59 protein-coding genes and 1 tRNA gene are annotated in these 54,485 nt (G+C 66.1%); 14 read left to right on the top strand and 46 right to left on the bottom strand.

The window, feature by feature from the left end; all coding sequences use genetic code 11:
- Positions 1–19 precede the first annotated feature (19 nt).
- Positions 20–439, top strand: coding sequence for a hypothetical protein (locus tag QAR72_RS08755; RefSeq protein WP_304616989.1), 420 nt, complete (start codon positions 20–22; stop codon positions 437–439).
- An 83-nt stretch (positions 440–522) separates the two neighbouring features.
- On the top strand, positions 523–1,101 hold the full coding sequence (locus QAR72_RS08750; RefSeq protein ID WP_304616988.1) for a hypothetical protein: 579 nt from the start codon (positions 523–525) through the stop codon (positions 1,099–1,101).
- 31 nt (positions 1,102–1,132) lie between these two features.
- Here the strand turns inward: QAR72_RS08750 and QAR72_RS08745 are convergent, their stop codons facing one another.
- The 41 genes from QAR72_RS08745 to QAR72_RS08545 form a co-directional block, all read right to left on the bottom strand.
- Entirely contained in the window at positions 1,133–2,107 is a 975-nt protein-coding gene (locus QAR72_RS08745) for an Abi-alpha family protein (protein WP_304616987.1), read from the bottom strand.
- A gap of 114 nt (positions 2,108–2,221) precedes the next feature.
- Entirely contained in the window at positions 2,222–2,521 is a 300-nt protein-coding gene (locus tag QAR72_RS08740) for a hypothetical protein (protein ID WP_304616986.1), read from the bottom strand.
- Entirely contained in the window at positions 2,518–3,807 is a 1,290-nt protein-coding gene (locus QAR72_RS08735) for a hypothetical protein (RefSeq protein WP_304616985.1), read from the bottom strand. The genes QAR72_RS08740 and QAR72_RS08735 overlap by 4 nt, the downstream gene beginning before the upstream one ends.
- Before the next feature lie 200 nt (positions 3,808–4,007).
- Positions 4,008–6,806, bottom strand: coding sequence for a right-handed parallel beta-helix repeat-containing protein (locus QAR72_RS08730; protein ID WP_304616984.1), 2,799 nt, complete (start codon positions 6,804–6,806; stop codon positions 4,008–4,010).
- Positions 6,807–6,884: 78 nt separating this feature from the next.
- Positions 6,885–10,199: a TipJ family phage tail tip protein gene (gpJ, locus tag QAR72_RS08725; RefSeq protein ID WP_304616983.1), complete on the bottom strand. Its 3,315-nt coding sequence runs from the start codon at positions 10,197–10,199 to the stop codon at positions 6,885–6,887.
- Entirely contained in the window at positions 10,196–10,642 is a 447-nt protein-coding gene (locus tag QAR72_RS08720; RefSeq protein WP_304616982.1) for a C40 family peptidase, read from the bottom strand. The genes gpJ and QAR72_RS08720 overlap by 4 nt, the downstream gene beginning before the upstream one ends.
- Complete coding sequence (locus tag QAR72_RS08715) at positions 10,639–11,163, bottom strand: hypothetical protein (RefSeq protein ID WP_304616981.1); 525 nt, start codon at positions 11,161–11,163, stop codon at positions 10,639–10,641. The genes QAR72_RS08720 and QAR72_RS08715 overlap by 4 nt, the downstream gene beginning before the upstream one ends.
- Positions 11,160–11,579: a hypothetical protein gene (locus tag QAR72_RS08710; protein ID WP_304616980.1), complete on the bottom strand. Its 420-nt coding sequence runs from the start codon at positions 11,577–11,579 to the stop codon at positions 11,160–11,162. The genes QAR72_RS08715 and QAR72_RS08710 overlap by 4 nt, the downstream gene beginning before the upstream one ends.
- A complete protein-coding gene (locus tag QAR72_RS08705) occupies positions 11,576–14,986 on the bottom strand; it encodes a phage tail tape measure C-terminal domain-containing protein (protein ID WP_304616979.1) in 3,411 nt (1,136 codons plus the stop codon). The genes QAR72_RS08710 and QAR72_RS08705 overlap by 4 nt, the downstream gene beginning before the upstream one ends.
- On the bottom strand, positions 14,983–15,312 hold the full coding sequence (locus QAR72_RS08700) for a hypothetical protein (RefSeq protein WP_304616978.1): 330 nt from the start codon (positions 15,310–15,312) through the stop codon (positions 14,983–14,985). The genes QAR72_RS08705 and QAR72_RS08700 overlap by 4 nt, the downstream gene beginning before the upstream one ends.
- Before the next feature lie 35 nt (positions 15,313–15,347).
- A complete protein-coding gene (locus QAR72_RS08695; RefSeq protein WP_304616977.1) occupies positions 15,348–15,695 on the bottom strand; it encodes a hypothetical protein in 348 nt (115 codons plus the stop codon).
- A 20-nt stretch (positions 15,696–15,715) separates the two neighbouring features.
- Complete coding sequence (locus QAR72_RS08690; RefSeq protein WP_304616976.1) at positions 15,716–16,645, bottom strand: phage tail tube protein; 930 nt, start codon at positions 16,643–16,645, stop codon at positions 15,716–15,718.
- Between the two features lie 11 nt (positions 16,646–16,656).
- Positions 16,657–17,103 (bottom strand): phage tail terminator protein, encoded by a 447-nt coding sequence (locus QAR72_RS08685; protein ID WP_304616975.1) that lies wholly within the window; start codon positions 17,101–17,103, stop codon positions 16,657–16,659.
- Positions 17,103–17,612, bottom strand: coding sequence for a phage virion morphogenesis protein (locus tag QAR72_RS08680; protein WP_304616974.1), 510 nt, complete (start codon positions 17,610–17,612; stop codon positions 17,103–17,105). The genes QAR72_RS08685 and QAR72_RS08680 overlap by 1 nt, the downstream gene beginning before the upstream one ends.
- A 1-nt stretch (position 17,613) precedes the next feature.
- Positions 17,614–18,039 carry a gp436 family protein gene (locus QAR72_RS08675; RefSeq protein WP_304616973.1) on the bottom strand — a complete coding sequence of 142 codons (426 nt, stop codon included), beginning with the start codon at positions 18,037–18,039 and terminating at the stop codon, positions 17,614–17,616.
- A gap of 3 nt (positions 18,040–18,042) precedes the next feature.
- Entirely contained in the window at positions 18,043–18,495 is a 453-nt protein-coding gene (locus tag QAR72_RS08670) for a hypothetical protein (protein ID WP_304616972.1), read from the bottom strand.
- Between the two features lie 63 nt (positions 18,496–18,558).
- Complete coding sequence (locus tag QAR72_RS08665; RefSeq protein WP_304616971.1) at positions 18,559–19,458, bottom strand: Mu-like prophage major head subunit gpT family protein; 900 nt, start codon at positions 19,456–19,458, stop codon at positions 18,559–18,561.
- A gap of 14 nt (positions 19,459–19,472) precedes the next feature.
- On the bottom strand, positions 19,473–19,874 hold the full coding sequence (locus QAR72_RS08660; RefSeq protein ID WP_304616970.1) for a hypothetical protein: 402 nt from the start codon (positions 19,872–19,874) through the stop codon (positions 19,473–19,475).
- A gap of 3 nt (positions 19,875–19,877) precedes the next feature.
- Complete coding sequence (locus QAR72_RS08655; RefSeq protein WP_304616969.1) at positions 19,878–20,888, bottom strand: phage protease; 1,011 nt, start codon at positions 20,886–20,888, stop codon at positions 19,878–19,880.
- Positions 20,889–21,065: 177 nt separating this feature from the next.
- Positions 21,066–21,248, bottom strand: a complete 183-nt coding sequence (locus QAR72_RS08650) for a hypothetical protein (RefSeq protein ID WP_304616968.1) — start codon at positions 21,246–21,248, stop codon at positions 21,066–21,068.
- Positions 21,223–22,545, bottom strand: a complete 1,323-nt coding sequence (locus QAR72_RS08645; RefSeq protein WP_304616967.1) for a phage head morphogenesis protein — start codon at positions 22,543–22,545, stop codon at positions 21,223–21,225. Before QAR72_RS08645 ends, QAR72_RS08650 begins: the two co-directional genes overlap by 26 nt.
- 2 nt (positions 22,546–22,547) lie before the next feature.
- Positions 22,548–24,122, bottom strand: a complete 1,575-nt coding sequence (locus QAR72_RS08640) for a DUF935 domain-containing protein (RefSeq protein WP_304616966.1) — start codon at positions 24,120–24,122, stop codon at positions 22,548–22,550.
- Positions 24,122–25,537: a terminase large subunit domain-containing protein gene (locus QAR72_RS08635; RefSeq protein WP_304616965.1), complete on the bottom strand. Its 1,416-nt coding sequence runs from the start codon at positions 25,535–25,537 to the stop codon at positions 24,122–24,124. Before QAR72_RS08635 ends, QAR72_RS08640 begins: the two co-directional genes overlap by 1 nt.
- A complete protein-coding gene (locus tag QAR72_RS08630; RefSeq protein ID WP_304616964.1) occupies positions 25,534–25,731 on the bottom strand; it encodes a hypothetical protein in 198 nt (65 codons plus the stop codon). The genes QAR72_RS08635 and QAR72_RS08630 overlap by 4 nt, the downstream gene beginning before the upstream one ends.
- The gene (locus tag QAR72_RS08625) at positions 25,731–26,270 is read right to left on the bottom strand and encodes a phage protein Gp27 family protein (protein ID WP_304616963.1); all 540 of its coding nucleotides are present in this window, start codon (positions 26,268–26,270) and stop codon (positions 25,731–25,733) included. The genes QAR72_RS08630 and QAR72_RS08625 overlap by 1 nt, the downstream gene beginning before the upstream one ends.
- Position 26,271: 1 nt before the next feature.
- On the bottom strand, positions 26,272–26,568 hold the full coding sequence (locus tag QAR72_RS08620) for a VpaChn25_0724 family phage protein (protein WP_304616962.1): 297 nt from the start codon (positions 26,566–26,568) through the stop codon (positions 26,272–26,274).
- Positions 26,568–26,918, bottom strand: a complete 351-nt coding sequence (locus tag QAR72_RS08615) for a DUF2730 family protein (RefSeq protein ID WP_304616961.1) — start codon at positions 26,916–26,918, stop codon at positions 26,568–26,570. The genes QAR72_RS08620 and QAR72_RS08615 overlap by 1 nt, the downstream gene beginning before the upstream one ends.
- Before the next feature lie 11 nt (positions 26,919–26,929).
- Complete coding sequence (locus QAR72_RS08610; protein WP_304616960.1) at positions 26,930–27,241, bottom strand: hypothetical protein; 312 nt, start codon at positions 27,239–27,241, stop codon at positions 26,930–26,932.
- 9 nt (positions 27,242–27,250) lie between these two features.
- On the bottom strand, positions 27,251–28,114 hold the full coding sequence (locus QAR72_RS08605; protein ID WP_304616959.1) for an N-acetylmuramoyl-L-alanine amidase: 864 nt from the start codon (positions 28,112–28,114) through the stop codon (positions 27,251–27,253).
- Positions 28,115–28,208: 94 nt separating this feature from the next.
- A complete protein-coding gene (locus QAR72_RS08600) occupies positions 28,209–28,634 on the bottom strand; it encodes a hypothetical protein (protein ID WP_304616958.1) in 426 nt (141 codons plus the stop codon).
- Entirely contained in the window at positions 28,634–29,107 is a 474-nt protein-coding gene (locus QAR72_RS08595) for a regulatory protein GemA (protein WP_304616957.1), read from the bottom strand. Before QAR72_RS08595 ends, QAR72_RS08600 begins: the two co-directional genes overlap by 1 nt.
- A complete protein-coding gene (locus QAR72_RS08590; protein ID WP_304616956.1) occupies positions 29,104–29,325 on the bottom strand; it encodes a hypothetical protein in 222 nt (73 codons plus the stop codon). The genes QAR72_RS08595 and QAR72_RS08590 overlap by 4 nt, the downstream gene beginning before the upstream one ends.
- A gap of 1 nt (position 29,326) precedes the next feature.
- On the bottom strand, positions 29,327–29,977 hold the full coding sequence (locus tag QAR72_RS08585; RefSeq protein ID WP_304616955.1) for a DUF3164 family protein: 651 nt from the start codon (positions 29,975–29,977) through the stop codon (positions 29,327–29,329).
- Positions 29,974–30,441 (bottom strand): helix-turn-helix domain-containing protein, encoded by a 468-nt coding sequence (locus tag QAR72_RS08580; protein WP_304616954.1) that lies wholly within the window; start codon positions 30,439–30,441, stop codon positions 29,974–29,976. The genes QAR72_RS08585 and QAR72_RS08580 overlap by 4 nt, the downstream gene beginning before the upstream one ends.
- Positions 30,431–30,685, bottom strand: a complete 255-nt coding sequence (locus tag QAR72_RS08575) for a hypothetical protein (RefSeq protein ID WP_304616953.1) — start codon at positions 30,683–30,685, stop codon at positions 30,431–30,433. Before QAR72_RS08575 ends, QAR72_RS08580 begins: the two co-directional genes overlap by 11 nt.
- Positions 30,678–31,049 carry a hypothetical protein gene (locus QAR72_RS08570; RefSeq protein WP_304616952.1) on the bottom strand — a complete coding sequence of 124 codons (372 nt, stop codon included), beginning with the start codon at positions 31,047–31,049 and terminating at the stop codon, positions 30,678–30,680. The genes QAR72_RS08575 and QAR72_RS08570 overlap by 8 nt, the downstream gene beginning before the upstream one ends.
- Positions 31,046–31,630, bottom strand: a complete 585-nt coding sequence (locus QAR72_RS08565) for a hypothetical protein (protein ID WP_304616951.1) — start codon at positions 31,628–31,630, stop codon at positions 31,046–31,048. Before QAR72_RS08565 ends, QAR72_RS08570 begins: the two co-directional genes overlap by 4 nt.
- A complete protein-coding gene (locus tag QAR72_RS08560) occupies positions 31,627–32,370 on the bottom strand; it encodes an AAA family ATPase (RefSeq protein ID WP_304616950.1) in 744 nt (247 codons plus the stop codon). Before QAR72_RS08560 ends, QAR72_RS08565 begins: the two co-directional genes overlap by 4 nt.
- 56 nt (positions 32,371–32,426) lie before the next feature.
- Positions 32,427–34,493, bottom strand: coding sequence for a transposase domain-containing protein (locus QAR72_RS08555; protein ID WP_304616991.1), 2,067 nt, complete (start codon positions 34,491–34,493; stop codon positions 32,427–32,429).
- A gap of 56 nt (positions 34,494–34,549) precedes the next feature.
- Positions 34,550–35,455: a ParB/RepB/Spo0J family partition protein gene (locus QAR72_RS08550; RefSeq protein WP_304616949.1), complete on the bottom strand. Its 906-nt coding sequence runs from the start codon at positions 35,453–35,455 to the stop codon at positions 34,550–34,552.
- Between the two features lie 27 nt (positions 35,456–35,482).
- Complete coding sequence (locus QAR72_RS08545) at positions 35,483–35,767, bottom strand: hypothetical protein (RefSeq protein WP_304616948.1); 285 nt, start codon at positions 35,765–35,767, stop codon at positions 35,483–35,485.
- On the opposite strand from QAR72_RS08545, the gene QAR72_RS08540 reads away from it, so the two are divergent.
- Positions 35,766–36,035 (top strand): hypothetical protein, encoded by a 270-nt coding sequence (locus QAR72_RS08540; RefSeq protein WP_304616947.1) that lies wholly within the window; start codon positions 35,766–35,768, stop codon positions 36,033–36,035. The genes QAR72_RS08545 and QAR72_RS08540 overlap by 2 nt on opposite strands.
- Before the next feature lie 167 nt (positions 36,036–36,202).
- Complete coding sequence (locus QAR72_RS08535; RefSeq protein ID WP_304616946.1) at positions 36,203–36,574, top strand: hypothetical protein; 372 nt, start codon at positions 36,203–36,205, stop codon at positions 36,572–36,574.
- 312 nt (positions 36,575–36,886) lie between these two features.
- Here QAR72_RS08535 and QAR72_RS08530 read toward each other — a convergent pair whose 3' ends face one another.
- Entirely contained in the window at positions 36,887–37,138 is a 252-nt protein-coding gene (locus tag QAR72_RS08530) for a hypothetical protein (protein ID WP_304616945.1), read from the bottom strand.
- Between the two features lie 88 nt (positions 37,139–37,226).
- Here QAR72_RS08530 and QAR72_RS08525 point away from each other — a divergent pair, with 88 nt between their 5' ends.
- Positions 37,227–37,895, top strand: a complete 669-nt coding sequence (locus tag QAR72_RS08525; protein WP_304616944.1) for a S24 family peptidase — start codon at positions 37,227–37,229, stop codon at positions 37,893–37,895.
- A gap of 502 nt (positions 37,896–38,397) precedes the next feature.
- On the top strand, positions 38,398–39,204 hold the full coding sequence (locus QAR72_RS08520) for a DNA adenine methylase (RefSeq protein ID WP_304616943.1): 807 nt from the start codon (positions 38,398–38,400) through the stop codon (positions 39,202–39,204).
- A 625-nt stretch (positions 39,205–39,829) separates the two neighbouring features.
- Here QAR72_RS08520 and QAR72_RS08515 read toward each other — a convergent pair.
- The 3 genes from QAR72_RS08515 to acnA form a co-directional block, all read right to left on the bottom strand.
- Positions 39,830–39,919: transfer RNA gene (locus tag QAR72_RS08515), tRNA-Ser, on the bottom strand.
- Positions 39,920–39,963: 44 nt separating this feature from the next.
- A complete protein-coding gene (gene phaR, locus QAR72_RS08510; protein ID WP_304616942.1) occupies positions 39,964–40,524 on the bottom strand; it encodes a polyhydroxyalkanoate synthesis repressor PhaR in 561 nt (186 codons plus the stop codon).
- 153 nt (positions 40,525–40,677) lie between these two features.
- Positions 40,678–43,455, bottom strand: coding sequence for an aconitate hydratase AcnA (acnA, locus tag QAR72_RS08505; protein WP_304616941.1), 2,778 nt, complete (start codon positions 43,453–43,455; stop codon positions 40,678–40,680).
- Between the two features lie 213 nt (positions 43,456–43,668).
- On the opposite strand from acnA, the gene QAR72_RS08500 reads away from it, so the two are divergent.
- From QAR72_RS08500 to QAR72_RS08490, 3 genes are read left to right on the top strand one after another with little or no spacing between them, the layout of a single operon-like run.
- Complete coding sequence (locus QAR72_RS08500; RefSeq protein WP_304616940.1) at positions 43,669–44,694, top strand: DUF1223 domain-containing protein; 1,026 nt, start codon at positions 43,669–43,671, stop codon at positions 44,692–44,694.
- A 48-nt stretch (positions 44,695–44,742) separates the two neighbouring features.
- Entirely contained in the window at positions 44,743–45,645 is a 903-nt protein-coding gene (locus QAR72_RS08495) for a DMT family transporter (RefSeq protein ID WP_304616939.1), read from the top strand.
- A gap of 21 nt (positions 45,646–45,666) precedes the next feature.
- Positions 45,667–46,326 carry an inner membrane-spanning protein YciB gene (locus QAR72_RS08490; RefSeq protein WP_304616938.1) on the top strand — a complete coding sequence of 220 codons (660 nt, stop codon included), beginning with the start codon at positions 45,667–45,669 and terminating at the stop codon, positions 46,324–46,326.
- 4 nt (positions 46,327–46,330) lie between these two features.
- Here the strand turns inward: QAR72_RS08490 and QAR72_RS08485 are convergent, their stop codons facing one another.
- A complete protein-coding gene (locus QAR72_RS08485) occupies positions 46,331–47,254 on the bottom strand; it encodes a hypothetical protein (protein WP_304616937.1) in 924 nt (307 codons plus the stop codon).
- A 610-nt stretch (positions 47,255–47,864) separates the two neighbouring features.
- Here QAR72_RS08485 and QAR72_RS08480 point away from each other — a divergent pair.
- From QAR72_RS08480 to QAR72_RS08460, 5 genes are all read left to right on the top strand, one after another.
- A complete protein-coding gene (locus tag QAR72_RS08480; protein WP_304616936.1) occupies positions 47,865–50,348 on the top strand; it encodes an Rne/Rng family ribonuclease in 2,484 nt (827 codons plus the stop codon).
- Between the two features lie 133 nt (positions 50,349–50,481).
- Positions 50,482–51,225: a cytochrome c biogenesis CcdA family protein gene (locus QAR72_RS08475; RefSeq protein WP_304616935.1), complete on the top strand. Its 744-nt coding sequence runs from the start codon at positions 50,482–50,484 to the stop codon at positions 51,223–51,225.
- A 53-nt stretch (positions 51,226–51,278) separates the two neighbouring features.
- A complete protein-coding gene (locus QAR72_RS08470; RefSeq protein WP_304616934.1) occupies positions 51,279–52,145 on the top strand; it encodes an urea carboxylase-associated family protein in 867 nt (288 codons plus the stop codon).
- A gap of 111 nt (positions 52,146–52,256) precedes the next feature.
- A complete protein-coding gene (gene ftsW / locus QAR72_RS08465) occupies positions 52,257–53,420 on the top strand; it encodes a putative lipid II flippase FtsW (protein ID WP_304616933.1) in 1,164 nt (387 codons plus the stop codon).
- The coding region (locus QAR72_RS08460) for a UDP-N-acetylglucosamine--N-acetylmuramyl-(pentapeptide) pyrophosphoryl-undecaprenol N-acetylglucosamine transferase (protein WP_304616932.1) at positions 53,420–54,485 on the top strand (1,066 nt) is incomplete at its 3' end. The genes ftsW and QAR72_RS08460, both read left to right, overlap by 1 nt.

Raw genomic sequence — 54,485 nt, 5'->3', positions numbered from 1 at the left:
ATCTATGAAGGGATCAGGAATGACCGAAACCACCGAACCGCCGTCGCGGGTCGCGACGAGCCCCGAGATCATGCAGGCCCTGCGCCTGCTCGTGGACCGTCAGCAGGAGATCCGGCACCTCTCCGGCGAGACCTACGAGACGGTCCTGCCGCTGACCGCGCTTCTGGACCTGCTGCATCGGCCGCAGGACCAGGAGGAGCTGGGTCGGCAGCTGGCGGAAGCCCTGCGCCAGATCCTCGTGTCGGTCCAAGGGGCCGCGCGGGACACGGCAGCCCTGGTCTCGGCGCAGCGCGACCTGCGGCAGGAGGTGCGGACCCTCAGCTTGCGGCTTCAGACGATGGAGGAGGCGCAGCAGCGCCTGATCCGCGGCCAGAGCGCGCTGGACCAGGCGATCACCGCGCTCGGCGACAACCTGTTCGCAGACGAAGGCGCGCCCTAGACCTGCTCCTGCTTGCGCGGCGTATCTGTCGGGGGCTTGGTCTGGCAGCCTTCCCCGCCATCCGCCGCGGCGACCATTCCGTCATGATCGGCTTCGAGGACGACAGCGCGGTCCGCATCCACCCGGACATCGTTCTCCTGGCGCGGCCCGGCCCCTCCCGCGCGTCCATGGCGCGGAGCTTTGCGCGGGCATGGGCACAGGCGAAGCGCTGGATCAGCGGCCCCGAGGACATGGCATGGCCGAGGCCGCGCCCCGGCGGCCCCGCAACGCCGCTTGCCGGAACCGCGGAGGCGCTGCGTGCCCACATGGCCGCAAGGATGCGGGGATGCAGGCCGGTCTGCCTTGCCGAGGACCCCTCCCTGCGCCAGCGGGCAGCTGCGCTCTGGAAGGACTTTGCGGGGTCCAGTCCCGCTGTGGCCACGCAAACGGACGTGGTGCTCGTCCTGACACCACAATGCCTCGGCGCGCTGGCAACCCCGAGCGCCCGGACCCTGGAGCGGATCGAGGCGCTGTCGGCACGCCACCCCGGGATCACGGTAGCGGCCTTCCTGACACGGGACGGCGTGCCTCGCCTGCTGTCGATGGACCGGCTCAGAGAGTGTAGCGGGCCACGGAGTTTTGCAGGGCGTGACAAGAAAAACTGCAGCAAGCGGAGCTTCTGACGAGCGCCTTCAAAAGGGTTGTAATGATCCCCTAATGCTCATTCTCAGAGGTACTTTGATGCTTAATCGACTGGAGCCATTCTTCGTCTAGACCGATCTGACAGGCCGCAGCGAAGCGCTTGCCCCACGGGCTGACAGTTGCGGCGAGTCTAATGAAATTCCCCTGTGAGACGATCGCCGCTTTCCTTGCCGCATCCTCATAATGCTGCCTTTCCCGGCCGGTGTTTTCCAGAGCTCTCATGAGTTGCTCAGCACTGATGCTGCCGCGTCGTGTGTGGTTTGGCGGAAAGGACCCCGCTTTAAGTGGCTGAATAAGACCCAGCCGAAGTAGGTTCTCCGAACTCGCGGATAGTTGTTCCGGGCTCTCGATTCCTTCTAGGAGCGCCCTGATGATGGTGAGTTGTGGCCCAACCAGTGCTTCGTGCCGTCTTGCGTGTTCAGCAAAAATCTTGCTGCGCTCGACTTCTGATACATCCGGGTGGAGCGCCTCAGCACGAGTTGACAAACTTTGAGCAGAAAGAAGCCGCCGCTCGATGGCGCGAAGCTGCTCGACTAGACAGATGGCTTGAAAGAGTGCGGCGTCAGCCTCCGCAAGAAGGCCCATGGTGTTTTGGTAGGCCCGGTTCGATCCTTGTGGCAATTTAGGATCGCGGGCGCTTGCAATCAAACCGGCCCATAGCTCGGACAAGTTAGGCTCGTCGACGTCCGATATGCTTTGAATGACCGACACGGCTTCCCTCAGTGGCAAAGCTCGCGCGCTCTCCGATTTGATGCCTTTGGCTTCCATCCTCTGAACTGTGCGACCGAGGATCCGCCTTTGATTCGCCGCTCGGAACTCCTTGACTGGATCGCGCACCAGCCCCACCAGATCACCCGCCAATGCCCCAATTTCATGTAGTGCGGGTCCAATTGCTGACGAAAGCAAATCTGAAAGAGCTTCGTCTAATTTCTGACCAGGCACAGTGACTGAGAAAGAGACTGGTAAAGCCAAAGCGAATCCCCGCATGGAGTTGCAACCTGACAAAAAGTAGTCGAAACGCGGGCCGTATACGAGTCATCCGTCGTCAGCTGTCTAGGTCCCCCACCAAGGCTAAATCGGCATTGTTCGCGGGATGTGGCTTTAGCCCGCCTCCGGCAGCCGCTCAATTGCTTCGACCACAGGCAGTCCCGTGGCCTCTGCCTCGGCGTGATCCGCATAGGCCTGGCCACCCGCGATCCAGAATATCCTCGGCTCTCGATGCGGGGCAGCGACCCGGAATGCGACGACCGCCGACCAATCGGCCGCACCGGCCGCGGCGGGCGCAGCGGTCGTGATTGGATAGCCCTCGGCCAGGTGGCAGAGGATCACCCCGTCGCGGGGATCGACGGGACATTCAGCGGCGCCCGAATGACGGTGCCATTTGCCATTGCGCACGATCATAGCCAGGTCTCCATCATTTGCAGCAGCCGCGCCTGCGGGCGGCCATCGACCCAGAAAATGGCTTTCTCGAGCCATCCGACGAATTCGTGGGTGGTCGTATTGGCCGCGCCCCCGATCCGCAGGACACCGCCAAGGCTCAGACCCGCGATCTCGAACCCACGATCATTGATCGCCACCGCCACCCGGTCGCCCGTGCGCGAGATGCCGACCCGATACTGGGTCAGCGCGCGATAGGGCACGCCGCTGTCCCAAATACCTTGGTTGTTCGCGCTGTTGACGACGAACATGTTGCCATTCCCGCCCGCGCGGATGCTGATGCCGTTCGTTCCCAGCACTGCGAAGGAGGATCCTGCTGCGCCCGGAATGGCGCCGGTGCGCAGGCTGAATACGCAACTGAAATCGCCGTTCTGGGTCCAGCCGGTGTAGTTCGGCTGGAGACTTTCGGCGTTGTGGGTCGCCGTCGCCGTGTCGGGCCATGGATGCGCCCAGCCCCTGTTGGCTGCGCCCGCGCTGTATAGGCGCGGCGAGATGATCTCGGCCGGAATGCCCGACGCGCCCCGCTTGGGCGTGTCCATGGCCGCCACGCTAGCCGCATAGATCGCCACATCCTCGAGGCCGCCGACCGGCACCAGGCCGCGCACGAAAAGCGTCCAGATGCCACCGGGGCGCGGGATCATCTGCGCCGCAGCCCCGTCGAAAGCCTGAACCTGTCCCGTCCGCAAGTTGAAATTCGCATGGCCCGTGCCGGCCGATCCGACCTGTACGATGCCCGACCCGCGCGCATCTATGCTGGTGTAGAGGTTCGTCCCTGCCGTCGCGATGGCCGAGGTCGCGAATGTGACGCTGGCCTCGCCCGCGCCCGAGGGTGTGAGCGAATACCACTGCTGCCAAGGCTCGGCCGCGCTGCCCGAGGGCGCGATGACTGCACCGACTGCCGTGCCATTGGTCAGAACCTGCCGCTGCGAACTCACCACCCGCTGAGTATAGGCACCCTCGATCCGCAGCCCGAGAGGAAGCCCTGACCGCGCATCGAATTCCCGCCGGGTCCAGCGCGCGGCGGTCGTGCGCTGGATGACCCCGTCCTGGTCATAGTAAAAACCCGGCGTCAAACTGGCCGTTGTCAGAAAGACAGGGCTGGTATTGTCCACCGTCGCAAGACCCGCGGGGGTAAGGTGCAGACCGGTCATAAAATCGGCATAGGCCGCTGCGTCAGGCGGCAGCGGCGCCCGTGGAGGTATCGGATTGCGCCCGGGGAAAGAGACGTCGGAGACAAGTTGCAATGCCATAATCAGCCCTCCTGCGGCCCGCCAAGGCCGGCTGTCCACGTAGCGGATGCCCGTGATCCGGACATCCGGCTGTTCCTGAAAACCAGATCGTTTGCACTGGCTTGCTCTTTGCCGAGCGAGGCCTGCGCGGCGTTACCCTCGCACCGGGAGTGGTCGATAATGCGACGAGTGATTGCCGGTTCAGACTGCAGTGCCATGTGTCAGATCCCCGGGTTGCGGCCAAAGGTGACGCCGCTCTGGGCGCCGGTCAGGCTGATCGGCGAGACGCCGAAGCCGTGGTTTTCAGCGATATCCACGCCCGTCAGGGCGCCTGTCCCGGTGATCGACGCGGTCGGCGCACTCTCCGCGACCGTGTTGTAGATCTCGTTCCCGAAGATCCGGCCACCCCGCACTGCGCCGTTCACGCGGATCCCCGCGCCCTGGTTATCAACCAGGCTTGCCCCCTTGATCACGAGACCCGCATAGGACCCCGCGTTGACCCGGATGCCGTCGCCCGCGTTCTGGGCAATGTAATCGCCGTTGAACTGGGTGCCGATCAGATCGCTCGTGACATTGCGCGAGATCGAGATGCCGTGCCGACCGTTGCGGTGGATATTGTTCCCGCTGGTCTGGATGCCGCGACGCGGCGCAGGCCCCGGCGCGATCAGGTGGATGCCGTCAATCAGGTTTCCAAAAATCTGGTTTCCGATGATCCGAGTATACTCACCAGGATGCGGCACGTTCGAGGTGGGCGAACCGCCCAGGGTGCCACGATCCAGCGCGACCCCGTATTCCTTGTTGTTGTAGAGCTGACAGTTCGCGATGATCATGCCGCTGCCACCTGCATCGGTGACGCCGAAAGCGTTCTCGCGGCAGATCAGCTCCGAGAAAATCACGCCAATGGCCTCGTGGACCGACGACCCGCCCGCTTGGCGCTCGACGAAAGCGCCGTTGTTGCGGTTGTTCTCGCTGATGCAGCGCGAAACGATGACGCGCTCCTCCGGGAATCGCCCGGTGCCGAGGCCGATCCCGGACGACCCGCCCGCGACCACATCGTCGGGGGTGCCGCGCCCGTTGCCCTGCAGCAGGCAGTCGGTATACCAGACGTCCCTCGCCATGTCGTTGCCAAGGCCGGTGGCCCAAGCATCGTGGCACCAGACGCGCTCGAAGAAGCACTCCCGATAGTCGATGATGTAGGTGCCTTTGGTGCGCGCCGAAGGTCCGCCACCGCCCTGGTTGGCGCAGTCGATCTCGACGTCGAACATCGAGAAGCGGAAAAGCGTCTGCGGATTGAGGTCGCGCCGGAAAGCGGCGTGCTGGTTGAACGGCAGAAAGCGCGCGCGGCCCCAGCCCGCGCCCTGGATGATGACATTCGAACGCGGCTCGACCGACCCGCCCTCGATCCGATAAACCCCCGGCGGGAAATAGATCACACCCGGCCCGCTGGTCGCCGCCGAGGCGCTGACGAAATCCAGCGCCGCCTGGATCTGTGTGCGGGCATTCGTGATCCCGTCATTCGGAATGGCGAAGTCCAGCACCGCATCATAGACCCGGCGGCGCGCGAGGATCGCGTCCACGGCGCGCTGCGCCTTGCCGTCCGTCTCGCCGATCTGGCGATAGGCACGCCTGAAATGGTCTTGAACTGACACGCCGCCCAGGCTGGGCAGATGCAGGCCACCTCCGAAATCGACATGCTCATGCGCCACGAACTCTGCGCTCGTGCTGCGCCGGATCGCGGGCGCATCCACGATCTGGACATTGGGCGGGCGCTCGGTCGAGGTGATGCGCCAGAAACCCGTCGCGGGGTCCAGATCCAGCGTCAGGGGCGGCCCGGAGAACAGCCCACCAACCGGCACCACATCACCAGTGTAGGTGCGGACTGGCACGGACGTCAGCCCGTTGATCGACAGTCGGACATTGGTGTTGGCATTGACGGCTGGGGCCTGCAATTGCACCCGCGTCAGGCTGGCGGGCGTGACACCCAAAGCAGCAAGAGCTGCAGGGATTTCGCCGAAGATCGTATCTCCGACCTGCGTTACATTGACCAGCCGAACCCTCGCAGTCGCGTCCAGAACTGTGGAGATCGTTGCCGCCCGGGCACTGGCCTCGGCTGCCAGTTCGACATGGGTGACATCGCCGCGCACGACCAAGACCTGGCTACCCGATCGGCGCAGCACGTAGCCCCGGTTCGCGACGATCCAGCCGGTCGGCAGGGTGCTGCCATCCCCACGCCGCATGCCGCGGGAGACATTGAGGCCGATGGTCAACGAGGGGTTCGGCCCAGCATTCGTTGCCGGCGCGACCCACAAGAACTCAGCCCCGTCTCCGATGTCTGTCAGCCCGATGGCGGCAAAGCGGCTGTCGATGGCCGCGGAATACGTGTTTGAACCGCTGGCATAGCTGTTCGAAGACAGCCTGATGGGTCCGCCCGTGTTCACGGCCGATCGAAGTGGCCCGGTCTCGGATGTGAGCATCGCCTGGACCTCATCGATCGACGACAGGCGCCGCGCCACGCCCCACCGCGCCCCCGATGGGAAGAGAGGATCGACCGAGGATGCAGTGCGCCCGCGGACGGCCACGCCATAGCTTTCAACGGTCAGAATGTGGGTGATCCCGGAGGGCAACGCCTGAGCGTTCGCCTCTGCTTCAGCGCGCGTTCCGTAGGCACGGACGCCGAAGCTGTTCAGAGAGACGACGATGTCATCAAGCAGCGAAAGCTCAAGTGCGCCTGTGGGCAAGTCGCCGATGCGGCTCCAGCTGCCGCTGCCGCTGTTTCCAGACTTCTTGTAGACCCCGTTGAAGGCGGTGTTTCCGTCCGCTCGCACATATCCGATGGCTCCTGCAGGCCAGTTCAGATCGGCAAAAAGCTGCGAACGCTGCGCATAGGTCGGCCCCATCAGCGCCGCGATCAGGGCCACGAGCCTGTCAATCGGGATCCGCCGGGTGTTTCCCCCGGAATTTCCCAGGACGTCATCCACGGTCGTGGAGGTGGGGAGATTTGACGTCGCGACTCCGGTCATGTGCTCGATCCTCTATGCAGACGAGCAAACCGTTACGCGCGCGCGCGAGACAGGGGCCGGGGGATGCTGTTTCGAGGGTCAGGTCACGTCGATCACGAACGGCCCCGCGATCGGGCCAGGAACGCCGTCACGGTTCTGCGGCTCGACCCAGACATAGTGCAGGCCTGCCCCGAGTGTGGCGGCGGTTTCCAGATAAACCACGATGTCCGATACTGCGCCATCGAACAGGGAACCCGCCAGCAGCTCAAATCGCGTATTGCCCGACACCGCGTCCAGACGCCCGGTCGCCCGGCCATTCGCACTGACCACGCTGCCGGACACCGTGCTTCCACCTGCAAGACGCGGGGTCAGGTTGCCGTTAGTTCGTCCCGAGACCGTCAGACCATAGCGGTAGCTGCGCCCGGAGATCAGATCGATGTTCTGCCCGATAGCATCGACGCTGCCCGGTGCATGAGTGAGGGTGCTGCCCAAGGCCGACCAGCCGCTGTCGCCAGCCCAGGCCCCCGTCAGCAGGTTGCGCCGCGTGGTGTCCCCCAGACGCAAGGTGATCGTTTGCAGCGGCTCGACCGAGACCGGGTTTCGGATCTTGTGCTGGGCGCGATCCAGCACCGGGGTGCGCGCCCGGTAAAGCTGGATCCGCTCGGTCCCGACATCAGTGCCGGTCGTGATGTCGACGAATGCCCCGCCCAGGACGGTCGTGATCTGGATGGCCTGCGGGTCCAGAGCTGCCGGGATCGGTGATCCTGCCGCGCCGACGGTGATCGGCACGGTCGCACCGTAAGGCCCGCTGACATTGGCCGATGACACGGCCCGCGCGCGCAGCTGGATGGCGGTGCCGTTCTGATACGCGGTGATAAGCCCGCCGCCATTGGCAGCCGGGATTTCGATGGCCGTCCAGGTGCTGCCACCAGCAAGGCGATGCTCGACGACATAGGACGCCACGCTGATCGGGCCGGGGCCGGGTTCTATGAGATAGCTCACTGACCCTGGCGCGGCCGGATCGAATGAGATCGAGGTGAAGCGCGGCGCAGCCGGCGCCAGCAGGCTTTCATCGACCTCGGCCCCGACCCGCCCCGACCAGGCGGGGACGCTGTCCTGCGCCAGCAGCGTGTCGATCTGTGGCGCGGCAGGGACGAGATGCAGGATCGAGGCCATGTCCTGGGCCGCCTCGACGCCAGTGACGATGCAGGAAAACGTCTCGGTGCTGGCGCGTCCGAAATAGACCAGATCGCCCGGCATCGGCGTGCCGCCATTGCCCTGCAGCGTGATGACCGAGGTCTGGCCGGGCTCGGCCGCGACCGGCCGGACGACAGAGGTGCCGATACTGTCCGAGGCATTGGCGAAGACGCGGAAGCGGACGCCGTAGTTCTGACCGGCCTCGATCGTCACCTCATCCTCGAGATGCAGTTGCGCCCCGACGATGCTGCGGACCCGGCTCGCCATCTGGACGCGGTCGAGGATGTGATGGCTCAGCGCCACGGTATCGCCCCGGGTGGCGACACGGGCGGGACCGTCCTGGGTGACCTGCAAGCGATCCGGACGATGGATCACCTCGTACATGCGCCGCCGGGCCTCTCGCCAGATTTCGGCGGGGTCGGTTTTGCCAGGCATGTCCAGCGCTTCGGTCTCTGTAATCGGTCCCGAATAGCCGGGCCAGCGGATCAGGCGCTCGGCAGGCTTCCAGTCGTTGGTCTGGTCAAAGAACGTGCACCGGAAGGCATGAGGCGGGCGCAGATAGCTGCGCGAGGTTGAAAACGACCAGCTGTTGCGCGGCCCGATATGGTCCACGACCAGATCGGAGGGCCGGTCGATCACCACGCCCCATTTGAGGCCGTCATGACGCGGCGAGGCGCGGCCTGCGGCCGCAATCTCGGTCAGCACATCGCGCAGGACCGTGCCGCTCTGATCGAGGATGCGGTCATATTTGAGGCCCCGTATCCGGCAGAAATCGTGCCAGTCCTCAAGCAGGGGCAGATCAAGCTCGGCATTGGTAACCGGGCGGGGATTGGACGGATGCTGCAGAACGTGGCGGAACAAGGCGGCAGGGTTCGACGTCTGCCGCTCGACCCAAAGGCCCGTCGTATGTTCGTAATCAAGGCACAGGCCCGCGCCGATCGCGTTCAGGCTGTCGAGGTTGCCCGAAAGCTGATGTGTGGCCCGCGCGCGGACGGCGACCAGAGCCAGGGGCCTTGTATGGTTGAGCGGATATTCGGGACGCCGCGTCTGCAGCGCGGCCCAGGTAACGCGGCGCTGGACCTTCGTGTCGGTCGTCTCGTCCGTCAGCATGGTCAGCCGGATCTGCCAGCGCCCGCGGGTCGGGAAAGACCAGCTGTGCTGGCGATAGAACAACTCCAGCTTCTTGGCGCGGATCGCCAGCGTGGTGACGGTCTGCCAGGCCTCGGCGTCGATCCGGCGCTGTTCGATCCGGATGCTGACGCTTTCATGCCGCTGATCGCCATCATCGTTGAACCGGACGAGGCCAGCGGGGAAGGACAGGATCACCGATGCGCCACGCGCATCGACGCCTGTCGTCCGCACTACGGGCTTCTCGATTGCGGGTCCGCTGGCCACTTCTCCGGCGCTGTCGCGCGGCAGCGGCCTGACCAGTTCGACGCCAACGGCCTCTTCGAGGATCTGGCGGGTGATGATGGTCTGGGGCAGATCGCTGGCGCGGCCGTCGCGGATCTCGACCTGAACATCCTCGAACTCCTCGATCGAGGTCTCGCCGATCCGCAGGTCGCTGATCTGGACTGGCCCTTCACCCATGCAGAAGACCGCCCGGATATACTGCTCGTCACCCACGATCTCGGAATGGCTGAAACAGGCGAAGGGTGGCGCGCAACGATGACGGCCGAGAACCACGGGCACGGCGCCGTCCGGGTCCAGCCGGTTCTGCCAGCCCGCGATCGTGTAGCGCGCCTGTGCGTCCCGGCTTTCGGGCTTCACGGGCGGGATCAAGGCCGAAAGCAAAAGGTTTCCGACCAGGGTGACGCCGGTGGAAAGCAAGGCCGTTCCGATCGCCGCGCCGAACTTGCCGGACAGCCCCAGTGCGGCGGCGAAGGGAGCGCCGTAGATCGTGGCGACTGCCAGCGCAGCCACGGCAATAGCGATGGACAGGACCGCCTTGATGGCGCCCTTTCCGGCGATCACCCGGACGACGACGCGGATGCCGGGGCGCGGGCGGACGCGATGCCACAATTCCGGCGCGATCACCTCTGCCCCCCGCTCGCTGACCAGGCTGACGCGGCAGCGGCTGCGATCGGTCTCGCCTGCGGCGGGCAGCGCTGCATCGAGGATCTCGGCGATAGACATGCCGGCACTGCATTGCAGGGAAATGCGGCCCGCACCCGGGTCGAAATGCGGCGCGGCCAGGACGTCGATGCTGCCGGTCATCGCTTCGCCTCGGTGATGATCTGGACGGGCCTTTGATGGGGGCTTGAACGGTGGCGCCAATGGCCCTGCAAGCGATGCGACCATGGCCCGCTGCGGTAATCCGCCAGCTTCGCGCAATCCTCTTCCTGCATGTGGATCATCAGCCCGTGACGGATGACGATGCCGACATGGCTGGACAGCCGCCCGCGCCGGAACACGGCCAGGTCGAAAGCAAGGGCGGGGCCGTTGACAGGCACCCAAAGCGGCGAGGCCTCTTCTCCGGCGATCAAGGCAGCGATCTCGGCATGCTCGTCTGCGGAGGAATAGGCCCCCAGATAATCCGGCAGGCTGATCCCCAACTCCTCGCGGTAGATCACGCAGGCGAGGCCATAGCAGTCGCAACCCGCCGGGCTGCGGCCGAATTCCTCGAAGGGGATGCCGACAAAGCGATTGGACCAGCTCATAGGTGCAGCCCCGGGAAACGGTCGCGGCTCATGCGCCCGGCCGGGAAGAACTCGTTCTCGATCTCCTCGCGGCTGATGGTCAGGATGATCTCGCCTGCATCGGCATCGACGGTCGTGATCAGCAGGTTCGACCACTCGGCTTCGACCACATCGGGACTTGAGGCCAGCACCACGGCCATGCGGATCGTGGGCGGGGTCGTGATGCTGCGGACCGTTTGAACGATGTCGTGATCCAGCGCCTCGATGGCGATCTGCGCGGCGGCTGGTGCGTCTTCCAGATCGCTCGGCAGGATCGCATCGGCAATGGCCCAGAGATAGGGCTCAAGCAGCGGGTTCGCACCCGCCCAGCTGGACCGTGTCCCGTAGACGGTCGGGTCAGTCAACAGCCTTTCGGTGTTGTCGGTTGACAGCCGGATCGGCGTGGGCAGGCTGGGATGATCGATGCGGAACAGCGCGACATAGATCTCGTCGGTGTTCGCTTCCTCTTGCGCCAGCCGCGCGTTCATCGAGATCCGTCTCATGGCAGCACCCAGATGTTGAAGGTCTTGCGGAATTGCGTCTGGAACACGATCGTCTCACTGGGCGGCGGGTCGCCAAAGACACACAGCCAGCGCTCGGCCAGCAGCAACGGGGTCCCCCGACTGGTCAACGGCAGCCCCGCGCTCGACAGCAGCGGCCAGCCATGCGTCGTCGGGTCCGGCATGCGGAATTCGCGGCTGCCATGCGCGCAGGTGACCTCGTAGAAGCTGTCGAACAGCGCCTTTTCATTGCGCGTCACGACCAGCGACAGCGAGACGCCCCGCGCCACACTGGAGAACCGGCGGCGATAGCTGGGCGGTCCCGCCTCGTTCGGACGGCGGATGCGCGGATCCTGCGGCTGGATCTGCCAGCCTGGGCGCTCGAAGCGGTTCAGTGCGGCGGGCCATTCGGGGATCATCGCGGAATTCCCTGCTTGCGGACCCCGTAACGGGCCTCGATCGAACGCCCGAACGGATTGCCCGGCTGACCGGCGGCGGCGGCCATCTGGCGCCCGATCGTCATGGTCAGGGTCGGATTGCCGCGGCTGTCAGTGCCTTGCTCGGCTTGCACCCCCCCTGAGTAATCCTGGACGATCACTGTCATCGGACCTTGCTGGCCCTGACCGATGATCACGGGCTGCGAGGCCTGCGAGGCGATGGCGGAGAGGTTCGAGATCAACGCGCCCGCATTTTCCAGCGCGCGCGAGGTCATGATCTCCTCCCCGTCGCGGACCATGGTCAGCCGCTCATCGGTCCGCATCCGGTCACCGAACCCGCCCAGATTATAGCTGCGCATCACCCCGGGCGAGCCGGTATGGTTGGTGCTGACGGGCGCGGCGGCCCCGGGCACCCCAAGCGCGCTGCCGATGGCGCCGGTGATCCACGAGCTGAACCCGTTCATCAGCGGGGCGACGGTCTGCTGGTATTGCAGCCGCAGGAATTGCTCGAGCGTGAAATCGATCAGATCCTGAACGCTCAGCTTGCCAGAGCGGCCAAAGGCGACAAAGGCATCCTCGCCCTGCTTGGCCCATCCCGTCACCAGATCCTCGGCCACGTCTGCCCAGGTCTTCATGTCGTCCTCGACCTTGATCAGCGCGCGCTCGACACCCGCCGCCCAGTCCTCGCGGCGCGCCAGATCATCCTCATAGGCCTTGCGCAGGCGCTCCTGATAGATCGTCTCGACATCGGCCGCGAACTGCGCGTAGCCGTCACGGGTCGCGTTCAACTGCTCCAGCGCCTTTTCCCGCCACGCGGCAGCGGCCGCGATATCGGCCTCGTAGGATGGCTTCAGGCGCGCAAGCTCGGCAGTGATCGACGCCCCGGCAGACGCCGCCGACCGACCCGCGCCACCGCGATCCCCGCCGGTACCGCCACGACCAGGACGATTGGCCTCTTGCTCGCGCCGCCTCGCCTCCTCACGGGCAGCGGCCAGTTGTGCTTCTTGATCTACCCCGGCATTTTCCCACCAGTTCCGTGCCATCGCCGCGGCTCTTTCAAGCGGGTTACTTGCAGCCATGATCCGCGCGCCTTGCTCCGCCTCCCTGCGCAGTTGCTGACCCCTGGCGGCTGCATCCGCGATGGTCCCGCCTGCATTAAGAACCTGAAGCTCGGCCGCCCGCGCGGCGCGATCAACGACGCCACCGGCCAGAGCGTTAAGGCTTGCGAGGATACCGCCGATCTCACCCTTCACGTCGGCCATGCGTGCTGCCCAGGTTGCAGTCGCATCCGTGAGCTCCTGCTTGCGGTCGTAGGCGGCCATCAACTGATCCAGCGCTTCGCCGGCGATGCCGTTGCGCTCCAACTCCAGCGCGATGTTCTCGCGCGCGATGCGCTGCTCTTCCAGCGCGGCTTGCCGGCTATCGGCGCCGAACCGGGCGCGCGTCTCTGCCAGAGACAGTTCCTGTTCGGCCAGACGGGTCCGCTCTGCAATCTCAGCGCGGAGCGCTTCAGCACGGGCAGTACCATTGAAATCCGCCTCCATCTGGGAGGCGGCCTGCGCCAAGTCGCGCAGCGTCTTCAACATCGTTTCAAGCTCGGCCGACATCTGCTCGAACGGGGCATCGCTTGTGAAATCGTTGATCAGCGCCGTGATCTCTTCCTGCACCCGCTTGACATCGCCGTCCCCGAGCAATTGGTCGATGAGGCTCCGGCGGGCGGTGAAATCGTCGTAGGACGGCCCGCGGCCGCCCGTCATTCGCGAGAAATTCCGCGCGGTGAAACTATCCAGCGTTTCGTCCATGCTGGCGGAAGTTCCAGTGGTGCCAAGAAGCGTCGAGACCCTTTGCAGGATCGTGGGCTTGGTATCCTCGGTCAGCAGGCTGTCGAGACTTTCGCGCATCGATCGAAGCTGCGCTGCGCGATCGAGATCAAGCATGGCCTCGGTCATTTCCCGGACGGAGGACGTCATGTCACCGAAGGTAAAGCTGAGGTTTTCGTCCCGAAGGAGCTTGAGACTTTCACGCACAGCCGAACTTGCCTCGTCCAGCCGCCCCATGCGCTCATCCAGCGTCCCCGCCGCATCGCCACTTTTCAGCAGCATGGTCACCAGCGGCGCGCCGACTGCGACCACCGCGCCCATCACGGCGCCGAGAATGCCGAAGCCTCCCAGCAGCTGCGGCAATTGCTGCGCCAGTGCCAGCGAGGCCGATTGCCCGGCCTGAACCTGCACCGCGAAATCCGCGATCTGATAGCTGGCATTCTGGACGCCCATGCCCATGGACATGCCGCCGCGCTGCACCGCCTGCTGCTGAGCCTCATAGAGGGTCATCACCCGGGTCGCCTCTTCCTGGGTGATGATGTTCATGCGCACCGCGCGCTGCAGCTGCTGCTGGGTGCGTTCCAGATCGGCGGTGGCGCGGGCGGCCGGGTCCAGCGCCAGCGTTAGCTGACGGATGGCTGCAGCCTCTTCCTCGATCGCCCGCTCCATGGCGCGGGCGCTTTGCGCGGCCGGGGACTGGCTTTGGACGAATGACCGGTGGCCTGCCTCCAGACGCTGCAGCGTGGCCGAGGCCTCGGTATTGGTGATGACGCCTGCCGACAGGACGCGATCCACGATTGCCTGGCTCTGGGCCAGTTCGCGCTGTGCGCGGATGACGGGGTTGTGGCTTTCGGCCAGTGCCTGATAGGCGCGGGCGGCCTGCTCGGCCTGGGCGCGGGTGCGGGCGGCATAGACGTCGCCATCGGGCGACAGGCCCGCCACAGGCACCACGGGGGCCAGCGCCCGGGCTGCGCGCTCGCGGGCGGCGGCGGCCTCGTTGGCGGTGATGGCGCTGATACGCTCGGCACGGGCGATGGCATCAAGGGCCTCTTCATAACGCTTGGACTCGGCGTAAAGCGGGCTGAACACGCGCCGGACCTCGTCCAGAGCCTCGCCATAGACGCGCGCCTCGACGGTGGCCTGCATCATCTCGTCCACTGCCGCCGAGACCGTATCGCCAAGCCCTGACACGGTCTGGCGCAGGCCGTCTGCCGCAGTTTCGGCGATGCGGAACTCTCCGGCATCGAAGACGCCGGAGACAGCAGGGTTGATGGCGGGCGACGGGGTGGCGAAGCTGCCGCGCCCCTGTGCTGCCGCCTGGCGGCGAACCTCCAGGGCGCGCTTTTCGGCTGCTACCAGATCGTCCTGGTGCAGTGCGGCCTTCGCGGCAGCGGCAGCCATGCCCTCAAGGGCCTGCCGCTGCGCCCCGGCCGAGTTGTTGATCGCATTGGCGGTGGTTTCGCCCTCGCGCCGCAGGTCGCGCAAGCCATCCTTGCTGCGGCGCATCTCGGTCACGAGGCCGTTCGCATCGGCTGTGACCGTCAACCGGGCGCGCATGTCGGTGCTCATGGATCGGTCCTCATCAGCTTGAGGGCCTCGCGCTCGATGATCGCGAGGCCGTCGAAAAGGCGGGCATCAGGGGTGATGCCCAACCACCTCGCGGCAACATCGGCTGCGACCAGGTCGATGGCGATCGGGCGCATCCCGCCCAGACCGGCAGGCCCCATGCGCCATTGCCCGGCGCTGGCCAGCACAAGCCGGATCAGCGGACGTTCCGACATGGGCAGCACGATTGCGTCTTCCTCGACGCCCATCATCGCGCGTGCGGTCTTCACGGCATCCGGGCGGCTCAGCCCGCCCTCTGCCATCAGATCGCCGACCAGCGCTTCGTTCACGGCAGCGCCGCCCCAGATGGCCCGGGCGGCGCGGATCAGTTTTTTTCCCGGATCCCCAGAATGGCCTCGGTCAGGGCCTTGTCGACGGCCAGCCGGATAGGGCGCTGGCGCAGCAGCCGGTCGCGGTTCGCCTCGGTAAAGGGCAACTCGCCCCCGGCCTCGACCGCGATGCCCTTCCAGCCGACCCAGTAGCGCGCCAGCCGCTCGCGGGCGAAGGTCACGACGCCCGCCATGTCGTCAGCGGGCTGGTCGGCGAAGATCTCCAGTTCGTCCTCCGGCATCACGAAGATGCCGGTGAACTCCTGGATCAGATCCTCGCCGGCGGCGGGCAGCTTGACGCGCACGGGCCATTCGAAGGTGAAGCGGTCGGTGAAGGTGAACATGGCAGGCTCCGGCGGGCTGATTACGAGAAGCGGATTTCGATGTCGTCATTGCCCGCCGCAGTCGGCAGGAAGACCAGGTCCAGCGTGACGCCGAGATCGCCCTCGATGTCCTGCTCGCCCGCGAACTTGATCTGGACCTGCGGTGCGCTGATGGTCAGCACCGTCCCGGCATCGCGGCCGAGGGTCCAGACAAGCGGCTCGGTCACGCCCGAGCGGATGGCGGCCAGCAGATCCTTGGCGGCAAGGTCGGGCCACCGGACCGTCATTGACCCCGTGACGTTGCGCGGCCCGAGCGTGGTGCCTTCCAGGTTCATGTAGGTGTCGACGCGCGGCTGCCGCCCGTCATTCCAGCTGAAGCTGCGGACCGGCAGCGTCACGCCGCCAAGCGTGTGGGCGAACATGTTCTCGGGCGTGCAGGTCAGCGCGCGGGGCCAGCCGGAAAAGTCATGTGCCTCGGGCGTGAAAGCGACAGGGGCGGCGTAGCGGCCGCGCCGGTTGAAGCGAAAGAACGGCTTGCGGCCCGTCTCGGCGGTGAAGGCCACGCTGCCACGGCAGCCGGCCACGTTCTGCATCAGGGCGCCGTTGCGCAGCTGCAGCGTCGTCGTGGGAATGACCTGACCCTCGGGCAAGGGCGTAAAGACGATATCGCCGTCGTCGATCGCCTGGGCGAAGCCGCTGGAGCGCAGCAGATGCCCGTAGAGCGGCGGCTGCCCGGCGGTGGCCGGCGGCGCAGCCTCGATGTCGTACTCGGCGCCGGCATGGATATTGTAGACGTCCTCGCCCTGGGCGCCTTCGATGCCGACCGCGAAATCCCGGGCCTGGTATTCGGCCTCGAGGTTCCGGAGGGTCACGTTTCGAGCCATGATGGCATCCGTCGCAGCGGTGGCGACCGGCGTGCCCGGGGTGGTTTCGATCTTCTCGCGGATCAGGCGCTGCGCGTAGCGGGCCATGATGTCTCCTTTCAGGTGATCTGGATGCGCCGGTCAAAGCGCAGGGTGAATTCGTCCTGCCAGAACAGCCCGCCCCGGCTGTCCACGCCGCTCAGAAGCTGGCCTCGGCTGAAACGGAAGGCCTGGTCGGCGCCGGCCGGAACATGGCGCCCGAGCGCCAGAAGCACGGCCGAACGCATGGTCTTCAAGTCTTCGCCCGCCCGCGCGCCTGCCCGGTCCGCGATGTCGCGCACCGCCAGGATCACGGCCACGCGGCCCGTAACCTGCTGCTCGACCGCATCATCGGAGGCGTAGCGGATCTCCGAGGCATCCTCGGCCAGCAGCACGATCCAGGCGGACGGAAAGCGGATCGTCTCGCGGCTAGCACTTGCCAGATCGCGGGCGTGACCGACCGCGACCAGCTGAGGCACGGCCAAGGCCAGATGGGCGGCGAGGGCCGACACGTCGATCTGCTGCATCACTCGCCCCTCCCGCTCAGAAGGCCGTCGAAGAAGGCGGCTGTGATGTCGCCGATATCGGCGGCCTCGTCATCCGAGATCCCCAGATAGGGACGGGCGGGGATCGTGACTTCGCCGGCCGTGACGCTGTCGCCATTGGCCAGGGCGAAGGACAGCGCCTTGGCATTGACCGGACGGATCGTGGCGCCCACCTGGTGGACGCCGGCATAGATGAGGTTGCTGCCGACCGTGACCTGGCGCGCCTGCGGCGAGGCGGTGATCGAATTGAGCAGCAGGCCCGTCTCCCGCAGCGTCGGGCCTCCAGCGATCGTCGCGCGCAGGCTTTTCGGCCATGCCACCCCGGCGGGCGTGACATTGGTCTGGGCGATCCGCTCGCGGGCGCCATTGACCAGCACTCGCCCGATCGCGTCCATCAGACCAAACAGGTCGGCCCCGGCTGTTGCCACGCGGTCAAAGGCGTCGATGACGGCCACGTCTTCCAGAGCGATCATGTAGGAGACCCCGGCCATGTCAGTAACCCCGCAGCCGGTCGCGGGTGAATAGCCGCTCGGGACCGTCGGTCACGGCAGCGCCAGGCGAGGTGATGACCTCGCCCCCGCCAGGTTCGCCGCCGATGGCCAGATCTCCGCGCGCGATCGCGCGCAGCGTCTCGATGTGATCCCGGCGCATCCTGTCATGCGAGGCCATGTCATGGCCGAGGTTGCGGTATAGGCGATGCATCGCCAGATCACGGCAGATGACCGAGAGGTGCCGCGGGGGATCGATCAGGGGCAGTGTGGCCACCTTCGCGATATAGCCGTTGATCTCGGCCGTCGCGTCGGCCAGGGCGGAGATCAGGCGATCATCGGCGGGTTCGCCATCGCGCTCGAAATCCGTGAGGAGTTCGAGATCACGAAGCGGGATGACCGCCTTCAGCTCCGCCAGCGTGGCATACATGGCTCAGCCCTTTTCGAACGGAGCGATGGTGAATTGCGGGTCGCCCATGAGCTGCGCCAGCTCGTATTCGGTCAGCTCGCCCTCCCGTACCGACGTCTGGCCATGCGGCCAGCGGCGCCCGCCACGGCGGCGCCCCCCGTCACGATGGCAAATGACCAGATAGGCAGGCGCGTCCTCATCATCACCGCTGATCGAGTGGGCCGGGGCGACGATGCCATCATCGGCACCATCGCCCGCCCCGCCGGGCGCAACGGGCGGCCCGGCGGTGTCGGGGGCATCGGGGCTTGCGCCGGCCGTGCTGGTTCCCCTGTCATCCTGGTCGCCGGCCGCATCCGGCACGGGCTGGCCGATCGCGCTCACCCCGCCCTGATCGGGCGCGGGATTGGCGTTGGCGACGGGCGTGGCCTCATCGCCTTCGGGCGCGGCAGTGGTCGGTTTAGCGGGCTTACGTGCCATTTGGGCCTCCTGTCAGCTCATCAATGGGGGCGCGGGTCGCGCCCCCACGGGAAGATGACCGGCTCAGATCAGGGTCAGGCGGCTCTCGACATGCAGGTCAGCCGAGTTGCGCCAGACGTTGGTGGCACCGGCGGCGTTGCGCTCGGCCATCAGGATCTCGCGGCCGGCGCCCTCCAGGGTCGAGGGCACGACCAGCAGGCGGGGACGCAGGTTCAGCTTGCGGCCCTTGTGGCCGCGCATCGCGCCCATCGCGGCACGGGCCGCCTCGTAGTTGGCGGCAGTCAGCGGCTGGCGGCTGGCATAGATCAGCTGCCAAGCCCCGAAACCCGCAGCACAGCGGCGCTTGGCGCCCCAGATGAACTCGTCCTGATGGAAGACATTGTCGTCGTTCAGGTTGGTCTTCGAGGTGATCCGGGCCGCCTCGCGATCCTGGAAGATCATCGGCTTGATCGCGCGGCTGTCGTCGATCAGGTACCAGGCCGCGCCGGTTCCGCCCTGGAAGTTCGAGACCGAGACCTCGTTGCCGGTCTCACCCACGACAGGATGGTCGGTGTCGAAGAACATCTGGCCGTCGTAATGCTCGGTCGTGAAGCCCTGCTCCAGACGCTCCCAGACCAGATCGTCGGGCAGCTCGGCCGCGACCTGGGCCATGTCCTGGATGATCGGTGTGTAGAGGCCGATCTGATCATCGCTGATATCGTCGATCGAGACAGCCACGGCCTTCTCGAACTTGCGGTTCGCGATCGTGAAGCCGTCCTTTTCCAGACGCTCGATATAGCGCTCACCGATCCATTCGCGCATCGGACCCAGCTCGGACAGCTTGGGATAGGTCTGGTTGCGCGTGGTCGAATTGACCGTCATCGCGATCCGGCCATAGGTGGTTTCAACCCCGGTCAGACGGGTGTTGAAGGCGGTGGTGAAGGCCGTGTTCAGGGCCAGCAGGGAAGCGCGGTTGATGTCCATCTCGTGGCTCCGGATCAGAGGATTTCGACGACGACGCCGTGAGGCGTGACGTCCAGGCATTTGCCCGCGATCAGCGGGGTGCCGCTGCCGGGCGGCGGACCGACCGTGTTGTCATCGACCACGACGACGTTGCCGCCGATATGCGCGCGGGTGACGGTGCCGGAATTGGCGAAGAGGAAGGCGCCGCGCTCGATCTCGACCGAGACGTCGCCTGCCATGCCATCCGTATTGTCGGCCTCGTGCAGAGCGACGCCGCGGATACGGGCGGCATTCGGAGCGGCCGGCAGGGCCTGACCCTGCGCGTTCAGCGCGACCAGCGCGCCGGTGAAGATCCGGACATCGGCCGCCAGCGGATCGACGAAACGGCGACCGTCGCCAACGCGGGTGCGGCCGGAGTTCTTGGTCAGAGGTGCCATGGATCAGGCCTCCTGGTTGCGGGTGGCGAGGAAGGCTTCCTCGGAGACGCCGAGGGCCGAGGCCATCTGGCGCTCGATGGGCGTCAGCTTTTCGGGCTTCGCGACAGGCGGGGTCCGACCGGCCAGCTGGCGCTGACCGAGCGCGACCACGACAGGCGCGGCAGCTTCCCAGGCCTCGAACTGAGCCAGATCCTTGGAGGCGAGTTGCGTGGCCCATTCCTCCATGCCGGGCGTCAGCTTGCCCGCATCGCGGGCGCGCTCCAGCGCTGCCTCGGCCTTGCGGCTGGCCATGTCCGATTGCAGCGAGGCCAGCTGCGTCTGCACCTCGGTGAAGGCGGACAACGGCACGAACCGGGCCGGATCGGGCTGCGACGCGGTCAGCTTGCCGCAGATCTGGGTCGCGACGTCATCGCCGGTCACCCCGGCGGCCGCCACGATGGAGGCCAGCTGGGTCTCTGCCGTGGCGAGCGCGGTCACGCGCGCCACGATGTCTTCGGGCTTGTCGGCGGCGATGCCGAGCACGCCCGCGATCTGCTCGATCGGGTCCATGTCATGTTCCTTGGAGGCAAGTTGACGAAGTTGCGGAAGCGCCGGGGCGTTGACCAGCCCGGCGCCCTCGATCAGCACGACCCGACCATCGGGCGTGTTCTTGAAGACCGGGGACAGGAAGCGATAGCTGCGACCCTGGATCGCGGCGGCGCCTTCGGCGGTCCATTCGACCGATGCCATGATCCGGTCGCCTTCGACACGCAGGGCGGTGATCCAGCCGGCAGCGCGGCTGTCCTGCTCGCCCTGCTTGGCGAAGCTTCGATGATCGAAGTCGATGGGCAGGACGCCACCGGCAGCCGAGGCAAGGCTGCGCGCGATCAGTCCGGCAGCATCGTCCGTCACCAGTGACAGCCGCGACCGGCTGTCACCAAGCCGGAATGCTCCGACCGGCAGCAGTTCGATCTCGGCCGGGGGCTCGGCGGACAGCGCCGCGAGGGCGCACATATTGCGGATCAGGTTGGTCATGATCCGGCATTGCCATGACCAGGGCGAAAGAGGCCGGGGGATGCAGTTTTCAGGGGGGTGGCGCCCGGACCCGCCCCGGCGCTCGGACCTTCGCGCCGAGACCGCGTTCAAATCGCCCGGAGCGCGTTCAAAAAGGCCCTTCTCGGCCTTGGACGGGGGACGATAGCCCCCGAGGCTCTAGACCGCCTCTGAGGGCCGTTCTGCGGGGCGTCGATTTTCGAGCAGCGCGATCATCTGTTCAGCGCGCTCGATGGCATTGGCGCGGGCGACGATCGGCTCGGCTTCGGTGCGCAACCATTCGAGGTGGCGCTTCCAGCCATCCAGGTCGAACAGGTCAGGCGTCGGGTAGAAGGCGATCATCGCTCAGGCTCCTGATCAGGTCGGCATTCCGGTCGAAGATCTGCCGGTTCCGCTCTGATGCCTCATGAAGATAGGTGATGACGCCTTTTCGCTCAAGCCACAGCATCAGGGCGTGTTGGTAGACGGCCCGCCCCTCTTCCGGTTCGAGCGCCGCGAGCTGCTGGTGGTATTGCCCCATCGCACGGGCAATGAACTCGCCCGCGGCGCGGCGGGGCGTTTCGGTGCCGCGAAGCGCGCGCCAGATGGACCCGTCCGGAGAGATCGCCGTGATCGAGGCGCCGTCATGCAGAAAGAGGGTCTCGATATCCTGGACCGAAAGCGTGGTCGCGCTCAGGTGGGAATGCAGAAATGCCGCTTCGGCAGGGATCATCAGATCGTCAAGCGTGATGCGGTCGGGGCGATCCGGCGCGGCGGTCAGCATGCTGACGGGCCTGGACGCGCCATCCGCGACGATCAGCGTCTCGCGCTGCTCGGACAGTCGGCGCAGGCGCAGCCCCTCGATCAGACCATATTCGGCGGCGCGGCGTTCAGGCTCCAGGTCCGAAGCCACTCGCGCCCATGCCTCGCGGCCGTCCAGCCAGACCGCCCCGGGGTTCGTATCGAAGCCAGGCGTGACGCCCCTGGGGATCTGATAGACCTCGCCCGAGCGCGAGTTGGTCCAGGCGACCTCGTCCAGGTCGGGGGCAGGATCGACTGTCCGGCCCTGCCTCTCCATCCAGCCCGCTGTGCGCTGGATCACGGTGCAGCCGCAGAAATAGCCGTTGGGCGGATAGATGCGCTGCCAGATCGGATCCTCGACCGGCCAGATCTTGTCGTGGAACCGCTCGTGATCATGGCGCTTGGTCGGCCGGTCGATCTGGATGTAATGCAGGAAGGGGAAGGCGCGGCGCGTGCGCCAGATCGCCGCCCAGTGACCCGCCGCATGGGCGGTCCGCATATTCGTGTCGAAAATGGTGCGCAGCCGGTTCATGGAGCCGAGCTGCACCTCGACAGTCTCGCCGGTCACCGGATCTTCCATCAGATCCTTGCCCCACCAGCCCATGGCAATCAGGCGCGGCGCCAGATCCTCCTGGAACTGCTGAAGGGTGCGTCCCTCGGTCAAGGCGCGTTCGACCTCGGCGCGGATCGCGCGGGTGACGTCCTCGCGCATGGCCTTGGCGACCACCCAGTTCCGGGCGTGCTCTTCGCGGAAATGGTCGAGATGGTGGAACCGCTGCAGCTCATGGGCAAAGCCTTTCGAACGCAGGTATTCGATCGCCTCGCGATGGGGCAGCGGTTCCAGCGTGATCCGTGTCATGGTCAATCCCTGATCGCCGCGCCGACTTCCCCGGCCAGCCGTGAAGCCAAGGTGCTGCGCGACAGCAGATCCCGGAGCGGACCCGGCGCCGCCCCCACGAAGGCGCCCAGAATGTCCTGCACCTCCTCCATCGTCGTGGCCCGGCGCAGCGCCTCGATCAGCGCCCCGAATTCGCCATCGGCCGTCATCTGCATGTCCCCCTCGGCGATCAGCCGACCGACAAGATCGTCGATGCTGTCGACCGGAGCGCGCCCGGTCACTGCCGAGGCCGCGATCCGGGTTGCTTCACCGCCTGGCGAAACCTTGGCCGGAGGGGTCTCCGGCGCAGACGCCGCGGGTTCTGCCAGCACCTCTTCGTCCTCTTCCGGCTTGCGCAGGCTGAATGCCCGATAGACATCGGCCGTCGCGATGCGCAGTCCCGGTGGGCGGCGCTCGATCAGACGCAGAAGCAGATCGGGATCCAGCGCCTCGGGCAGAGCGAAGCGGATATTGGGCAGCGCGACATTGGCCCCCGAAGGGAAGGCGACCCTGCGGAGCGCTCCGGCAATATCCCGCTGGAGCGTTGCCGCCAGCTGCTCGGCATCGGCATCCCGGATGTCGTCGCGGACATTCTCATGGATCTTGCCGACCGCATGCCCCCCGGCAATGGCATCCGTGGTCGCAACCTGGCCGAGGACACCCTTCGAAAGCTGCTCATCCCACCAGCGGCCCTTGCCCTCATAAAGGGCCTCCGCACCCGTCGCCGAGCCATTGACGATCTCGACCTCCATGGATTTTGGCACGATCGCGGCCATGTCCACCCCGATCTGCCGGACCGCACGCAGGAGGGTCTGGCGGTCGGCGGGCGTGGCCGAGCTGTCGTATTTGCCAAGCCGCAGGGGATGCCCATAGGCCTCGCAGAAGATCGCCCAGTCCTTCACGGTGAAGTTCTTGAACATGAACGCCCATGCCGCCAGCCGCGCCAGACCGCCTCGGATGGGCAGGCCGGATTTGGCTTTCGCCATGTGGATGACATAGCTGTCCGTTCGCAGCGGCTGCGGCCCGGCATTGTCGCGCAGATAGAGGTGACGGCCATTGTCCCGGTCGAACTCGAACCAGCGCGGATCGACCCAGTCGATATCGGCGATTGTCAGCTCGCGGCCATTGCGCTCCCAGACGATCTCGCAGACCGAATAGCCCTTGCCGATCGCGTCCATCATGTCGATCAGCGACGTCCGGACGCCGCTGGAATGCAGGACGTTGCGCGTCATCTCCGCCAACTCGCCCGCAGCGGCGCTGTCATCCCCCGGTTCGACATGCAGATCCAGCGCCCGGATCGCGCGCTTGCGAACGCCCAGCACCGCCGAGTAATGCAGATCCTTCTCCTCCATCTGCTCGGCCAGTTCGAGATAGGCCGTCGCATCGCCTGTCTCGGCCTCGCGCAGGATCGCGGCGAGACGAAGCGGTGTCAGGCCATCGGCGGGGTGGCCGGACTGGATCTGGCGCACCGAGCCAAGCGCAGGGACCGCCTGGCGTTCCAGAAGGGTATTGTCTGGGACGCGCTGCACCGGGCGTCCGAATTGATCCAGAACGGGCATCACCATGTTCCTCTGCCACTGCCCGAGCGGCCGCCATCGACCGTCTCGTCGTCGTCATCCGCAGGCGCCCAACGCGATCGCGCGCCCGGCACCCCCTCATACTCATAGACCGCCTCGCCCAGCTCGGCTGCGCTGATGGCAAGCGCGCCGGCCCAGAAGCGGTCGGCATGCCCGTCGCTGTCGCCATCCGCCACCAGACGCCGGATGCCCGTGACGCCCACCTGGCTCTTGATCGAATGCAGGTCGGCGCGCAGCACGGCGTCCCCGGCGGGTATCCTCACACGGCGATCCTGGAAGCGCTCTTTCATGGTCGTGGCCAGATCGAGCTTGGTCGCGGCCGAAAAGAGCACGCCCTGGACACGGTCCTCGCCATGCCGGCGCTTGGCATCCTCGACGGGCTTCTCGCCCATGCCGGTCTGGTCCATGGCCACGCGCACGACGCGATACCGGCGCATGACCCCTGCCAGCAGATCATCCTGCTCCGCGAAACTGATGCGGCGCCGCGCGATGATCTCGCGCGTGACCAGGACGTCGCCGACCAGTTCCAGCACCCAGATCACGAACAGGTCGTTGCGCGCGGCGATATCGACGCCGACGAAGCACATGCCGCCCATGTAGAGATCGGGGATGCCGGCCGATTTGCCCTCGCAGCTGGAGATCAGGTCGTAGTCGAGCCAGGCCGAGGCTTCGTCCAGCCATTTCAGCTCGTATTCCTGCGCCCAGGCATCCTCGTCCGCCATCCCGCGACGCAGCATGTCCACATCTCGATCGAGCCCTTCGGCCACGGCCTGGTAGATGTCGACGACATGGCGCGACCAGACGCTGTCCTGGGCCGTCATCAGCTCGTAGAACTTGTTGCCCTTGCCATTCGGCGTCGAGATGACGCGCAGCTTCTGGCGGCCCTTCGAGATGACCGGGAACAGTGCGGCCCAGATGTCTCGGGATTTCGCATGGAAGGCAAACTCGTCCAGGATCACATTCGCGCTGAAGCCCCGGGCTGTGTCGGGGTTCGCGGGCAGCGCCGTGATGCGGCTGCCGTTCGGGAATGCGACCTCAAGTGCCTTGTAGACCGCGTCCGGTCCGCTCTCTTGCGGAGCGCGGAATTCGCCTTCGCTGAACGCGGGCTCGCCGCCCTTCAAGAGGGTGTTGTAGACCTCGTAAAGCGCCTTGGTGAACGGCTTGATGACCTCGGTCATCATCTCGGCGGCCTGCCGTTCGCCACGCGACAGGATCACCCAACGCGTGCGGCGGTCCTCGATCCAGCCCCGAAAGCAGTCATCCGCGCATTCCCCGCCCGTCGTGAAGGTCTTCCCGGTCTGCCGACTGAACATGCCGATCTTGAAGCGGCTGTCATCCTCGATCCAGCGCCGTTGATAGGGCAGGAAATTGACGACAGGCTGAAAAGGCGTGCTCATGCGGCATCTTCCTCCTGCGGGATCTCGGCATAGCCACGCAGCCAGACCAGATCATCAAGCAGGCGCTCGATCTCGTCCGCGCCGCGCCGCAGGCTCCGGCAGACGCCGTCCATCATCGAACCCGAGACATGGCGCCCGTCCAGCGCCGCCGCCTGGGCGCGCATGTCATTGATGATCTCGCGGGACGAGGTCATCAGGCAAACCCCATGATGCGCCGCGCCTTGGCGGCTGCCTCCGCATCGATGTCGCCCGCCTCGACCGCCGCCTCCAGCTTCTCGGCCTGCATCTTGCGCTCGGCCGCCAGCATGGATTGCCGGATGCCTGCGGAGGCCATGATGTCCTTGAGCATCCGCCCGATGAAATGCAGTTCCTTCGGATCGATCTCGTCGCCGTCCTTCTCCATCTTGGCCTCCATGGCCTTGAAGGCGAGCGCGGTGACCATCTGGAACAGCACATTGTGACGCTTGGCCTCCTCTTCGAGGCCGTTCTCGGTCATCCATTCCTGCGCCCAGGCGCTGGCGGTCTCCTGCGTCTTCACGAAGGCCCGGTATTCCTGGCTGAACCGATGGACGGTGGCGTGGTGGAAGGTGACAACCTTGCCGGCCTCGGCCAGCTTGTCGTTCAGCTCTTCGGTGACAGCGACATAATCGGCAAAGCCACGCTCGCGCAGCGTGTCCTGCAGCCAGGCCCGGATCTCCGGCGGCAATTGGTCGACCTTGCGGGGCGGGGGCATGTCAGATCCTCGGGCGCGGGCGCTGAACGCCCGGATGGCTGGACAATCCGCGCGCCAGATCGACGCCACGCCGCGTCCCGGTCACGACGATGAAGGCCGCGCCGGGGTCGCATTCCACAAAGCCCTGCTCGCGCAGCCAGCTCAACTCGGTCACCAGCGCATCGAAGGACAGCGGCAGCCCCAGCCGGGCCAGCACATCCTGTAGGATCGACGCGTTCGAGACGTATTCCGGCACCTCCGCCAGATGACGAAGCACCGCCAGACGACGGTGGCGGCTGACATCCTCTGCATAGCTCATCAGCTCTTGCTCCTCATCAGATGGTCCTCCTGCCGTGAGACCACGCTTTCCAATCGCGTCAGGATCTGGCGCTGCCCGTCCACAGAAGCGCCCATCGCGCGGATGTCGCCACGCAGGTCTGCCAGCGAGATCGACAGCTGATGCATCTCGTCCTTGCCGGGCATCCCCTTCATCGACATTTCGACCGCGCTCAGCCGTGCATCCAGCCCGTGCAGCGTCTCGCCATGCGCCTCCAGGGTGCGGGCATTGGCCCGGCTGCCTGATGCCAGAAGGTTCCAGACCGTCAGCCCGAAGGTGAGCAGCTGCGACAGCGCGACCACCCACACGATCAGCGGAGAGATGTTCAGCACCTGCGCTTCCATTACCGCTCGCCGCCCCAGAACTTCAGCTGGTAGCGGGGCGCCCGGCGCTCGATCCACGACCATAAGCCGAACGCGATGGGCAGCAGCTGCTGGACGGCACTGACGGCACGTTCGCCGGTCGCGATCACCTCGTCAGGCGTCCGCCCGAGGCCCATTTCTCCAAGGGCGGCGAACAGGTCGACCCCCATTGCGTTGGCCAGAACCGACAGCACCAGCAGAAGCTGCGCCCAGAACGATGCGGCGCGCCATGCAGGCAGGGCCGGCAGCGCCTTGTTCGTTCCGGTGGCAAGGATGGACAGGGGCAGTTTCACGGCATCACCTCATGCAAGCTGGGTATAGGCATCGACGATCCAGCCTTCCTGGCCGTCGAAAAGGACAAGGGACCAGGCGCGGCCGTCAATGACCCCCGACCGAATGACGGGCACGACGGTGCCCTGCGGGATCGCGCGGATGACATTCGGGTTGAAGCTGGGCCAGCGGCGCATGTTCAGGCCAGACTGGGCCTTGATGCGCAGCATGGTCGCCGTCGGCACTGGCTCGGACTGCGCCTCGGCCGCACGCTCGGCGGGATCGTCCCGGCCCAGAATGCGAGCACGCAAATGCTCAAGCGGGAAAAGCGGATTGGTGTCCACCTTCCGCCCTGGCGAGACATACCAATGCGTGGTGATGTCCTTCAGGGTCGGGACGCCTGCGAACAAGGCGGCGAGAAGCCGATCCAGCGCATCCAGCTGCGCCTCGGTATAGGCCATCCAGACGCCGGTGCCGTGCTGCGGCGTGGTGATCTCTGCCAGATCGACGCCGCCGCCTAGAGTGTCTCCGAAGGTCTGGCCGAACCAGGCGCGGGCGATCCGTGCATCCCGGTTCGCCCAGGTCATGCGGCCCGGATTGATGATCTCGATCCCGACCGAGAAGGCATTGCAGTCACGCCGACCGTGGAACATCGACTGGCCGGCATGCCCGGCGCGCCGGTTCGTCGGCACCTGCTGTTCGATGGCGCCGTCGCGCTCGATCACGAAATGGACACTCACGCCCGCGGGGTTGTCGCGCAGATAGGCCGCGCTGTTGCCCGGCGTCAGGCGGCCAGCGGTGTCATGCAGGATGACGATTTCAGGGGTGATCTGCCCGCCGATGGATCTGGCTGCGCGATAGGGAATGCCCTCGACGCGGTGATTTTTGACACGCATGTCCGATCTCCGTCAGGGAGCCGGAAAATGGCCCCGTCAGGTCCGGTGGTGCCATGCGATGTCAAGGAGTGGCCGGGGGATGCAGTCCAGAGGATCAGCGCGCGTCGTCGCCGAAGAACGGAAGCCAAAGCTGCCCCTCGGCGTCCATTTCCTGCCGCATCTGGGTGCGCAGCTTGTGGACCCACGCGGCGGTGACGCCGAACTCGGCCGCGATCACATTGGCCGAGCGGGTCGGATGGGTCAATCCGGCCTCGAGGATGGCTGCGCGCAGTTCGCTGGCGCGGCTCTGCTGTTCCCGCGCCCGCATGCTGGGGATATCGAGCGCGGTACCGGCGAAGCGGTTTGCAAGCCATTGCACCACATCCGCGCCCACCTCGGCCGACAGCTTCGCGCCCTGGGCGCGATGGGGGATGTTGCGTCTCTGGCCGCCGGCATTGGCCAGCAGCCGCAGAACCGCCCCGGGGCCAAGCTCGGCCTCCATTTCGTCGATCCAGGCATCAACAGGGCGGTGATTGGTCATCAGCTGATCTCGATCCCGGCCCGGCGGCACATACCCTTCAGCGCACGGGTCACGTCGTTGATCTGGCTGGCATCGCGCAGCGCGTCGATGTCGATCGGCACGGCCTCCCACTTGCTCTCGAAGCGGGCGCGCAGAAAGGCGTTGAGGCCCTCGCGGCCCGGACGTTTCAACGCCCCGGCCTCGCCCAGAAGCCGCCACATGACGTGGATGAACCGAAGGTCCGCGCGTGGCGCAACCCCGTGCCCGGATGGCTTCCCCGCGCCTTTGACGCTGGTGAAATAGGGGCTTCCACAGGGCTTGAAGCCGCGCTGGCGCAGGGCTTCAACCACGCTGCGCAGATCGGCCTCGGTCATGTCCTTCATGCTGGCCTTGCCCGTCGCGACCAGTTGAAGGTCGCGACGGGTGTCGTTGTCCAGGCCGAGCTGCTTGCAGCCGACATGGATCATGCGCTTGAGGGTCAGGGCCGCGCTCATGAGGCACCCGACTGCATGATGCCCCAGACCGACCATGCCGTGATCTGCAGCACCGTCAGACCCAGTGCCGTCAGAACGCTGCCAATGGCCGGCAGCACGAGGCCGCTTCCAAGCGGCGTGCGCCGATCATCCCAGTCCATGCCGATGCCAAGCGCGAACCAGGCACCGGCGGACAGGGCCGACAGCGTGATGGCCAGGACGAACAGACCGGATACCATCTCAGGCACTCGCCAGATCGATGGTGATGGCCCGGCGCGGCTGATCATGCGCCTCGCGCATCCAGAACCGGATATAAGACTTCGACCCGGTCACGCGCATCGCATCGCGGATCGCCCGCATGGCACGCCGCCAGCGCTCGTCGGTGATGTCCAGCCGCAGCAGCATGAAGATCTCCGACCGATTGATCTGTCCTTCCTTGTCGGTGTTGAAGGCGCGCGTGACGATGGCGCGGATCTCGGCCCGGGCATCCTCGGCCCATTCGTTCAGGCATTCGTCCACCAGGGTCTTGGCAATCTGCAGCTCGGGGCCGAACTCGATCTGGTCCTGAACGCGAACCTCGACCTCGAACAGGCCGTCATGGGTCTTGTAGCTGCGATTGCCCTTGGGACCGCCCTTGCGCAGGTCGTATTCCTGCGCCAGCAAGGCGTCGAACTCGCCCAGGTCCGAGACGGTATGGCCCTTGAAGCGGCTGATCTGATCGCTCAGCGCCAGCGCAAAACCCATGATGCGGCGGACCGTCTCGTCCTCGAGCTGGACCTGCGGTTTGATCAGCTCGACCGGGACCAGCGCACCCTTGGCATCGGGCATGTAGCGCTTGCCACCGGCCTCGACGATGCCGTCAGGAATGGGATGGGGGGTGAAGGCGGTCATTTCGGAACTCCTTGATGGTGGATGAGGGAAAGGTCGGCTTGTGCCGCCTCGACGGCGGACAGGGTTTCGGAGAGCCGGGCGTGCAGCCCGGCCAATTCCCGCAGGATCGGCGCCAGCGGTTCCGCCGGATCGGCACCGGCCAATCCCTTGCCGGTCATCTGATCGACGTGACCAAGCAGCGCGTCCGTCCGCTGGCGATATTCCGGGTCCAGGGAGCGGCGGCGCTCGACACTCGTGATCGCCGTCAGGACGGTCGTGTGGTCGCGGTTGACCATGCGACCGATCGAGGCCGAGGACAGTTCGGTGCGAAGCCTCAGCGCCCAGCAGGCCTCCTGACGCGCCCAGGCGGCAGGGCGCTCCCGGCGCAACCCGGACAGATCGCTGACATGAAGACCGTGGAACGCCGCCACCGCCCCCATGATCGTGCGGGCGGTCGAGCGGGTGAGAACGGCCCTATGCATCATGCACCCGCCGCTCGGTGATCAACTGGATCATGGCATGGGCTTCGCCGCGGATATCGGCCAGCAGATCCTCGAGCGTCTTGATCGGCTCGGGATCCTCCATCGCCATCGACGTCATCACGATGGTCGCGGCATGGATCGCCGCGAGATAGCCCACCGAATGCCCTTCGATGAAGGCGAGGATAAAATGCGCCATGTCCTTGACGGCGGCGGTATCGGGATCGGTTGCGGTGACGGCGTCATGCATCGGCTTTGGTCCTGAAACGGGGGCAGGCGTGGCAGGCGCGGTACATGCGCACACGCTGCGAGTTGACGTTGACGAACCGGCCCGCCTTGGCCTGCCAGTCCCGGCATTCGTTCGTGGGCAGCGTTCCCAGGGCCGGGCACTCGACCACGGCCAGTTCAAAGACGCCGCGATAGACTTCCTCGACGGCCTCTAGGCTGCCCTTGTAGGTGTTGGCCAGCACGGCCGAGACCAGCGATGCAGAGCGGTTCATGCGGCTGGCCACCTTGCTCTGGCTGCTGTCCGCGCAGGCGCGGGCAAGGCCCATGACCCAGTCCGGCATATCCGCGCCCCAGGCCTTGCTGGCCTTCTCGATCGGCCCGCTCATTGGCTGCCTCCGGGGACATGAACCTGACGCGTGTTCGGGTCGAAGACATGCTTCACACGCTGCACCTGCGGCGGCAGCGGCCCGGAGTTTCGGATCAGCCGATAGACGGCCTGGCGTCCCTTGCTGGGTTCGGCCTTCTGCACCACGCGCAGGAACCCGGTCTTCAGCAGCATCTGGCAATAGGACTTGGCCGTCCATTCCGTGACCTCGACATCGACGGTGGACGAATGCGCCGCCAGATCGCGCGGGCTGAATTCGGCAAGCCCGCGCATTGACCGCCAGAGGTTCTCGACGCCCGCACCCTGCGTGACCGGCTTGCCTGCCCGGTTCAGGCGCGGCGCATGAAAGCCCCGGTCGTCGATCAGCCTGAAGCCATCCTCGCCCTCGACCTGGACGATGCCGCCCGGCACGAGGCAGCGCAGGTAATCGGCCGTGGTCTTGCGATGGGCGCCGGTGGCCTTCACAAGATCGTCCAGCGTAAACACCTGATCGGCGCGGTCGCGGATCGCCTGCCAGATCTCCTGACGACCCGGCGTGGGCGCGTCTGCCGGGCGGCGGCCTGCCTTGCGAATGCCCGTCATGCCGAAATCCTCCGGGGTGCCGGGGCATGGCCGGTGAAGAAGCCCGCCTTGCCCCATTGGCTGCGGGTGACCGAGGTCAGGGAATTCGTCAGGGCGAACTCGCGCACCCGGTCCAGGTTGATGCAGATGCGCCGGATCGAGGCGTTCGACTCCTTCAGCAGATAGGCTTGCAGGTCGTCATCCAGCGTGATGCCCGCGCAGTAGATCCGCGCCAGATGCCGGACATCGCCGATATCGCCCGGCTGCGCGGGAACCCAATCCAGCATCCGGCCATGGACGCGCTCCCACTTCTGCAGCTTCTGGGGCAGCAGCTCCTCGCCGATCAGGATCACCGTCGCGCCCGAGCTTTCATAGATGTCGCGTACGATCTCGATCATGTTGCGGCTGACCAGCTGGTCGGCCTCGTCGATGATCAGCGGCCGTCCCGACTTGGCAATCTCGCCCGAGATGTCGTCGATCATGTCGGCGATGGTGCGCGCGGCCGGAATGCCCAGATCCTGAAGGATGGCGCTGCACAGCTTCTTTGCCGTCCAGGCCGACTTCACCTGCACGGTGTAGGCGCGATAGCGGTTCGCCGCATAGACGGCTGCCGTGGTCTTTCCATAACCGGAGGGGCCGTAGAAGGTGGCCATGCCGGGCAGGCCGAAGCCCCGCTTCTGGACGCGGTCGATCAGCTCGACCAGGGCGCCGACATTCCTCAGCGGCGCCACGGTATTGTAGAGAGTGCGTTCTTCTGTCATCGTTGCCTCACGTTGTCTCTGCGCCGCGGGTCTGCACGCCCGCGGCGTTTTTCGGCTCAGGCGAGCCCTTCATCCCCGAAATCCTCGAACAGCATCCGCTGCCGCGTGAACTCCGGGGTGTTCTGGTAGATCGTGACCCACTCGGCCTCGGCGCTGCCGACAGGCAGTCCGGCCTCCGCGCGCCCGAGAATGTCGATCGCGCGGCGGAACCGGTCCGCAGGCGTCTCGGAAGGGACCACAGGCTCCTCGACGGGCGGAAAGCTCAGCAGGATGCCTGCGCGCCGCTCCTCGAGCGCGTCGTCCACTTCGGGGACCGGCATTTCGCGCTCGAAGACCGGTTTCGCCCGCCGAACCGGCGCCAGCTCCACGACCTTGGCCTCGATCAGCGGCGTCTCCGCAGGCTCGATCGCGTTCAGCGCATCGGCCAGTTGATGGACACCGACCGGACGCATGGCGTCCAGCAGCTGCTTCTCGGCCTTGCGGCGAAGGCGCTGCTGACGCTGATGCAGCTTCGCTCCGACCATATCGAAGAAGCCCACCTTCTCGCGGCATTCGGCCTGGCCGAGGAACTCGCCCTCGGGCGTATAGATGAAGACCCCGGCATGCAGGTTCTCAGGATCGAACCGGGCCACGATGCGGCGCCCTGCATGCTCGTTCATCCAGTCCGACCAGTAGCCGTTCTTGAACAGCATCAATCCGCCATGATTGCGGTGCAGCTTGCGGACTTCCTGCCCCATCAGCCACAGGCGATGCTGCTCGGGGGTGGCCTTTCGGATCGGGGCGCGCGCATAGCTTTCGGCGAAGGTCTCGTCGAAGCTGCGTCCGCGCGCCGTATCGGACAGTCGCCCCTTGCGCGCATTGTGATCGCGGACGCCCTCCTCAAGGACGGCCAGAAACTCGTTGAGCGGGATGGCGCGGCTGCCGTAATCCTCGGGCTTGGCATCAGGCCGGTTGCCGACATAGGCCCCGGCGAAGCGGGGATCCTTGGCGATCCGGTCCGCAAAGTCCCGAAAGCCACGCTCGATGGGCTTGGCCTGACCATGGCCCGGCGTTGCCCAGTGGACCTTGATCCCCAGCATCGGCAGCACGCCAAGCGGGTCGTCCTCGCGGACCTTGAAGCGGAACCGGGTCGGCGCGCCGCCGGTCAGCCACTTGTTGGCGAATTCCCGGCCGTTGTCGAAAAGGCAGTGCCGCGGGATCCCGTAGGCCTCGACCAATTCGCCCAGGGCGGACATGACAGCCACCTTGTTCGGGTCCAGATCAACCCGCCATGCCAGCATCTTGCCCGAATAGAGATCCTGAAACGCGACGATCTGCGGACGCACCGGCTTCTCGATACCGGGCCATTGCACGAAAACGTCGATCTTGTGGCAGTCGGCGTTCACGGCCTCGAGCGCCTCAAGCTGCGACCGGTCCCGGATCTGCGGCGGGAAGCAGCGCGCCAGCCCTTTCTCGCCCTCGCGAGCAAAGATCTGCGTCACGCGCGGGACATTCTCGTCCATCCAGCGGCGCGCCGTGCGCAGCGTCAGGACATCAAGCCCGCCTGCCGTGGCCAGCTTGACGGCCCGCTCGTAGCTGCTGTTAAAGCTTGGACCGGCCAGGCGAAGATAATCAGCCTTCAGCCATTCGATGAATTCGCGGCTGCACCGGGCGCGCTCGCGGCGGGGCTTCACGGCACGATGGCGAGGGGCCAGATAGGGCAGCCTGTCGGCCTCTTCGACACCCTCGATCATCTCCAGCCAGTTCCACAAGGTGCGCGGGGCCTTGCCCTCGGCGCGCGCGATGGTTTCGACCGCCAGATACTTGCCAAGCGCGTCCTGCATGCCCTCGACCAGCTGGATCACGCGCAGCCTGCCGCGCGCCTCTGCCTTCACGGGCTCAGGAAGGGCATCGAACCACGCCCAGGCATCGCCGCGCTCCATGCGCGCCGGGACCGTCTCTGTCTCAGGGGCTGCTGCATTGCGCAGCAACGCCGCCTGCGCACGCGAGGGCAGCAGCTTCCAGTGATACTCCCACCCCCCGCCGCGACCGGCACGACGGCGCGCGAATTGCGGATGCGCCCGCCAGTCCAGGCGCTTGATGTGCAGTTCGACACCTTGGCGTGTCTCTGGCAGATCAGGCAGGCCGGACGCCGCCAGCTCGCTGGCCGTCCACCATTCCTGTTGGGGGGCGATCCGTGTCAGTCCGCGGCCACCACGCTCAGCTTGGCGCGCATGGCGGCGATTTCGACCTCATCACGATCCCCTGCCTCATCAACGACAAGCGGAGACAGCGCATCGAAATGGGCCGCGACGAAGCGGCGACGTGCAGCCGCACCGGCCCGCAACCATGCCTTCGAAAGCGCCTTGAACTGCTCTTCAAGCGGGTCGGCCTCGACCGCCTCGACCGGGGCGCGGCGGGCCTTCAGCGCGGCGCTGGCCGATTTGGCCGACCCCGCCGCCAGCGCTTCCACGACCCCGTAGCGATCGACCGGATTGGCGATGCGAGAGATGTCCTGAAGGTCTTTCAGCGTGACCTGCCGGGGTGCCTGCCGAAGCCGGGCCACCTCGTCCCCGCCAAGCTTGGCGCCAGCGGAAACGATCTTCTGCACTTGGCGAGCGGTCATGCCGAACTTCTCGGCTGTCACCGCAGCAAACGAACTCAGTTCGCTTGCTGAACCCTGCCGGGCCAAACCGCCTGCGACCCCTGCCTTGGTCTCCGGGTGCAGACGCTCATAGACGGCCTTGCGGGTCGCCAGGAAGACGGCGGTGTCCAGCGGGTTCAGCTCGGCCCCCGACAGGTTGCCGTCGATCTCCATGATCCGCGCCTGGTCATCGTTGCACTCGAAGACCCGCACAGGCACCTCGGTCCAGCCCAGCTCGACCGCCGCAGCCAGCCGGTGCGCGCCGTCCAGGACGCGCCACACTGTTTCGCCCTTGCGCCGCAGCTGGCGCACCACCACCGGATTGGCCAGTTGGCCGATCTCGCGGATCGAGGCGACAATGGTCGCCACCCCGGCGGGGCTGACCGGACGCAACCGCCCGCTGACCTCGATCTGGTCAACCGGCAGCGTCGTCTTGCTCTGGATCAGGGTTGGTTCCGTCATGTTCACTGTCCGATGTTCTTGGGCCGATCAGGCCGTGACGATGAGAAAGAGGATCAGGACCAGCCAGATACTGACCGCTCCGATCAGGTCGCCCAGGGGGCTGTCATCCAGCGCCCGCAACCGCCGCCGCAGCCAATGCCAGCCCGCGCGCTGGGAGGAGGAAGCGCGCGGGCCGACAGGCTCTCGCCGCTCGACGGTGGCAGCCGGAGCGCGGAGAGTTTCGCCACCCGGCACGCCCGCGGAAATCGCTTTGGACTGGGCCGGGTGGCCCCTACCATCAGCCGTGCCAAAAACCTGATGGAGGGATTTCATGAGCGAAGACGCTGACCTGCGCAGGCGCATCAAGCGCCTGGAAGAAACAGCCCATACCTTGACCAGCGCATTCGGCATGTTGCTTTCGGTCGTCGGCGCGGCCGCTGTTCGGGAAGACCCCGTTGCAAGAGAGCGCATCACCAACGTGATCGACACATTGGCGTCTTCGCCGGAGACCGACAGGGTCACGCGGTTCGCCTTCGAGAAGTTCATCGAGACATTCTCACAGCTGAGCGAAGAAGGCCTCGACGACCCCTCGGCTTCCTGACGCCGCGCCTTGTCCCAAGCGTCCCTGACCTGTTGCAAAGTGGTCATTGCGCCCTCCGCAGATTGCAGGATGGCGGGACCGTGCTAGTCTGGCGGCACCGGGAAGCGTTCGCACCGCCCCCCGGCGCCTTCATCCCCTTCTGACACACCCACAAGGAGACGATCTGAATGCAATTGAACAGACTGCAGAGTGGATCAGTGGTATTCCGCAAAGAGGTCAAACCCGAGGCAGAGCGGCGTGAAACGGACACCACAACGCCCAATGTGACGATAACGAATGTCACACCTGCCACGGTGGGATCTCCTGCCAATTTCGAGGTGACCTTCACGCTCGATAGCTCCCATCAGGTTGATGGGGTTGAGGTGCGGAATTATTTTGGTCTCTCGACGGTCGTGATCGGTGATGCACATCGATCATACTTTGAGGTTGAAGATGCAGCTGCCGCACAGTTGCCAGAACTTCTGCGCGCACTAGCTGATGCGGTGCAGGCTGATCTCGACCGGGTGAATACTGGTCGCCAATCCATCTCCGCGTCCTAGAACAGATACTCGACTGTGCGGTCGACACTTGTTCGGCAGTAGCCGGTAGCCCGGCTACTGATCCCGACAGGCGCGCATGCACCGCCGCGGCATCCCCATAGACCTCCGCCAGCTCATGCAGCGGGTAACGCTCATCGATGATCTCCTGCATCCGCAGGCTGGCGGTGGCCCGCAGCTGCGAAAGCAGGTCCAGCGCGCGCGGCCCGCTCAGCGCCGCTGCCATCTCGACCATCAGCGCCACCCGGTCGCGGTCGCTCATCTCGGTCAGAACAGACCGCGCCAAATCGCGCAGGTCCAGGCGATCCCCGTTCATCATGCTGCCTCTCTGGATTTGGGTTTCGACGGCCGCGGAATGTCGCGCGGCCACTCAAGGTCGGACGGCCAGTTGTCGGAGAACCAAGCGGTAACTTTTCCGACCCGGCGAAAGGTGCAGCCCGCGACCCCGCTCTGGAGGCTGCCGAAAAACTTCCCGTCTCCAGCGGCATAAGTCGAGACGGTCGAAAGCTTCAGGCCGCTATGTCCGGCATACAGGACCGCCAATTTCAGGACTGCGTCGATGCTCATTGCAACTTCTCTCGGTTTCATTACCGATATTTGTGCCGGTAACGTTCCCGATTGTCAAGCGGCGCGCATTCGGTAAATATCCCGAACCATGAGCCGTGTAGATGAGACCTTTGCCGAGACCGTCCGGACCAGGCTCGCCGAGCTGGGCACGTCTCCGTTTGCGGTCGAAACGAAGCACAACCTGCCTACCGATGCTCTTCGCAACGTGCTGAGACGAAGCAAGGCAGGTCCAACACTCAATCGCGTTGGCGAAATTTGCGAGGCTCTGGGGCTGGAGCTCTACATCGGTCCGCCAAGAGCATCCGCAGGTGGGAAGGGCGCCGATGTGGATGGTATGGAGTTCGCAGCAGTCCCGCGCTTCACCGCCCAGCTTTCAGCCGGGCCAGGGGCCGACCACGATGGCGATATGTCTGTCGGGGCGATCGCGTTCAGGCGCGACTGGCTGGCTCGCGAAGGCATTTCGCCCTCGTCCGCGATGGTCCTGCCGGTCAAGGGCGACAGCATGGCGCCGACCCTCTGTGACGGCGACCTGGTCATGATCGATCGACGAAAGGTCACGCCCACAGGGCGCAAGATCTATGCCCTGATCGGCCCCGACGGCGAAGCCCGCGTCAAGCGGATCGAACGCCTGCCGACCGCGCTGCTGCTGCACTCCGACAATGATGGCTTCCCCACCGAACTCGTGGCACCTTCGGATGCGGACCGCATCCGCATTCTGGGCCAAGTGGTCTGGTGGGGGCATACCGCGAGGGACTGAAAATGCGCTACTCAATTGTACTTCTCGCCTTGGCGATTATGTATTTTGCGGTGCCTGCCCAAGGGGAAGGGACCAGTCACACCCTGTCAGATGTCGAAATTGCAATGGTTCAGGAGAGCGTAAGGCGCGATCTTGTCGATCCGGCATCGGCGCAATTTGGACCGATTATAGCGAATAATCACAAAGATGGAAAAGTGTATACCTGCGGCTTTGTAAACGCCAAGAACCGGATGGGCGGATTTACCGGTGACACCCCCTTCATGGTTGTCCTATCCCCAAACCGGGATAATCCAGCGGGTAGAGCACTTCTCCCAGGGCCAAATGATCCTCGGTCGGTTATCGCGGTGTGCCGAAGCAGAGGTGTAATAATAGCGCGGCAATAGACGATCTGCTTTCCTCTTCATAATTTCAAACAACGATGCAGCTTTGACCATAATGCCGCTGGCGGGGCCTAGTCTGTTCCTGTTATGTTCTCATTATGAGAGCCAGACGAGGAACCCCGATGATCACCCCTGTCGCCCCGACAAATCCCGTCGCCCCATGGCTTGGAGGCAAGCGTAACCTCGCGCGACGCATCTGCGGGTTGATCGATACGATCCCCTGCCAGACCTATGCCGAGCCCTTCGTCGGCATGGGCGGTATCTTCCTCCGTCGCGCGGCGCGGCCCAGGGCCGAGGTGATCAACGATCGGGGCCGTGACATCGCAAACCTCTTCCGCATCCTCCAGCGACACTATCCCCAGTTCCTCGAAGTGCTGCGCTTCCAGCTCACCACGCGCTCCGAGTTCGAGCGCCTTGTCCAGGTCGATCCGGTGACGCTGACCGATCTCGAACGCGCTGCCCGCTTTCTCTATCTCCAGCGCACGGCCTTCGGGGGCAAGGTGTCGGGCCGCAATTTCGGTGTCTCGCGCGACCGACCGGGCAGGTTCAACCTGACCACCCTCGAACCCATGCTCGAGGATTTGCACACTCGGCTCGCGGGCGTCATCATCGAATGCCTGGACTGGGCCGATTTCATCCCGCGATACGACAGCCCGGGAACGCTCTTCTACCTCGACCCGCCCTATTGGGGATGCGAGGATGATTACGGCAAGGCCATGTTCGACCGCTCGGACTTCACCCGCATGGCTGCCGCGCTCGGCGCGATCCGGGGCCGGTTCATCCTGTCGCTGAGCGATGTCCCCGAGGTGCGCCAGATCTTCGCGGCGTTCCACCTGCAGCCGGTCTCCACGACCTACAGCATTGCCAGCCATCCGGGTTCAGCCGCCGCCGCGCGCGCCGAGCTCCTGATCGGAAACCACCCGTTCTGAGCCAAAATCAGTTGCATGTTCAGCACTGCGCCGGATCAATGCGGCGTTCAAACAAGATATTGATAAGTAGTCTTTTTCGGGAACATGCAAGCTGATGAACGAACATGCGGCTCCAGTTGCATGTTCGGATCGCAAAGTCGGTTGCTTCCGAAGGACGACGCAGCGTCTAAAGACCTATTTTTCCGGGCTTTTCCGCCGATCACCCCGGCGCCCTCAAATCAGCGTCACCGGCGCTTCAACCTGCCTGCAAGGCCCCTTTCAAGCGCTCCTGCAAGACATCGCCGCATCCGCTCGTAGCACCACTCCAAAGGGCCTTTTCCCTAGCCTTTACTGGCCCTTCGCAGCACTTCGCGGATCTTCGGACCTCTTCGCACTTCCCTGCAGATATCTCTGTCCCATTACAGAGAGTTTGTGCAGTCACGGTTGAAAAAGGAGGGCATCACGGTGGAACTAGACGCCGATCAGGACGATCATCCTGACCCCGGCGTTCACTAGCTGGCCCGGATACCGATCTGGAGTGGCGACGGATCAGGCGCTCGGAAAGATGCAATGCTACCCCGGTCGCTACCCCGCAGCCGGTCCGAACAAAAAAATACTGCAATATCATGAACTTGGAAAAGGGAAGTGGCGGAGCGAGAGGGATTCGAACCCTCGAGACGGTTTCCCGCCTACACACTTTCCAGGCGTGCGCCTTCGACCACTCGGCCACCGCTCCGATGTCGTTCGTCTAGCCGCTCTGGGCAATGGGTGCAAGACCGATCACAGGCGCGAAATCCGGCGCTGCAACTCGGCGAGCTGGCGCTTGATCTCTTCCATGTCGTCGCCCTCGGCCGCACCGGCCGGGGTGTCCTCCTGGTCGGGTTCGGGTCCCGAGCCGCCGCGCCAGCCGCCCATCATCGCCTTGAGGAACATCTGCTGCTGTCGCTGGAGCGCGTCGAAGCCGGGCATCTTGGCCATCGGGTTCGGCATCGAGGCCATGTTCTCCATCATCTTGGACTGCCCCTCGCGCAGCATCTCGAAGCTGGCGGCGAGGAATTGCGGAACGACGGATTGCGCATTCGTGGCGTAGCTGCGCACCAGATCCGTCAGCACGTCCAGAGGCAGCACGTTCTCGCCCCGGCTCTCGTGCTCGGCGATGATCTGCAGCAGGTATTGACGCGTCAGATCGTCCCCGGACTTGAGATCCACGATCTTGACCTCGCGGCCGTCGCGGATGAAGGACGCGATGTCCTCGAGCGTGACGTAATCGCTGGTCTCGGTGTTGTAGAGCCTGCGACTGGCATAGCGCTTGATCAGCAGCGGCGCGTCTTGTGTGGCCATTGCGGCTTCCTTGCTGTTCCGTCCGCGCATGATGAAAGCTGCAACCGGAAAAGGCAAAAGAAAAAAGCCGGGACTTCAAGCGGTCCGGCCGGGCAGGGGCATGGAAAAACCCCCGGCGCGATGCGCCGGGGGTCTGGTCGACGTGGTGGCCTGTCAGGCTGCGGCGAGGTTGCGCAGCACGTAGTGCAGCACGCCGCCATTCTTGAGGTAATCGATCTCGACCTCGGTATCGACGCGGGCCTTCAGCTGGATCTGCTTCACCGTGCCGTCGGCATAGGTGATGGTGCAGGGCACCAGCGACAGCGGCTTGAAATCGCCCGCCAGACCCTCGATCGAGATCACCTCGTCGCCGGTCAGGTTCAGCGAGTGGCGGGTGTCGCCATTCGTGAACTCGAACGGCACGACGCCCATCCCGACGAGGTTCGAGCGGTGGATGCGCTCGAAGCTTTCGGCGATGACAGCCTTGATGCCCAGCAGGTTCGTGCCCTTCGCCGCCCAGTCACGCGACGAGCCGGCGCCGTATTCCTTGCCGCCGATGATGACCAGCGGGATGTCCCGCTCGACATAGGACATCGCGGCGTCGTAGATCGCCGCCTGATTGCCGTCGGCGTCCTTGGAATAGCCGCCCTCGACGCCGTCCAGCATCTCGTTCTTGATGCGGATGTTGGCGAAGGTGCCGCGCATCATGATCTCGTGGTTGCCGCGGCGCGAGCCGTAGCTGTTGAAATCGCGCGGCGCGACCTGACGTTCGGTCAGATACTTGCCGGCCGGGGTGGTTGGCTTGAACGAACCCGCGGGCGAGATGTGGTCGGTCGTGATCATGTCGCCCAAGAGCGCCAGGATGCGGGCGCCCTTGACGTCGCTGATCGTGCCCGGCTCCTTCGACATGCCCTGGAAATAGGGCGGATTCTGGATGTAGGTCGAGGAAGCCGGCCAGTCATAGGTCTCGCTGTCGGTGATCTCGACGCCCTGCCAACGCTCGTCGCCCTTGAAGACGTCGGCATACTTCTTCTGGAACATCTCGCGGGTGACGATCGTGTCCACCAGATCCGCCACCTCTTTCGAGGTCGGCCAGATGTCCTTCAGGTAGACCGGCTTGCCGTCCGGCGTGTGCGCCAGCGGGTCCTTGGTCACGTCGATGTTCATGTCGCCGGCGATGGCATAGGCCACGACCAGCGGGGGCGAGGCGAGGTAGTTCGCGCGCACGTCGGGCGAGATGCGGCCCTCGAAGTTGCGGTTGCCCGACAGGACCGAGACCGCGACCAGATCGTTCTCGTTGATCGCCTTTGAGATTTCCGGCTGCAGCGGGCCCGAGTTGCCGATGCAAGTCGTGCAGCCGAAGCCCACCAGGTTGAAGCCGAGCGCGTCTAGGTCGTCCTGCAGGTTCGCGGCCTTCAGGTATTCCTCGACCACCTGCGAGCCGGGGGCCAGCGAGGTCTTGACCCAGGGCTTGCGGGTCAGGCCAAGCGCGCGCGCCTTGCGGGCCACGAGGCCCGCGGCCATCAGCACATAGGGGTTCGAGGTGTTGGTGCAGGAGCTGATCGAGGCGATCACGACCGAGCCGTCGCGCAGCTTGTAATCCTGACCTTCGACGGCAGCCTCGGTCATGTGCTTGTCATTGCCGGGGATCTCGGCCGGGGCCGGATCGGGCGAGCCCGCCTCGGCGGTCATCTTGGCCTTTTCGGTGGCCGGGACCGAGGGCGCCGTGCGCAGGCCGCGGATATACTCGCCAAAGGCGCTGGCGGCGTCGGTCAGGGCGACGTGATCCTGCGGGCGCTTGGGACCGGAGATGGCGGGGACGACCGTGCTCTGGTCCAGTTCCAGCGTCGAGGAATAGACCGGAGCGTAATCGGCGGTGCGCCAGAAGCCGTTTTCCTTGGCATAGGCCTCGACCAGCGCGATGCGGTCCTCGTCACGGCCGGTCTGGCGCAGGTAGCGCAGCGTCTCGTCGTCGATCGGGAAGAAGCCGCAGGTCGCGCCGTATTCGGGGGCCATGTTGGCGATCGTCGCGCGGTCGGCCAGAGGCATGTTGTCCAGGCCTTCGCCGTAGAATTCGACGAACTTGCCGACGACGCCATGCTTGCGCAGCATCTGCACGACCTTCAGCACCAGGTCGGTGGCGGTCACGCCTTCCTTCAGCGCGCCGGTGATCTTGAAGCCCACGACTTCCGGGATCAGCATCGAGATCGGCTGGCCCAGCATCGCGGCCTCGGCCTCGATCCCGCCCACGCCCCAGCCAAGGACCGCGAGGCCGTTGACCATGGTCGTGTGGCTGTCGGTGCCGACCAGCGTGTCCGGGTAGGCCACGGTCTTGCCGTTCTGGTCCGTGTCGGTCCAGACGGTCTGGGCCAGGTATTCCAGGTTCACCTGGTGGCAGATGCCGGTGCCGGGCGGGACCACGCGGAAGTTGTTGAACGCCTTCTGGCCCCATTTCAGGAACGTGTAACGCTCCATGTTGCGCTCGTATTCCAGCTCGACGTTGCGCTGGAAGGCGCGGGGGGTGCCGAACTCATCGATCATCACCGAGTGGTCGATGACCAGATCGACGGGGTTCAGCGGGTTGATCTTCTGCGCGTCGCCGCCCAGAGCCTTGATCCCGTCGCGCATGGCGGCGAGGTCGACCACGGCGGGAACGCCGGTGAAGTCCTGCATCAGCACGCGCGCGGGGCGATAGGCGATCTCGCGCGGGTTCTGGCCGCCGAGATTCGCCCATTCGGCGAAGGCCTTGATGTCATCGACCGAGACGGTGCGGCCGCCATCCTCGAAGCGCAGCATGTTTTCCAGCACGACCTTCAGCGCGGCCGGCAGCTTCGAAAAATCGCCAAGGCCCGCCTCGGTGGCGGCGGCGATCGAGTAATAGTCAACGCTGGCAGCGCCCGCATTTAGCGTGCGGCGCGTCTTGGCGGTGTCGGTTCCGGTCTGGATGGGCATCAGGGCCTCCCTGTCTGCAAGAATGGATGGGTCCGGCGTGCCCCTGCTTTGCCCCATCGGGGGGCGTTGCGCAAGGGCGGCGACGCAAGATTGTATGCAATCGCATACCAGATGTCGGGCTGTTGCTCAAGAGGCACGGACGGCCCTCAGGGCTCAGCTTGACAAAGCGTTGATTGTTCCTTGCTGCGAGGATTGGCTATGAAGATCGTCGTGATGAAGCAAACCCGACAGAACCATGGCTTGAAGACCGCCCGGCAAGGTGTCAGCGCCTCGGTGGCGGCTCTGGCGCTGCTCATCTGGGCGACGCCGCTGACTGCCCAGCCGCTTTCCGACATGCCCGCCGATGGCCCGGCCGACAGCATCGCGGCCGAAACGCCCGACGGCCCGTCACCGGGCGGGTTTTCCCCCGACCTCCCCGCTGCGGATCACGCGCCGGTCATCTCGGCGCCCGATTATCCGGGCCGCACGGCGCCGGGCGTGGCCTTTTCCGAGCGGGCGGCGCCGGCCTTCAACAGCTTTTCGGGCGCCGACGGCCAGACGCCGGCCGTCACGGCGATGCCGCAGGCCGCGGCGCTGCCGGTGGTGGTCGAATTGTTCACCTCGCAGGGCTGCTCGTCCTGTCCGCCGGCCGATGCGATGCTGGCGATGATGGCGCAGGACCCCGAGATCCTGGCGCTCGCCTATCACGTCGATTACTGGGATTACCTGGGCTGGGCCGATATCTTCGCCCGCCCCGAATTCACCGCCCGGCAGGAATCCTATGCCCGCGCGGCGGGCGAGCGGTCGATCTATACCCCGCAAATGATCGTCGCGGGGCGCGACACGGCGCTGGCCCCCGGCCCGGCGCAGCTGATGGGCCTGATCGACGCGGCGCGCTACCGTCCCGCCATGGTCACCGTCCAGCGCGAGGGCGACGGGCTGAACGGCACGATCGAGATCATGCCGCTTTCCGATCTGGGCGGGCGCGTCGACGTGTCGATGGTCCGCTATCTGCCCGAACGCGAGGTCGAGGTGACGGCGGGCGAGAATCGCGGCCGCGTCGTCACCCATGTCAACATCGTGCAATCTGTCGAGACGTTGGCCGCGTGGGACGGGCTTGCCCCTCTGCGCCTGAAGGTCCGGCCCGGCGAGGGCGCCAGCGACCAGCCGCCCGATACGCGCCACGCGCTGCTGGTGCAGCAGATGCTTCCGCCCTACGGGCTGCCCGGCCCGATCCTTGCGGCGATCCGGCTGGACTGATCCACGCCCGGACTTGCAGTCGGTGCAATTTCCGGCCACGAGGCGGACATGACCGACTGGATCAACCAGATCACCGGCACGCCCGAGGGCGCGCGCATCGCCTCGGCGCTGGCCCTGTCGGCGGCCTTTCTGCACGCCTTGTTCGGGGCGCTGCAGAAGGGGCGGCACGATCCCTGGGTCAGCCGCGCCGCCATCGACATCTGTTACGGGCTGATGGCGCTGCCCGTCGCGCTGTTCGTGGTGCCGTGGCCCGAACCCGCCCTGTGGCCGGTGCTGGCGGGGGCGATGGTCATCCACATCGCCTACAAGCTGGCGCAGGCGATGACCTATCAGCGTGGCGCCTACACCGTCGTCTATCCTGTCGTGCGCGGCTCGGCGCCTCTTTTTGCGGTTCTGGCCGCGATGGTGATCTTCGACGAAAGGTTCAACGCCCTGCAATGGGCGGGGCTGATCCTGCTGGTCGGCGGCATCTTCGGGCTGGCGGGCCACAATCTGCGCAAGCTGACGGTCGGGCGCGACACGCTGGTTCCGGCGCTGGCCTGGGCGATGGTGACGGGCGGCATGGTCGCGCTTTACACGACCTATGATGCCTGGGGCATCCGTCTGGCGCAGAACCCCTTCACGTTCCTGGCATGGTTCTTCCTGCTGGATTCGCTGTTCATGCCGCTTTTCACCTTGCGGCGGCTGCGTGCGCTGCCCAGATCCGAGATCGCGCCCCTTGCGGCGCGCGGCGGTTTCGGCGCGCTGGTGGCCTTTGCGAGCTTCGGCTCGATCATGCTGGCGACGCGGATCGACGATGTGGGCCGTGCGGCGGTCCTGCGCGAGACCTCGACCGTGTTCGCCGCCCTTGTGGGCTGGGTCGTGCTGGGCGAAAAGGTGGGCGCGCGAAGGGCCGCGCTGATGGCGCTGGTCGCGCTTGGCGCGCTGGTGGTGGAATTTGGAGCCCGCTGAGGGCAGGAACGGACAGAGACGATGAAGCAGGACAAGGTTCAACCGGCCAGCCCCCGGCCTGTGGTCAAGCCCTGGGTCAAGACGGTGCTGGAATTCGGGCCGCTGATCCTGTTCTTCACGGTGTTCATGCTCTACCGCGACCAGAATGTCGTGCTGCTGGGGCGCGAATATGGCGGCTTCGTGCTGGCCACGCTGGCCTTCGTGCCGGTGATGATCGTGGCGCTTCTGATCCTGTGGCGCCTCACCGGGCGGCTGGCGCCCATGCAGGTGGCGACGCTGATCCTGGTCACGGTCTTCGGCGGGCTGACGCTGTGGCTGAACGATCCGCGTTTCCTGAAGATCAAGCCGACGATCGTCTTTTCGCTGTTCGCGGGGATCCTGGCCACGGGCCTGTTCCTGCGCCGGAACTGGCTGGGCGCGGTCCTGTCCGAGGCGCTGCCCATGACGCCCGAGGGCTGGCGCATCCTGACCATCCGCATGGCGCTGTTCTTCGCGGCCATGGCCATCGGCAACGAGATCGTCTGGCGCACCATGTCGGAAACGACCTGGGTCTGGTTCGAGACCTTCGGCCAGCCGATCCTGATCTTCGTCTTCCTGATGGGCAATGCGGGCCTGTTCAAGGCCCATGCCCTGCCCGAGGCCGAAGCCGAGGCTGCGGCGCCGGCCGACAGCGAACGCTGATCCGTCAGCGCAGGGGCAGGGCGGCGGCGGCGGTCGGCTCGGAAGGGCGCAGCCTGTCCGGCGCCGACCAGAGGCGCGTCCAGCGGGGCTGGTGATCCTGCGGCAGATGGTTGCGCAACAGCGCCAGCGGCAATTCGCGCGGCTGGCACAGCGCCCGGCGATAGAGGTCGAACAGCCCGCTCCGCAGATAGGACGACCAATGCGACAGCCGCGCCGCGCGCCGCTCGGTCGGAAAGCCCAGACCCTCCAGCGCGTCCAGCACCGCCGCGTCGTCGATCTGGATGTCCAGCCAGTTGCGCGCCGCCCGCTCAAGCCCCAGCCCAAGCGCCCGTCTGCGCCCGAGCGCCAGGATCTGCTCGAGCGCGAAGTCGACAAGGTCGTTCTCGCGCGAGGTGATGTTCAGGATCTCGGCCCGCGCGGCGGCGGGTCGGGCCAGCGCCTCGGCGGCCTCGTCACGAAAGGCGGCGGCGTTCAGCAGGACCAGACGCGACAGGCTGCCTGCCTCGGCACCGGCCAGCGCCGACAGGCAGACCCGCCCGCCAAGCGAATGCCCGATCAGCGCCACGGGCCGGCCGGCGGCCTGCGCCAGATCACCCGCCAGCCGCGCCAATTCTGCCCCCGTCTCGCCCGCGCGGGCATAGGCGCGCCGAAGCGCGCCCCGCGCCTCCCACCCCAGGGCCACGGCCAGGCCGGGCGCTTGCGCTTCGGGGGCAAAGCCCAGACCGCGAGGCCATGATGCGACCCGTGCCGCGCCCGGCTCGGGGTTCAGCGACAGGATGTGACGATGCGGATCGTGGCGCGGATGCGAGGGCGAATAGCGATAGCCGTGCACCATCACGACCACCGGCGCCCCTGCGGGCAGTTCCGCGGCCACGCGCCACAGCCTCTGCGGCGGGGCATGTCCGGCATTGACCCGGATCACGGGCATCGCGGCCTCCTGTCATCTGCTGCCATGGCTGATGGCACGAGCCTGCGACAGCCCCGTGAAGGATGCGTTAATGCAGCGTGACGGCGTTGCGCGTCGCCCGGCAACGCCTTGTTAACGCGAACAGGGGCGGGCGGCTTTTGACCGATTTTCGCGCAGCGGTTGCGATGAAAGGGGGTCGCTTCACCCGCTCCCGCCAGATTCCTCATTGAAACATGGGATGCTTCACCTCTATGTTGGGGCTACGCGCGACGCGACCCGCAGGATCGGGCCGCCCCCCGCCGACAGTTTCGCAGCGCGGCACCTCTGGTCCCGTCCCCTCAGGGGCAGGCGGTATGTGCCACGCGGAAAACCCGCCCTCTGCCTGCGCTGACCGCGCGCGGAGGTGCCGACAGACAGCGGCCCGGCCGGTCCCTTGCGGCCATCGGGCCTTTTGAAGGAACAGACGCGATGACGCGCGCACAGGAAGACATGTCGGATCACCGGAGGGCAGAGCGCCCGGCCGGCCCCGTCGTCATGTCCGGCGCGCTGCCTGCGTCCTCATCACAACGCAGCCCGCTTGGGGGCGTGCCACCGGCACCGCCCGCAAGGCGCCTGCGCGAAAGACATCTCAATGGCAAAGAAAATGCTGATCGACGCCACCCATGCCGAGGAAACTCGGGTGGTCGTGGTCGACGGAACCAAGGTCGAAGAATTTGATTTCGAGACCCTGAACAAGCGCCAGATCTCTGGCAACATCTATCTGGCCAAGGTCACGCGGGTCGAACCCTCGCTGCAGGCGGCCTTTGTGGATTACGGCGGAAACCGCCACGGTTTCCTGGCCTTTGCGGAAATCCATCCCGATTACTACCAGATCCCTGCGGCCGACCGCGAGGCGCTGATGGCCGAGGAACGCGCCCAGGCCGAAGAGGCCGAGGCCGAGGAGAATGCCCGCGCCCGCAAGCGCCCGGCCGCCGAAGCCACCGAGGATGGCGACGAAACCGCGCAATCGGCAGCGGATGCCGATGACGAGATCGAATCCGTCGCCGACGAGGACGTGACCGAAGAGGTCCGCGCCCCCCGCCGTCCGCGCGCCCGCCGCTACAAGATCCAGGAGGTGATCAAGGTCCGGCAGATCATGCTGGTCCAGGTCGTCAAGGAAGAGCGCGGCAACAAGGGCGCTGCGCTGACCACCTATCTGTCGCTGCCCGGCCGCTATTGTGTCCTGATGCCCAACACCGCGCGCGGCGGCGGGATCAGCCGCAAGATCACCAACGCCGCCGACCGCAAGAAGCTGAAGGAGATCGCGGCCGAATTCGACGTGCCGAAAGGCGCGGGCCTGATCATCCGCACCGCCGGAAGCCAGCGCACGAAGACCGAGATCAAGCGCGATTACGAATACCTGCTGCGCCTGTGGGAACAGATCCGCGACCTGACCTTCAAATCCGTGGCGCCGACGGCGATCTACGAGGAAGGCGACCTGATCAAGCGCAACATCCGCGATCTCTACAGCAAGGACATCGACGAGGTTCTGGTCGAGGGCGAGCGCGGCTATCGCGTGGCCAAGGACTTTATGAAGATGATCATGCCGTCCCACGCCAAGAACGTGAAGCACTACCAGGACCAGATGCCGCTTTTCGCGCGCTTCCAGGTGGAAAGCTATCTGGCGGCCATGTTCAATCCGGTCGTGCAGCTGAAATCGGGCGGCTACATCGTCATCGGCGTGACCGAGGCGCTGGTTGCCATCGACGTGAACTCGGGCCGCGCCACCAAGGAAGGCTCGATCGAGGAGACGGCGCTCAAGACCAACCTCGAGGCCGCCGACGAGGTCGCCCGCCAGCTGCGCCTGCGCGATCTGGCCGGGCTGATCGTCATCGACTTCATCGACATGGACGAGCGCAAGAACAACGCCGCCGTCGAGAAGCGCATGAAGGAGCGGCTGAAGTCGGACCGCGCCCGCATCCAGATCGGCCGCATCTCGGGCTTCGGCCTGATGGAGATGTCGCGCCAGCGCCTGCGCCCCGGCATGCTGGAATCCACCACACAGCCTTGCCCGCATTGCCACGGCACCGGCCTGATCCGCAGCGATGACAGCCTCGCGCTGACCATCCTGCGCGCGGTCGAGGAGGAGGGCACCCGCAAGCGCTCGCGCGAGGTGCTGGTCAAGGCGCCCGTGGCGGTCGCCAACTTCCTGATGAACGCCAAGCGCGAGCATGTCGCCGGGATCGAGACCCGCTATGGCATGTCGGTGCGCGTCGAGGCCGACCCGTCGCTGGTTTCGCCCGATTACAGCATCGAGAAGTTCAAGACCGCGACCCGCTCGGTCCCCGAGATCAGCCACGTCCCGCTGTCGCTGGATGCCGAACTGATGGCCCGGATCGATGATGAGGACGATCTGGTCGAAGAGGCCGAGGACGAGGCCGTCGAGGCGGCCGCGCCCGAGGCTGCGCCCGCTCAGCCCGCGACCGAGGACGAGAACGGCGAAGGCCGCTCGCGTCGCCGCCGCCGCCGTCGGCGCCGCCGGTCGGACCGCCCCGAGGGCGAAGAGGCCGCTTCGGCGCATGCAGATGCCGACGAGGGCGATGATGCCGATGAGGATGCCGTCGCCGAGGAAGCGGCCACCGAGGATGCCGATGCCGCGCAATCCGATGACGCCGCAGCCGAGGCGCAGGCCGGGACGCAAACCGATGCCCAGCCTTCCGGTCGGTCGCGCTCGCGCTCCCGGTCTCGCTCGCGCAGGCAGAGTGATGCGGCTGCCCTGCCGGAAGTCGTTGATCTGGACGCGTCCGGCGACGAGACCCGCGCCGAGGAACTGCCGGGCGTGAACGCGCCGCGTGACGAGGCCGTTGCCGTTGACGCCGAAGCTTCTGCCGAGGCGGCTGAGGAAGCCGTCACGGAAACTGCGGCAGAGCCCGAGGCCGAGGCCGAAGCAGAGGTCACGGCCGAGGCCGAGCGGGAGACCGTCGCCGAGGCAGCGGAAGCCGAGGCTCCGGCCCAGCCCGAGCCCGTCCTTGCCGCCGAGCCGGTCGCGCCGCAGCCCGAACCCGCGAACCAGCCCGAACCGGCGGCCAAGCCCGACGCGCCCAAGCGCCGGGGCTGGTGGTCGGCCGGTAGTTGATCCGGACCGGAACAATGACAGTAGGGGGCGCGTTCATCGCGCCCCTTTTGCCTTGTGCCTGCCCGCATTCGGCCCACGCATCCGTGACGCGATGCCCACTGTGATTCCGCGGCCCATGCCGTAAGGTGCCGCCATGCTGGGAATCGAGCTTGCCACCGCCGCCTTTCTGCCCGCCGCTTTCGTCGCCTTGCTGGCGGGGGTGCTGTCGTTCCTGTCGCCTTGCGTGCTGCCCATCGTGCCGCCCTATCTGGCCTACATGACCGGGGTTGGCGTGAACGGCCTCAAGACGCGCGAACGCAGCGCGGTCCTGCCTGCGCTGTTCTTCGTGCTGGGCCTTTCAACGGTGTTTCTGGTCATGGGCTTCGCGGCCTCGGCCTTTGGGCGCGCCTTTCTGGCTTGGCAGGAGACGCTGGCCCAAATGGCGGGCGTCATGGTCATCGTGATGGGCCTGCATTTCCTGCACATCATCCGCATCCCGATCTTGGATCACGAGGCGCGGCTGGATGCCGGGCGGCAGGATGGCGGGGCGTTCGGCGCCTATGTGCTGGGCCTTGCCTTCGCCTTTGGCTGGACGCCCTGCATCGGCCCGCAGCTTGGCATGATCCTGACCCTTGCCGCGACGGGGGGCGAGCTGTCGCGCGGCACTGCGCTGCTTGCGGTCTATGCGGCGGGACTGGGCATTCCCTTCCTGCTGGCCGCCATCTTCATCAACCGTGCGATCGGGCTGATGAACCGCATCAAGCCCTACCTCAAGACGATCGAGCGCGTGATGGGCGCGCTCTTGGTCGTGGTCGGGATCATGCTGATCACCGGCGCCTTCTCGGCCTTCAGCTTCTGGCTGCTGGAGACCTTCCCGGCCTTGGCGGCGCTGGGCTGAGGCCCCTTTACGCGGCCGATTTCCGTGCCACGATGGCTCTGACAGGAGGAGCCATGAAACCGCAAAACCCCCAGCATGCCGCGCCCGCCGATGCCGATGTGCGCCGCGCCGTCGAACCGGTGATCTGCTATCCCGTGGACAGCCTTGCCCCGCCTGATCTGGCTGCCTTGCGCGCCGCGCGGGAGGGCTGGCAGCCCCTCGCGCAGGTGCTGGTTCCCGCACGGCAGGCGCGCTGTTTCGAGGTGCCGGCGGGGCACTTCTTCCGCATCACCTCGGTCGAGGGGCCGCAGGTGGGCGATCTGAACCTGTGGTCGGCGGATCTGTCCGAGCGGTTCTATTCGGGCAAGACGCGGGCGCTGCACGGCACGCATCTGTCCACCGGCGACCGGATGTGGTCGGGCTTTCCGACGCTGCGGCCCTTGGCCACGATCACGGATGACAGCCTTGACTGGTATGGCTTCGACGCCTTCGGCGGCAGCGTCCATGACGTGATCGGAACGCGCTGCGATCCCTATACGCACAACCTGCTGTCGGATGGCGGGCAATATCACCATTGCTGCCATTCCAACCTGACCCGCGCGCTGGCCGAAGCGCGCGGCCTGTCCCTGGCCGAGGCCGAGCCGCTGGTCCATGACGTGCTGAACGTGTTCATGTGCACGGGTTTCACCCGCGATACGGGTCAGTATTTCATGAAGGCCAGCCCCGTGCGGCCCGGCGATCATCTGGAATTCTTCGCCGAGATCGACCTGTTGGGCGCGCTGTCGGCCTGTCCGGGCGGGGATTGCGGCACCGTCCATTCCTCGGACAGCGCTGCCTGCCATCCGCTGCTGGTCGAAGTGTTCCAGCCGCTGTCCCCGCCCGCAGGCTGGCAGCCGCCGCGGCCCAACAATTATGACCGCAGCCACGGGGCAGGGGGATGACAAGATCCGCCGCCCCCGGATTCGGTTGTGGCGCATGGTCGCATTTCGCGCTAGTCTCGGCCCCAGATCCGGGCAAACCGGACAGGCAGAGGCAGTGACGGCGGTATTCCCATGACCGAGATGGTCTTCGGCACCACGCCCGCAAGGGCGGCTGACCCGATTCTTCCGCGCTGGTGGCGCACGCTGGACAAATGGGCCCTGGCCTGCGTGTTCGGGCTGTTCGCGACCGGGATCCTTCTGGGGCTGGCGGCCTCGGTGCCCTTGGCCGAGCGCAACAACCTGCCGCGCTTCTTCTACGTCCAGCGACAGGCGGTGTTCGGCGGCATGGCGCTGGTCGTGATGCTGGTCATCTCGATGCTGTCGCCGCGCCAGATCCGGCGGATCGGGGTGCTGGGCTTTCTGGCCTCGTTCCTGCTGATCCTTGCCTTGCCTTTCGTCGGCACCGATTTCGGCAAGGGCGCGACGCGCTGGCTGTCTCTGGGCTTCGTGTCGGTGCAGCCCTCGGAATTCCTGAAACCCGGCTTCGTCGCGCTCTGCGCCTGGTTCATGGCGGCCAGCCAGCAAGTGGGCGGGCCTGCGGGGCGGCTCTATTCCTTCTGCTTGGCAGCCGTCGTCGTGGTGCTTCTGGCGCTGCAGCCCGATTTCGGGCAGGCGGCTCTGGTGCTGTTCTCGTGGCTGGTCATGTATTTCGTCGCCGGTGCGCCGATGATGCTGCTGCTGGGTGTGGCGGGGCTGGCGCTGATGGGCGGCATCTTCGCCTATGGCTCGTCCGAGCATTTCGCCCGGCGGATCGACGGCTTCCTCTCATCCGAAATCGATCCTCGCACGCAAATTGGCTATGCCACCAACGCCATCCAGGAGGGCGGCTTCTTCGGCGTGGGCGTGGGCGAGGGCAGCGTGAAATGGTCGCTGCCGGACGCGCACACCGATTTCATCATCGCCGTCGCGGCCGAGGAATACGGCTTTGTCCTCGTGCTGGTCATCATCGCGCTTTACTGCACGATCGTCACGCGCTCGCTGCTGCGGCTGCTGCGTGAACGGGATGCCTTCGCGCGGCTTGCCGGGACGGGTCTGGCCTGCGCCTTCGGCGTTCAGGCGCTGATCAATATGGGCGTCGCGGTGCGGCTGCTGCCCGCCAAGGGCATGACGCTGCCCTTCGTCAGCTATGGCGGCTCATCCGTGATCGCCTCGGGGATCGCGATGGGGATGCTTCTGGCGCTGACCCGCACGCGGCCGCAGGGCGAGCTGGCCGCGATCCTGCGGCGGGGGCGGTGATGGGGGCGAGACGCGCGCTGATCGCCGCCGGCGGCACCGGCGGCCACATGTTCCCGGCACAGTCGCTGGCCGAATTGCTGCTGGCCGAGGGCTGGCAGGTCACGCTGTCCACCGATGAACGCGGCGCCCGCTATGCCGGCGCCTTCCCGCCCGAGGTCGCCCGCCAGGTCGTGCCATCGGCCACCACGGCGCGCGGCGGGCTCGCGGGCAAGCTGGCCGCGCCCTTCCGCATCGCGGCTGGGGTGCTGGCCGCGCGCCGCGCCTTTGCCCGGCAAAGGCCCGATGTGGTGATCGGCTTCGGCGGCTATCCGACCATTCCCGCGCTGGCCGCGGCCCGGCTGATGGGCTTGCCGCGCATGATCCATGAACAGAACGGGGTGATGGGCCGGGTGAACCGCCTGTTCGCGCCGCGCGTTCACCGCATTGCCTGCGGCACCTGGCCGACCGACTTGCCGGCCGGGGTCAGCGGCACGCATACCGGCAACCCGGTCCGCGCCGCCGTGCTGGCGCAGGCGGGCGCGCCCTATGCGCCGCCCTCGGACGGCACGCTGCGCCTGCTGGTCATCGGTGGCAGCCAAGGCGCGCGCGTCCTGTCGCGTGTCGTCCCCGAGGCGGTCGCGGCCCTGCCCGACGATCTGCGCGCGCGCCTGCAGGTCAGCCATCAGGCCCGCCCCGAAGACGCCGAGACTGTCGCCGCCGCCTATGCCGCAGCCGGGATCGAGGCCGAGGTGCAGCCCTTCTTCACCGATGTGCCGGACCGGATCGCTGCGGCGCATCTGGTCGTCAGCCGCTCGGGCGCCTCGTCGCTGGCCGACATCACGGTGATCGGGCGGCCCTCGATCCTGATCCCCTTCGCCGCTGCGACGGGCGATCACCAGACAGCCAACGCCCAGGCATTGGCGGAAACCGGCGCGGCGCTGGTTCATCCCGAATCCGTGCTTGACGCGACAAGCCTTGCGCGCGACATCCGCGCCATCCTGACCGACCCCGCGCAGGCCGCCGCCATGGCCGCCGCCGCGCTGGACCTTGCCCGCCCCGATGCGGCGCGGCGCCTATACGACCTCG

Source organism: Paracoccus sp. (in: a-proteobacteria), from assembly GCF_030604785.1.
Taxonomy (GTDB): domain Bacteria; phylum Pseudomonadota; class Alphaproteobacteria; order Rhodobacterales; family Rhodobacteraceae; genus Paracoccus.
The sequence above is the reverse complement of the archived record's forward strand: the minus strand, read 5'-3'. Positions and strand labels throughout refer to the sequence as shown.

What these genes read in the sequence shown, in the direction of transcription:
- QAR72_RS08755 (WP_304616989.1), top strand. Translation starts at nt 20, where the DNA reads ATGACCGAAACCACCGAACCGCCGTCGCGGGTCGCGACGAGCCCCGAG.
- QAR72_RS08750 (WP_304616988.1), top strand. Translation starts at nt 523, where the DNA reads ATGATCGGCTTCGAGGACGACAGCGCGGTCCGCATCCACCCGGACATC.
- QAR72_RS08745 (WP_304616987.1), bottom strand. Translation starts at nt 2,107, where the DNA reads ATGCGGGGATTCGCTTTGGCTTTACCAGTCTCTTTCTCAGTCACTGTG.
- QAR72_RS08740 (WP_304616986.1), bottom strand. Translation starts at nt 2,521, where the DNA reads ATGATCGTGCGCAATGGCAAATGGCACCGTCATTCGGGCGCCGCTGAA.
- QAR72_RS08735 (WP_304616985.1), bottom strand. Translation starts at nt 3,807, where the DNA reads ATGGCATTGCAACTTGTCTCCGACGTCTCTTTCCCCGGGCGCAATCCG.
- QAR72_RS08730 (WP_304616984.1), bottom strand. Translation starts at nt 6,806, where the DNA reads ATGACCGGAGTCGCGACGTCAAATCTCCCCACCTCCACGACCGTGGAT.
- gpJ (WP_304616983.1), bottom strand. Translation starts at nt 10,199, where the DNA reads ATGACCGGCAGCATCGACGTCCTGGCCGCGCCGCATTTCGACCCGGGT.
- QAR72_RS08720 (WP_304616982.1), bottom strand. Translation starts at nt 10,642, where the DNA reads ATGAGCTGGTCCAATCGCTTTGTCGGCATCCCCTTCGAGGAATTCGGC.
- QAR72_RS08715 (WP_304616981.1), bottom strand. Translation starts at nt 11,163, where the DNA reads ATGAGACGGATCTCGATGAACGCGCGGCTGGCGCAAGAGGAAGCGAAC.
- QAR72_RS08710 (WP_304616980.1), bottom strand. Translation starts at nt 11,579, where the DNA reads ATGATCCCCGAATGGCCCGCCGCACTGAACCGCTTCGAGCGCCCAGGC.
- QAR72_RS08705 (WP_304616979.1), bottom strand. Translation starts at nt 14,986, where the DNA reads ATGAGCACCGACATGCGCGCCCGGTTGACGGTCACAGCCGATGCGAAC.
- QAR72_RS08695 (WP_304616977.1), bottom strand. Translation starts at nt 15,695, where the DNA reads ATGTTCACCTTCACCGACCGCTTCACCTTCGAATGGCCCGTGCGCGTC.
- QAR72_RS08690 (WP_304616976.1), bottom strand. Translation starts at nt 16,645, where the DNA reads ATGGCCCGCTACGCGCAGCGCCTGATCCGCGAGAAGATCGAAACCACC.
- QAR72_RS08685 (WP_304616975.1), bottom strand. Translation starts at nt 17,103, where the DNA reads ATGCAGCAGATCGACGTGTCGGCCCTCGCCGCCCATCTGGCCTTGGCC.
- QAR72_RS08680 (WP_304616974.1), bottom strand. Translation starts at nt 17,612, where the DNA reads ATGGCCGGGGTCTCCTACATGATCGCTCTGGAAGACGTGGCCGTCATC.
- QAR72_RS08675 (WP_304616973.1), bottom strand. Translation starts at nt 18,039, where the DNA reads ATGTATGCCACGCTGGCGGAGCTGAAGGCGGTCATCCCGCTTCGTGAT.
- QAR72_RS08670 (WP_304616972.1), bottom strand. Translation starts at nt 18,495, where the DNA reads ATGGCACGTAAGCCCGCTAAACCGACCACTGCCGCGCCCGAAGGCGAT.
- QAR72_RS08665 (WP_304616971.1), bottom strand. Translation starts at nt 19,458, where the DNA reads ATGGACATCAACCGCGCTTCCCTGCTGGCCCTGAACACGGCCTTCACC.
- QAR72_RS08660 (WP_304616970.1), bottom strand. Translation starts at nt 19,874, where the DNA reads ATGGCACCTCTGACCAAGAACTCCGGCCGCACCCGCGTTGGCGACGGT.
- QAR72_RS08655 (WP_304616969.1), bottom strand. Translation starts at nt 20,888, where the DNA reads ATGACCAACCTGATCCGCAATATGTGCGCCCTCGCGGCGCTGTCCGCC.
- QAR72_RS08650 (WP_304616968.1), bottom strand. Translation starts at nt 21,248, where the DNA reads ATGATCGCCTTCTACCCGACGCCTGACCTGTTCGACCTGGATGGCTGG.
- QAR72_RS08645 (WP_304616967.1), bottom strand. Translation starts at nt 22,545, where the DNA reads ATGACACGGATCACGCTGGAACCGCTGCCCCATCGCGAGGCGATCGAA.
- QAR72_RS08640 (WP_304616966.1), bottom strand. Translation starts at nt 24,122, where the DNA reads ATGCCCGTTCTGGATCAATTCGGACGCCCGGTGCAGCGCGTCCCAGAC.
- QAR72_RS08635 (WP_304616965.1), bottom strand. Translation starts at nt 25,537, where the DNA reads ATGAGCACGCCTTTTCAGCCTGTCGTCAATTTCCTGCCCTATCAACGG.
- QAR72_RS08630 (WP_304616964.1), bottom strand. Translation starts at nt 25,731, where the DNA reads ATGACCTCGTCCCGCGAGATCATCAATGACATGCGCGCCCAGGCGGCG.
- QAR72_RS08625 (WP_304616963.1), bottom strand. Translation starts at nt 26,270, where the DNA reads ATGCCCCCGCCCCGCAAGGTCGACCAATTGCCGCCGGAGATCCGGGCC.
- QAR72_RS08620 (WP_304616962.1), bottom strand. Translation starts at nt 26,568, where the DNA reads ATGAGCTATGCAGAGGATGTCAGCCGCCACCGTCGTCTGGCGGTGCTT.
- QAR72_RS08605 (WP_304616959.1), bottom strand. Translation starts at nt 28,114, where the DNA reads ATGCGTGTCAAAAATCACCGCGTCGAGGGCATTCCCTATCGCGCAGCC.
- QAR72_RS08600 (WP_304616958.1), bottom strand. Translation starts at nt 28,634, where the DNA reads ATGACCAATCACCGCCCTGTTGATGCCTGGATCGACGAAATGGAGGCC.
- QAR72_RS08595 (WP_304616957.1), bottom strand. Translation starts at nt 29,107, where the DNA reads ATGAGCGCGGCCCTGACCCTCAAGCGCATGATCCATGTCGGCTGCAAG.
- QAR72_RS08590 (WP_304616956.1), bottom strand. Translation starts at nt 29,325, where the DNA reads ATGGTATCCGGTCTGTTCGTCCTGGCCATCACGCTGTCGGCCCTGTCC.
- QAR72_RS08585 (WP_304616955.1), bottom strand. Translation starts at nt 29,977, where the DNA reads ATGACCGCCTTCACCCCCCATCCCATTCCTGACGGCATCGTCGAGGCC.
- QAR72_RS08580 (WP_304616954.1), bottom strand. Translation starts at nt 30,441, where the DNA reads ATGATGCATAGGGCCGTTCTCACCCGCTCGACCGCCCGCACGATCATG.
- QAR72_RS08575 (WP_304616953.1), bottom strand. Translation starts at nt 30,685, where the DNA reads ATGCATGACGCCGTCACCGCAACCGATCCCGATACCGCCGCCGTCAAG.
- QAR72_RS08570 (WP_304616952.1), bottom strand. Translation starts at nt 31,049, where the DNA reads ATGAGCGGGCCGATCGAGAAGGCCAGCAAGGCCTGGGGCGCGGATATG.
- QAR72_RS08565 (WP_304616951.1), bottom strand. Translation starts at nt 31,630, where the DNA reads ATGACGGGCATTCGCAAGGCAGGCCGCCGCCCGGCAGACGCGCCCACG.
- QAR72_RS08560 (WP_304616950.1), bottom strand. Translation starts at nt 32,370, where the DNA reads ATGACAGAAGAACGCACTCTCTACAATACCGTGGCGCCGCTGAGGAAT.
- QAR72_RS08550 (WP_304616949.1), bottom strand. Translation starts at nt 35,455, where the DNA reads ATGACGGAACCAACCCTGATCCAGAGCAAGACGACGCTGCCGGTTGAC.
- QAR72_RS08540 (WP_304616947.1), top strand. Translation starts at nt 35,766, where the DNA reads ATGAGCGAAGACGCTGACCTGCGCAGGCGCATCAAGCGCCTGGAAGAA.
- QAR72_RS08545 (WP_304616948.1), bottom strand. Translation starts at nt 35,767, where the DNA reads ATGAAATCCCTCCATCAGGTTTTTGGCACGGCTGATGGTAGGGGCCAC.
- QAR72_RS08535 (WP_304616946.1), top strand. Translation starts at nt 36,203, where the DNA reads ATGCAATTGAACAGACTGCAGAGTGGATCAGTGGTATTCCGCAAAGAG.
- QAR72_RS08530 (WP_304616945.1), bottom strand. Translation starts at nt 37,138, where the DNA reads ATGAGCATCGACGCAGTCCTGAAATTGGCGGTCCTGTATGCCGGACAT.
- QAR72_RS08525 (WP_304616944.1), top strand. Translation starts at nt 37,227, where the DNA reads ATGAGCCGTGTAGATGAGACCTTTGCCGAGACCGTCCGGACCAGGCTC.
- QAR72_RS08520 (WP_304616943.1), top strand. Translation starts at nt 38,398, where the DNA reads ATGATCACCCCTGTCGCCCCGACAAATCCCGTCGCCCCATGGCTTGGA.
- phaR (WP_304616942.1), bottom strand. Translation starts at nt 40,524, where the DNA reads ATGGCCACACAAGACGCGCCGCTGCTGATCAAGCGCTATGCCAGTCGC.
- acnA (WP_304616941.1), bottom strand. Translation starts at nt 43,455, where the DNA reads ATGCCCATCCAGACCGGAACCGACACCGCCAAGACGCGCCGCACGCTA.
- QAR72_RS08500 (WP_304616940.1), top strand. Translation starts at nt 43,669, where the DNA reads ATGAAGCAAACCCGACAGAACCATGGCTTGAAGACCGCCCGGCAAGGT.
- QAR72_RS08495 (WP_304616939.1), top strand. Translation starts at nt 44,743, where the DNA reads ATGACCGACTGGATCAACCAGATCACCGGCACGCCCGAGGGCGCGCGC.
- QAR72_RS08490 (WP_304616938.1), top strand. Translation starts at nt 45,667, where the DNA reads ATGAAGCAGGACAAGGTTCAACCGGCCAGCCCCCGGCCTGTGGTCAAG.
- QAR72_RS08485 (WP_304616937.1), bottom strand. Translation starts at nt 47,254, where the DNA reads ATGCCCGTGATCCGGGTCAATGCCGGACATGCCCCGCCGCAGAGGCTG.
- QAR72_RS08480 (WP_304616936.1), top strand. Translation starts at nt 47,865, where the DNA reads ATGGCAAAGAAAATGCTGATCGACGCCACCCATGCCGAGGAAACTCGG.
- QAR72_RS08475 (WP_304616935.1), top strand. Translation starts at nt 50,482, where the DNA reads ATGCTGGGAATCGAGCTTGCCACCGCCGCCTTTCTGCCCGCCGCTTTC.
- QAR72_RS08470 (WP_304616934.1), top strand. Translation starts at nt 51,279, where the DNA reads ATGAAACCGCAAAACCCCCAGCATGCCGCGCCCGCCGATGCCGATGTG.
- ftsW (WP_304616933.1), top strand. Translation starts at nt 52,257, where the DNA reads ATGACCGAGATGGTCTTCGGCACCACGCCCGCAAGGGCGGCTGACCCG.